The sequence below is a fragment of the Microbulbifer maximicatervae (SeqCode) genome (genome assembly GCF_052467385.1).
On the sequence record NZ_CP174311.1, the window covers coordinates 4497501 to 4555171 of the forward strand.

Here is a 57671-nt window from a genome sequence, read left to right on the forward strand (position 1 = left end):
CTATATGAAGGGAGTCTGCAGTGGGATCAAAACCGCAATACAGGGTTCGACTCTCCGACAAATGCTGCGTCAGTTCGCCGTCACCAGTCGCTTGATTAATTAATCCGCGACGGTCCAAGTCTTCAAGCAGTGTCATGTCGACCCCAGCCATGCTTTCCCCTCATATATAGGCTTGAAATTAGCGCCACCAAGCGGCGGCAAAATGCGCTGCAACATTACCGAAGTTTGCGGCAAATACAAGCGTGCAGCAGCCCAGCATCCGCACTAAAAACAAAATTCATGAGGAACCAAACCGTGCAAAGACGTGTCAATTATCTCGTGAACCAAGGCGGCTTTTTTGCTATAAAGCCCCTCCAATGCCTGTTTTTTAGACACTCAGTTTTTCAAGCGCAAATAACAACGACCGCCAGTACCATCCGCTAACGCCATGCAAAACCATCGTAAATCGAGTACAGGCCTCCGTATTGGCGGCTTACCCAAGCATTTTCCCCGCGTTCATGCGCTGACCGCTGGCATCGCAGCCTTTGTCCTTATGCTGGCCGTTCTGATTCCTTCACCGGAGATTTCCTCTAAGCGCACATCCCTACCCGTCAAACTTTCAGAGGTCACAAGCGGCGACAGCACTGAAGCCAAACCTGCTCTCACTTATACGCCGGCGGAAACGCCACTGCTTAACGTCAGTGTCGAGGCGGTCAAGTCGTTGAGCCTTGAAGTACGTAACGGGGATACCCTGTCAGACCTATTTCAACGTGCAAAAATCAGCGCCAAAGAGATGTACCAGCTTCTGGGTAGCGGCAAAGAGGCAAAACAGCTGGCACGTCTAACTCCGGGCGAAGAGCTGACCTTTCAAACAAATAATGATGGCCAGCTGCAGTCCCTGAAATTGCAGCGAGATCGACTCAATCAAATTGAGTTTACCCGCACAAATGCAGATAAGTTTGAACACGCACTGATAACTCGTGAGCCCGACAGCCATCCGGCTTACCGACAGGCCCAGATCGATAGTTCCCTATTCCTGGCCGGTAGCGATGCTGGGCTGAGTGACAGCCTGATAATGGAGATGGCGGATGTATTCAGCTCCGATATCGACTTTGCCCTCGATATTCGCAAGGGCGACAACTTTAGTGTGATGTTCGAAGAGTTGTTCCTGGATGGGGAGAAAATTGGCAACGGCCCTATCCTTGCGGTCAGTTTTACCAACCAAGGAAGAACTTTTAGCGCTGTACGCTATGTGGATAACAGTGGTGATGCCAATTACTACACGCCTGAAGGCAAAAGTATGCGCAAGGCATTTATCCGCACACCACTGGACATAGTCCGCATCAGCTCTCACTTCAACCCGAGCCGCCTGCACCCAGTATTCAAGTCACGCCGACCTCATAATGGCACCGACTATGCCGCTCCAAGAGGCACCCCCGTTTACTCTACTGGCGATGGTCGGGTTATCGCGTCCGGCTATAGCAAGCCCAATGGCAACTACGTATTTATCCAGCACGGCGAACGGTATGTAACCCGCTATCTCCACCTGACCAAGCGCAAAGTCAAAAAGGGCCAGCGCGTTAAGCAGCGCCAGGTTATTGGCACTGTGGGGTCTACCGGTTATGCCACCGGCCCGCACTTGCACTACGAATTCCTGGTGGATGGTAGACATCGCAACCCCGCCACCATTGTGCGCAAATTGCCCAAGGCAAAGTCGGTACCAACTTCTGAGATGATCCGTTTTAAAAACCAGACCCAGCCACTTCTGGCGAAACTAGAAAACTTCCAGGGGCCGGCTCTGGCTCAACTGGATGAAGAAAGCCCCTAACAAGCGCCAACGAATATGCCCGATCTGTTTATCGGCCTGATGTCCGGCACCAGCGTTGACTCCATTGACGCGGTGCTGGTCGATTTTGGCGATGAAGAAAAAATAAACACCCGTATCCTGGCTGCGCTAGCCCACCCGATTCACAGCGGCCTGCGCGAGGCTATCCTCAGCCTCTGTGCCCCCGGCCCTTCAGAGTTGGATCGCGCCGGACAGTTAGACCGGCAACTGGGACAGGTTTTTGCCGAAGCCACCAATACCCTGCTAGCCCGAGCCGGTGTTGAGGGTCAGTCTGTTACCGCCATTGGCAGTCACGGCCAAACCGTACGCCACCGCCCCCCAGGCACAGTGACTTCTCCCTTTACTTTGCAACTCGGTGACCCCAACACCATCTCAGCACTGACGGGCATCTGCACCGTTGCGGATTTCCGTCGCCGGGATATCGCTCTCGGTGGTCAAGGAGCGCCTTTAATGCCGGCGTTTCACCAGGCCGCTTTCAAAACTGATGGAAGCCGTGCTGTGGTCAATATTGGGGGGATGGCCAATATCACTGAGCTGACGGCAGATGGCCAGGTTTACGGCTATGACACAGGTCCAGGTAATGCATTGCTCGACTACTGGGTGAACCTACACAAAAACCAGCCCTACGATAGAAATGGAGACTGGGCCGCGAGCGGTCGCGCCAATGCTGAACTTCTCAACCGCCTGCTTTCAGATCCCTATTTCTCCGCCGAGCCACCCAAGAGTACTGGCCGTGAAACTTTTAACCCCAGCTGGCTCGAACAGGCCTGCGCCGGTTTGGAAGTGGCGCCGGTAGATGTGCAGGCGACCCTGTCTGAAGTGACCGCAGCCAGTATCGCCGACGCCGTGCATAATTTTGCCGAAGGCGGCGAGCTGCTCACTTGCGGGGGCGGGGCAAAAAACAAGGACTTGGTTACACGATTACAGCGCCGCTTGCCCACCTGGTCTATTACTGACACGGGCAGTTACGGTATTGACGCAGACTGGCTCGAAGCCGTTGGATTTGCTTGGTTGGCCCGCCAGACATTGAGAGGGCTGCCCGGTAATTGCCCGGGAGTGACTGGCGCGCAGAAAGAGGCGGTTCTAGGGGCTATTTACCCGCCCTGATCAATAGGACGGGTTAGGATTTCTCAAATAGAGAAAGAGGAGCCGCAGCCACAGGTAGCGGACGCATTGGGATTTTGTACTACGAAGCGCGACCCCGAAAGGCCTTCTTCGTAATCAACATTGGCGCCAACCAGGTAGGGGTAGCTCATCGCATCCACCAAGACCTGAATGCCATCCTTTTCTATGATGGCATCATCTTCGGCAACCAATTCATCAAAGGTAAAACCGTATTGGAAACCGGAACAGCCGCCTCCGGTCACGAACACCCTGAGTTTCAGCTCCGGGTTGCCCTCCTCTTCCAACAGGCTTTTTACCTTGGCCACAGCCTTGTCTGTGACCACGAGTGGCGCGGGAGAAAAGGATACAGCTTCTGACATAAGTCTCTCTCAACTCATCGGGACATTCACCGCTCGTATAAAAGTTATAACGAGTGCAGCCCCGGGGGCGTCATCTTGCTTAAACCCAGCAATTCAGTCAAGTATTAACCGGCAGGTGGGCCGGTACAACAAAGTACCAGCGCCAGCCAATACTACCCGGACTTAAGAGGCTTCAATGACAGTTTCATCTTCGGAATAGCCGAGCATATGGGGCTCACCCGCGCTACTCAAGTCGGCACTGGATACCAGGGCACCGTTTACCTGGGCACCTTTCAGCATCTCGATCAGCTTATAGTGTACATTGCCTTCTACCATTGCCTTGGAAGCGAGCTCCAGGTGGCGCGCAGCAAACACATCCCCTTTGACATTGCCATTGATCACTACCTGAGGCACACGAATTTCACCCTCAATGATGCCGCCATCCACAATTTGCAGGCGCGCATCACTATCACTGTGAGCGGTAACATTGCCACGCACCTTACCTTCGATGACCAGGTTGCCACGGAAGTGGATATCACCGCTGATCTCAGTCTGACGAGCGATCAAAGTCGTGTGGTTACTACCGGTATTGGCCATAGTTATCTGTTTCTCTTTTTTTCTTAACATAATCCCCAAAACCTCGTGCCTTTGGCACCTATGCTAACTTTCCTGTACTAACCAACCGTAGCGCTGCTCAATATTAAAGCCCTTGCGCCCAGAAGATTTAAGTGACAACTCCACACCTTCGGGCACAAATCCCTCTGGCAAGCGCAGCTCTCCCTCGATATTCTGAAAATATTTAAAACGCAGCTGAATCGACTCACTATCCACCTGCTCCGACAGTTCCTTCAGAGGGTAACTCTTCGGTTCCCCATCCTGACGGCCCACTACGGTAAATGTGGCCGTGCCTTTTACAACATCCCGACGCGCTGCGGACTGTTTGATCTGTAACTTGTACTGGTAACTTTTTGGATCGCCGGTCTGCGAGAGGATAAAGCGTCCAATGGACACCCCCTCACCCCCATCTTCAGGGGCCATGACGCCGCGATAGAAAGAAATTTCCTGCTTTAGCTCTGCGATCTGGCTCTCTTTCTGCACCAGTTCCGCACGCACCGACTCACTCGCCTGCTCACCGATAGTCAGCGACTGCTCTGCAGTGGCAACCCTCATTCGCAGGGATTCATTCTCACTCTGAAGCGCGGTAACACGATCGAGTACTTGAGTATGCTCCAGAGTCTTGCGATCGAGGCTCTGGCGCAGCTGATACTGCCCGGCGAAATAGGACCCGGCCGAGGTCACTAATACCAAAAAAACGACCCCCACTACGGCAATGACACCAGAGAAGGGTTTATGAGGCACCACTTTCATGCGGTACTGCTTGCTGCCTTTAACTTTGAGCACCATGAAATCTGCTAAGTCTTATCCGGGATTTATCGATTGTCGGGAAACACCCGATTCTAAGGCAGCAGTGCCGGGCTATCCAGGCCCAACGTCTCAGTTAAGCCAAACATAATATTCATATTCTGGATTGCCTGGGCGGACGCGCCTTTGGCCAAGTTATCAATGGCCGATAATACCAGTACCGTATCCCGCTCCTGAGGCTGCAATACCGAGATGCGGCACATATTGGTCCCTCTAACCGTACGAGTCTGAGGGTGGCTGCCCGCCGGCATCACATCTACAAAAGGCTCATTTTTATAGCGGTTTTCAAAGATCTGTTGAAGCTCATCGGCATCAACCTTCCCCACTGACCGGGCAAATAAAGTAGCGTGGATACCGCGAATCATGGGAAGTAAATGCGGTACAAAAGTCACCTGCGCGGGAGAGGATTCAGTGGCCTGCACTCGACGAAGCCCCTGTTCAATCTCGGGTAAATGACGGTGCCCGGCGGCAGAATATGCGCGGAAGTTGTCGCTATTCTCAGCCATAATCAAGTCGGTCTTACCCTGTCGCCCCGCACCACTGATACCACTGGCCGCACTGGCGATCAGCTCACCAGGTTCTACCAGGCCCTTTTCCAAAAGCGGTATCCATCCCAATTGAATCGCGGTGGGATAACAGCCCGGGCAGGCTATCAACTGCGCATTGGCAATCTGTTCCCGATTAACTTCTGGCAAACCATAAACAGCGCTTTGAGCTAATTCCGGAGCGGCGTGGGCCTGACCGTACCACTGCTCCCAGGTAGGTATATCTTTCAAACGGAAATCGGCGGACAAATCGATCACTCGAACTCCGCGTTCAATAAGTGCCGGTACCTGGGCCTGGGCAACGCCATGAGGTGTAGCGAAGAATACAACGTCACAATCCGCCAGCTGTTCGAGATCGGGGCTACAGAAAGACAGCTGCGAGTGCCCTCTCAGGCTAGGGAAAAGCTCGGCAACCGGGGTACCATTCAACGAACGGGAGGTGATTGCGGTAACTTCCGCTTGTGGATGTGTTGAGAGAAGCCGAAGTAATTCCACCCCTGTATAGCCGGTGCCCCCGACAATCGCTACTTTTATCACCTTGCTAAAATCTCCGGTATATCCGCCAACTGAGACGATAATCGTAAAACCAGACAGGCACTCTACCACAAGCCCCAGCATTTTAAGGATGTGCGGTGTCACAGCCCCCAAGGAACTCGCTAAAAAAGTCGTTTTCGCGTTATTTAGTTAGGCCGGGCAGCCTCGAAAATATACGCTTACAGCTTTCCTCCAAAGACGCGCTGGCGCCTTTACTGGGGATGGCCCTGATCACCGGCATCCTGGCCGGAGGGGTAACTGTACTTTTTCGGCTGGCAATGGAGTGGCCGACCACGCTGTTTTTATCAATCCCACAAAATTACGAATCCCTTCCCCCATTCTGGCGCTTCGCATTGCCTGTCATCGGCTCTCTGGTAGTGGGATGTATCTATTTATTTCTAAATCCCAGACGCCGCCAGGTGGGAGTGGTCCATGTCCTGGACCGGCTCTACAACCACCAGGGGCAAATGCCAATGCAAAATGCCCTGCTGCAGTTTTTTGCCGGCGCAATAATTTTAATTAGCGGCCACTCGGTGGGGCGGGAAGGCCCAGCTGTACACTTGGGAGCAGCCAGTGGCAGCTGGTTAGCTAGGGCGCTGAAGCTCCCCAATAATTCTGGTCGCAACCTACTGGGGTGTGGTGTAGCCGCAGCAATTGCGGCCTCCTTTAATACCCCGCTGGCGGGCGTGGTATTCGCGATGGAAGTCGTGATGCTCGAATATACTGTGGCAGGTTTTTTACCCATAATTCTCGCGGCTGTTGCCGGTAGCACCATCACCCAGCTGACTTTCGGTAGCCAGCCGGACTTTAATGTACCCGCGATTCAACTCAACTCCCTTGCCGAGCTGCCGCTACTTTTTGTGTGCGCACTGGTTATTGGGGTTCTCGCCGGATTATTTATCCGCTCCCAGCGTATTTTGATTCCCCAGCAGCGTTACTCCCCACTTCTTCGGTTTCTCTTGGTTGGCCTTGTTACTGGCACCTTGGGTATCTGGGTACCGGAAATCCTCGGCGGTGGGTATGACACTTTGCAGATGGCAATGCTGGGGGAGTTGGGGGTCGCGACACTCATTGCTATTGTCGCCGCGAAATTAGTCGCAACCGCTTTGGGGGCAGGGCTCGGAATTCCCGGTGGGGTAATAGGCCCCAGCCTGATTATCGGTGCCTGTATCGGTGGTATTGCCGGTGGCCTGGCTAACTTGTGGCTGGGTGAGCACACCGCGAGCCCAGGCTTTTATGCCATGGTGGGTATGGCGGCAATGATGGCTGCCATGCTCAATGCGCCTCTAGCTGCGCTACTCGCTATCTTGGAACTTACCTATAACCCACATATTTTATTCCCTGGAATGATGATGATCGTGGTGGCCACATTAGTGAGCCGCCAACTCTTTTCCACTATCGGTCTCTATCACGAAACGCTGCGCGCCCTGAATAAAGCGGGAATGCCAAGTTGGCGACAGCAAATGCTGAGCAGTGTCGGAGTTGCCAGCGAAATGAATCAGAGCTTTGTTGTGACTCCTAGGGAAATTACCCGCGCTGCGGCAACAGAATTAATTAATCAACACCCCGAGTGGATTCTTATCGATTTACCCAAGGAGCCGGCACCGCAACTACTGCGTGCAGCGGACTTGGCAACTTTTCTTCGCGGTGGTGCGAAAGAGGCGGCCGAGAGCGAAAAACAAGTTTCCTCCGCATCAGATAAATTACTAGACCCGGGAGAAATGATCGATTTATTGAGACTACCCGGCGAACGCAAACAGCTGGCGTCCCTAAGCTGGCGAGCGACAATGCTGGAGGCCTCGCAAAAGCTGGAGAGAAGTGGCGCGGATGGCCTATATGTCTGCCGTCATAAAAGCGGTTCGCTGGACAATCGCACGGCGGGCATTATTCTGCCGCTACAAATTAACAACTTTTACCGGAAGTAATTTTTCTTCCCGTTTCTTTTAAGGGGACTTTCAATGCTGTGGATCAAGGCTTTTCACATTATTGCGATGGTGTGCTGGTTTGCCGCACTTTTTTATCTGCCACGACTGTTTGTCTACCATGTCGATGCCACTGATGCCATTAGTCGCGACCGCTTCTGTATTATGGAACGCCGCCTTTATCGCGGTATTGCCATTCCTTCCATGCTGGCCACCGTTGCCTTGGGCATTTGGCTCTACAGTTTGAACCCGGCCTACTACACCTCCGCCGGCTGGATGCACGCAAAACTGACTTTTGTTGTTCTCCTCCTGGGCTATCACCATATCTGTGGCGCCTATGTTCGCAAGTTTGCCCGGGGAACCGTTACCCGCAGCCGCCGCTACTTCCTAATATTTAATGAGTTCCCAGCAGTTGCACTTGTCGCCATCGTCATTTTGGTTGTCGTAAAGCCATTTTAATTTGGCGCGTATTCATTCCTTGTCAAAGGCGCTCAGCAACTAGAATTAGGCGCACAGCTAATGGCCGTCATGTAGAGCACTTATGGATACACCTCAGCCCGTTATTCTGACCGTTACTCACCACGACCCCAGCGGCAGCGCCGGAATTGCCGCAGATACTGAGACAGCGGTCAGTCTCGGCTGCCATGCGGCCTCGGCAGTTACCGCCATCAGCGTGTGTAATACCGGTGAATTGCTGGGTGTCGCCCCTGTCGACGACAGCCTGCTAATTGAACAAACCCGAGCCGTTTTGGAAGACATGCCGATCGCCGCGATCAAGGTCGGCTACCTGGGCTCTGTGGAGAATGTGCGCGCGCTTCACAGCGTACTCCACGACTACCCGGATATTCCCGTCGTTATCGACCCCGATGCCACACTGGCTGACAAAGATAGCGTACTCGCCCCGCCTCTGTGGGAGGCTATGGTGTCGCTGTTGTTGCCCAAGGCAACCATGGTGTGCCCCAACCGCAGGGAAGCTCGCGCCATGGCTGTGGAGGCCGATGTCCTCGACGCCATGGCCCAGGAAATCCTCGAATCCGGCTGTCGCTACCTGTTGCTGACTGGCGTGCCCCACGAGCAACAATTACAGAACCGGCTCTACGATGAGCGCGGCCTCATGCGAGAGTTCAAGTGGGAGCGCTTGCAGCCAGCGGCCTATGGCGTCTGCGGCACCCTCGCTACTGCCATTGCCTGCCATATCGCCCACGGGCTGACCATTATCGAAGCGGTTACCCGCAGTCAGCAATACGCCTGGAGTGCGATCAAAGACAGCCGGCGCCTGGGCATGGGAAGGCCGATTCCCAACCGGCTGTTCTGGTGCGAACGCTAAACCTGGAGCTGCTGACACAAATTTCGCCCCTGCCCCGATCAGTCTCACCGTCCCCATGACGGTGAGATCTTCTGTCTACACAGTCTGTGACCGGTCGTCGCCAATCTACACATTGTCCTCAGGCGCCACCCCCGCGATAATGCTCCCCAGGCCCTTTATGCAGAACCTGAATATAAGTTTATGAGTAAATCCGAGCAGCTCTTCGCAGAAGCACAGCAGTACATTCCCGGCGGCGTTAACTCTCCGGTACGGGCTTTTCGCGCAGTCGGCGGTACCCCGGTGTTTATCCGCCGTGCCGAGGGCGCCTACCTCTACGATGCAGACGAGAAACGCTACATCGACTACGTACAGTCCTGGGGCCCCATGGTGCTGGGCCACGCACACCCGGAAGTTATTGAAGCCGTGGTGGAACAGGCCCAATCGGGACTGAGCTTCGGTGCGCCAACTGAATTGGAAACCGAACTGGCCGAAGAACTCTGCCGCCTGTGGCCGAATATGGACCTGGTGCGCTTCGTCAATTCCGGTACCGAAGCCACCATGAGCGCGATTCGCCTGGCCCGTGGATTTACCGGGCGCGACAAGATTGTGAAGTTCGAGGGCTGCTACCACGGCCACTCCGACTCCCTGCTGGTTAAGGCCGGCTCCGGGGCCCTGACCATGGGTGTACCCTCCTCTCCCGGCGTTCCCGCCGCCCTGGCAGATCACACCATCACCTTGAGCTACAACGATGCTGATAGTGTGCGCAGCTGCTTCGATGAGCTGGGCGATCAAATCGCCTGTATCATCGTCGAGCCTGTTGCCGGCAATATGAACTGCATTCCGCCGGTACCCGGCTTCCTGGAAACCCTGCGCGAAGTTTGCGACCAGCACGGTACCCTGTTGATTCTCGATGAGGTGATGACCGGCTTCCGGGTGAGCTTGACCGGGGCCCAGGGCTTCTACGGTATCGAAGCGGATATCACCACCCTCGGCAAAGTCATCGGCGGCGGTATGCCCGTTGGCGCCTTTGGCGGTAAACGCGAGATCATGGAACAAATTGCACCCCTGGGTCCCGTTTACCAGGCGGGCACCCTGTCCGGTAACCCTGTAGCTATGGTCGCGGGCTTGGAAACCCTGCGTTTGGTGGAAGAACCCGCCTTCTACGAGCCTTTAATTGCCAAAACTGACCGTTTGGTGGAGGGCATCCTGGCGGCTGGTAAAGCCGCAGGTATCCCAATCACCGCCAATAAGGCCGGCACCATGTTCGGATTCTTCTTCACCGAAGAACCTAAAGTAACTAACTATCAACAGGTAATGGCCTGCGATAACGAGCGCTTTAACCGTTTCTTCCACGGCATGCTGGAAGAAGGTGTCTACCTGGCACCGGCCTCCTATGAGGCAGGGTTTATGTCCGCAGCTCATACCGATGAGGATATTGAGGCCACAATCACTGCCGCTGAACGCGTCTTCGCCCGCCTCGGCTAATTGCCCGCCTCTCTCCAGCACCCGCAGCCTGCGGGTGCTGCTTCTATACACGTTTTACTTTACCCCCTCCAATAAAGCCCCAGTCGCTTCACCGCAAAGTTATTGCGCTGAAAAAAGCTAACAGCTAAAAATGTATACAAAATATAAAAGGTATACATTTTGAAAAGCTCAACGTTTTCAGATACCAGCTTGTCCGCCATCAGCGCAGGCTTTGTCGCCGTGCTGGTGGGAGTAGCCAGTTCCGCCGCCATAGTCTTTGAAGCCGCGCGTGCAGCTGGCGCAAGTGAAGCAATGATCACCTCCTGGATTGGCGCCCTGGGCCTGGGAATGGGCATTACCTGTATTGCCTTCTCTTGGTATTACCGCGCCCCGGTAATCACTGCCTGGTCGACTCCAGGTGCTGCACTTTTGGCCACCAGTTTAAGTGGCATCCCCATTGCAGAGGCGATTGGTGCTTTTGCGTTTAGCGCCCTGTTAACACTCCTCGTGGGCTTGTCCGGAGCCTTTGAGCGGGTAGCGCGAATGGTGCCGGCACCGATTGCCAGCGCTATGCTCGCAGGCATACTGCTGCAATTTGGTCTCTCAGTATTTACTTCTCTGCAGGCACAACCGCTATTGGTCGGCATCATGTTACTGACCTATCTAGTCGGGCGCCGTTGGGCGCCTCGCTATGCCATTATTTTGGTACTAGCGGCTGGAGTGGTGACTTGCTGGAAGTTGCAACTCATTGCATCGGCCCAGATCGGCTGGCAAGCGGCACACCCTGTTTGGGTAACGCCAGAATTCCGCCTCTCCACTTTAATTGGCATTGGCCTTCCTCTTTTTATCGTCACTATGACCTCTCAGAACCTGCCCGGAGCGGCAACCCTGGCCGCCAGTGGCTATAGTAGAGTGCCTATATCTCCTGTTATTAGTGGCACCGGCCTCACCTCTTTATTGCTGACACCGTTTGGTGGCTTTGCATTTAATCTGGCGGCTATTACCGCTGCTATTTGCACCGGCCCGGAAGCCCATCCCAACCCCGACAAACGCTATACCGCCGGCATTGCCGCCGGTATTTTTTATCTGCTGGTGGGCCTCTGCGGCGCTAGCGTTGTGGCATTATTCAGTGCCTTTCCCCAGGCACTGATTGCTGGCCTCGCCGGCTTGGCACTGATTGGCGTCATTGGTAGCAGCCTGGCTGGAGCAACAGCCGAGGCCGACAGTCGCGAAGCCGGAATTATCACTTTTCTGATCAGTGCTTCCGGTATCAGCCTCTTTGGCATTAGCTCTGCCTTTTGGGGGCTGCTGGGAGGGCTGGTGTGTTACTGGTTTTTCAAGCGCAGGAATTAATAAACATCGATGGGCCTCTACGAAAAAATTAAGTCGGACTTGCAGCATGGGCGCTTCGCCGCCGGCCAGGTGCTAAAGCAAGCCGAACTGGCAGAGCTTTACGCCGTGAGCCGTATTCCGGTTAGGGACGCTCTACAAAGATTGAAAAATGAGGGCTGGTTAACCGGACACGGAAAACGCGGCGTCGCAGTGCCGCAGTTTGACCCTATTGAAGTGGAAGACCTCTACCTGATGCGCATGCGCCTGGAACCGCTGCTGCAATCCCTGGCACTGGAAAACCTTAATGGAGAGATCCTGGGGCGGGCCAGAGATATTCTGGAATCCATGCAAGCCAAACCTGAACTCTCCGCCGAGCAGATCGGAAAAATGAATTGGGAGTTCCATGCCTGTATTTACCGGGCAGCTGCAAGACCCACGCTATTTAGTACCGTCGAGCAACTGCACCGGCAATGTGAGCGTTATATCGGTTACCAATCCCACGGTCTAAATTACCAGGACATCAGTCAGGACGAGCACTTTGCAATACTCAATGCACTCCAAGAGGGAAACGGGGACCAAGCCGCCGCACTGCTGGCAAAACATATAGAAGCCGCCGGCAAACTATTGGTAAGGCACTTACATCAGCCCCATTTTTAAACCGCTTTCCCTCAGCAATCGAAAATCACCCACTGCGGCAATTTGATATGATGGCTGCCAATTGCGGCTGCGGGGTTTCTGCGGCCCTATGGATAGCCGGAGTAATTTCCCGATGAGCCAAAGTTTCGGCCGTGGTGCCTACCCCAACACTCGCCTGCGTCGCCTGCGTGCAAAGGATTTTTCCCGTCGACTGGTGCGGGAAACCCAGTTGAGCAGTGACGACTTGATCCTGCCACTGTTTGTTATTGAGGGGCGTAACGAAACCCAAAAAGTAGCCTCAATGCCGGGTGTTGAACGCCTGAGCGTAGACCTGTTGGCCAAGAAAGCGAAGACAGTTCGAGAGTTGGGAATCCCCGCCATAGCCCTGTTTCCGGTAGTTGACCCGTCGGCAAAGTCCGACTGCGCCAGTGCCGCCCACGACGCCGATGGCTTGGCACAAAGGGCTGTTCGCGAGCTGAAAAATGCGGTACCGGAATTGGGAGTTATCACCGACGTAGCACTGGACCCCTTTACCAGCCACGGCCAGGACGGGCTGATGGACCACAGCGGTTATATCGTCAACGACGAAACCGTTGAGGTATTGGTACAGCAGGCCCTGTCACACGCTGCGGCCGGTGCCGATATGGTGGCACCCTCGGATATGATGGATGGCCGTATCGGAGCCATTCGCGATGCTCTCGAAGGCGCGGGCCACAGCAATACCCTGATTATGTCCTACGCCGCTAAATATGCCTCCGCTTACTACGGCCCCTTCCGCGATGCAGTGGGCTCTGCCGGGAACTTGAAAGGTGGCAATAAAGCGAGCTACCAAATGGACCCCGCCAATACCGATGAGGCATTGCACGAGTGCGCCCTGGATCTGCAAGAGGGCGCGGATATGGTGATGGTGAAACCCGGTATGCCCTACCTGGATATAGTGCGTCGGGTAAAAGAAGAATTGCGGGTTCCCACTTTCGCCTATCAGGTAAGTGGGGAGTATGCGATGCACTGCGCCGCCTTTGAAAATGGCTGGCTGAAGCGAGAGGCGGTTATTCTGGAGTCCTTGCTGGCCTTTAAGCGCGCCGGTGCCGACGGCATCCTCACCTATTTCGCCGAAGAAGCCGCACAGTTGCTGCAAGACTGATAGCCGGCGATAAAGCGCGCGATTCAATCGCGCGCTACCTTCCCTAGGGCCACTGATCTTCCAGGTCAGGCCCCACCGGCTGGGCTTCCTCTACCGGTACGCTGTGAGCCCTCCCGCCAAAAGTATTATCTCTTGGCAGCTCCAGGGGCTCCTCTTCATAACCGGAGCCATACTCGGGATCTACACCAAACTCTTCCGCATCGTCACCTCGAAGTTGCTCCTGCAATTGTTGGCGGCGCTGATCGCGCATCTGCTGCTCACTGGTATCCACCCCCCAACCGGGACTCATCTCCTCTCTGGGAGCCGCTTCGTCGCGACCATTGCCGAATAGATTGCGGAACCAGCGCCAGCGATTCTGCCCCCGACATTCCGGCGCCGGTTGCAGCTGACTTTCGTAGGAGAAAGGAATCTCATAACCACCGCGACAGTAATCCGGGTCCATAAACTGCCCCCGGGAGTTCACTGACTTAAGCTCCACTCCTCGGGGCATCTCTGCCGGTCCGTGTTGATGGGGCAGCTTGCGCATAATCTCTGTCCAGATCGGCAGTGCGCCGGTGGAGCCAGTTAGGCGCGTGCGCTCATTGTCGTCGCGCCCGAGCCAGACTACGGCCGTTACTTCCGGGGAGAAGCCCGCAAACCAACTATCGCGGTTATTGTTAGTGGTTCCGGTTTTCCCCGCAAAGGCGATGCTACTTGGCAAGCGCTTGGCGGAGCGGCGTCCGGTACCCTCACGCATAGCCTGCTCCAGCCCCCAGCGCAACAGGTAAGCTGGAACGGGGTCGACACCGCGATTAGCCTTGCGGCGGAAGTGCTGTACACGGCCGCCCTGGGCATCGGAAACCGCCAGCAGTGTGCTCGGCTGTACCGTCTCACCATTGTTCGCAATGGTCTGATACATACCGGCAACTTCGAACGGGGTCATCTCCACTGCACCAAGCAACATCGCCGGCACTCGGGGGAGCCTGGATTCAACACCCAGGCGGCGAATCGTCTGGCGCACATTCTGCAGGCCGAGATCCAGTCCCAAATGGGCCGTCGCCAGGTTATAGGACTTGGCCAGGGCGATATATAGCGGTATCTGTCCGTGAGCGCGCTTATCGAAGTTCTGCGGCATCCATACATCGCCATCCGCCTCTTCAATTCTCACCGGGGCGTCATCGATCAGGGTGGCCAGGTTGTACTCTTCCGGTCGCTCTAGAGCAGTGAGAAACACAGCCGGCTTAATCAGGGAGCCCACCTGGCGGCGGGCTTCCAGCGCCCGGTTGAAGCCAGGGTAGTCCGGGTTCCGATCTCCCACCATGGCCAGCACATTGCCGTTGCGATTATCCAACAATACTGTCGCGGCCTGGAGTGAATTGGCTTTGATCCCTCGGTCTTTCTCCAGCTGGCTAACGCCCTGACTGATGGACTCCTCCGCCAACTTCTGCACCGAAGGGGCCAAGGTGGTGTAAACCCGTAAACCCGAAGTGCGCAATTCCTCGTATGAGTAGTAGGGACGCAATTCAATCAACAGCCGCTCAGTAAAGGCCGGGTAAGGATTCTGCGCACCGACACCACCCTTGACCACCCCCAGAGGCTTGGCGGAATACTTCTGGAACTCCTCCTGAGTAATCAGCCCCTGCTCCAGCATCAATTCCAGCACGGTATTGCGCCTTTGCAGTGCTCTCTCGGGATTGCGCCAGGGGTTGTAGTAAGACGCACCTTTCGCCAGCCCCACCAACAGTGCTACCTGATGGGGTTCCAAGGTATCCAGGGGCTGCTGGAAATAGAATTCAGAGGCCAATCCAAAGCCATAAATACCTCTGGCACCCTGCTGACCCAACCACACTTCGTTGATGTATTCCTGCAGGATATAGCGCTTGTCGTAGTGCACCTCCATCAGGATGGCCATCAGGGCCTCGTTGAATTTACGTCTCAGGCTGGGCTTATGGTCAAAAAAGATATTTTTGACCAACTGCTGGGTAATTGTGGAGCCACCCTGTACCAATCGTCCGGCTTTTGCGTTGGCCACCATGGCCCGGGCAATACCGCGAGGGGAAACACCAAAGTGATTGAGGAAGTCCTGATCCTCAACAGCAATCAGGGTATTGGCTACCAAGGGAGGAATATCATCGAAACGCACTGGATTGCGGTCATCGCCTCCCCCTAGTAGAGAGCCGATATTAGCTGCGTCCAGGCGGAATTCTGCCAGGCTTCGGCCATTGTCATCACGCAGGCCGCTAATTTGATCATTGCGCAGACGGAAGGAGACCACTGCAGCAGGCTGGCGGCCATTGGCATGGATAAAGTCCCGGCGCCAGACCTTGTAATTCATTCCGTCCTGAACCCAGGAACCAGGCTCACTCAGAGTGCCCTGCTTGCGGTAATTCAAGGCAGCAAATTCGGACTCCAACTCATCCGGATGCATTGCCATACCCTCGCGCAGCACCAGCGGACGAGCGTAGACTCGGGCGGGGAGTTGGTATTGACGGCTATCCAGTCGCTCGCGCAGCTGCACATCCAGGTAAGCCATATACGCTGCCAGCGCCAGGGAGCCCACCAGGGCTAAAAGCACTAGCAGCTTGAGCCAGCGATATCGTCGTTTGGGCTTTGACGCTCTGACGCGCCGGCGTTTCGTTGATGCCATATGAGGATTCAGTCCCGCTGCCAACTCAGTACATCAAGCGACTCATGAGACCTAACCAGCCCCAATCGAAGAGTCGAAGGCAGGGTACCAGCAGGTGGCAGCTCCGCTGGTATCTTGCTGCCAGTGCCTTTCAGCACTGGCGGGCCCACTCAATTAGCGGGCTAAAATCCAGGCCTGGCAGTATCTATCACCTGGCTGTTTACGTGAAGGTGCTATTTACACCAGTGCGAGGATTGACCGCAGCAACCGCCTATAAGTTCACCAAGATGTAACAAGCGCCTATGTGAGGGTTTGCTGTCGCCAGCCCTCCCCAATGCCTTGCACTTGGCAAAATCACGTCCATAATGCGGCGGAAATGTAGACAATAAGCCCGAATAGGAATGATATGCAGCAATACGATCTCTACGGCATAGGTGCCGCCCTACTCGATACAGAAATCGAAGTGTCGGACCAGGATTTGAGCAGCCTTGGCGTGGAAAAGGGAATCATGACCCTGGTAGATGATGCCCGTCAGCAACAGCTGGTAGACGACCTTCAAAACCATATGGTCACTGCCAAATTGGCCTGCGGTGGCTCCGGTGCCAATACAGTCATTGCTGCCAGCTATTTCGGTCTCCGCACCTTCTATTCGTGCAAAGTTGCCGCTGACGAGAATGGTGATTTCTACAGAAACAACCTTAACAGCGCCGGGGTCGACTACCCCGAAACACTGAAGCAAGCTGATGAGGGCACTACCGGCAAATGCCTGGTGCTTATCACCCCGGATGCCGAACGCAGTATGAACACCTATCTGGGAATGAGTGAACAGCTCTCAGTCGCTGAGCTGGATAGCGATGCACTGTCCGCCTCCAAGTGGGCCTATATCGAAGGCTACCTGGTCTCCTCTGAAACGGGTCGTGCCGCAGCGATCAAGCTTCGCGAAGAAGCCGAAGCCCACGGAGTTAAAACCGCTCTCAGCCTGTCTGACCCGGCTATGGTTCAGTTCTTCGGCGAAGGGCTGCGGGAAATGATTGGCGGCGGTGTGGATATGCTGTTCTGCAACCGGGATGAGGCTCTGGGCTTTACCGGTACCGACTCTGTGGAGGGCGCCGTTGAAGCGCTGCGCGATTACTGCCGCAGTTTCGCGATTACCCTGGGCGCCGATGGCGCACTGCTATGGGACGGCAACGACGTTCACCGCATAGAGAGCCCCGAAGTCCGCGCCATCGATACCAACGGCGCAGGCGATATGTTTGCCGGTGCTTTCCTCTACGGTATCAACCGCGAAATGAGTTTTACCGAAGCCGGCGAACTCGCTTGCCGCGCTGCCGCCCAGGTAGTGAGCCAATACGGCCCGCGACTAGAAGCCGAACAGCACTCCGAATTACTCGCACCGGTTGTTTAATAGCAATTGCCTAATAGCAGCTATCTATAGACACATGATTTCCAGGGGCCCCTAAGGCTTGGGCCCTCTGGAATGGTGGAGCATCCCCGGGTAGCTATCCAGCTCCGGCAACCCCGTCGCTGCGGAAATACCGAACCCCTGGGCATAGTCCACCCCCATCTGGCTCAATTTTTCCATTAACTCCGGGCTCTCTACATACTCGGCGATAGTGCTGATACCCATTCTCTTCGCCAAGTGATCAATAGTGCTTACCATTGCGCTATCAATTTCATCTTCTAGCATATTCCGCACAAAGCTTCCGTCGATTTTAAGAAAATCTACCGGCAGCTGGCGCAGATAAGCCAGGGAGGAAACACCGCGACCAAAGTCATCCAGGGCAAAGCTGCAACCGGCGGCTCTCAGCTTGTGGATAAATATCAGGGCTCGCTCGAGATTATTGATGGCGCTGGTTTCTGTAATTTCAAATTGAACCCGCGAAGGCGTTACACCGGCATCGGACAAAGACTGCAGCACAAAATCAGCAAAGGTCTCATCCCCCAGGCTGATACCGGAAATATTGACCGCATAATTAATTCCGCCCATCCCCAGGCGCTGCTCCTGGGCCATATAGTCAAAGACCCGGCGAATTACCCAACGGTCCACTTCCTCGATCAAGCCGTAGCGCTCTGCGGCTGGCAAAAATAGCCCCGGTGAAATCACTCCACCATCACGGCCGCGCATCCGCACCAGGATTTCATAGTGGTGGACATTGCGGTCCCCCTTTAGTGAAACCACTGGCTGTCGGTACAACATCAGGCGATCTTCCCGCAAAGCCGCGTGAATTTCCGCAACCCAGGTAGTCTCGCGACGCTTCTCCAATACCTTGCGGGAGTCGCCAAACAGCTTAACGCGATTTCTGCCCTGCTCCCGGGCACTGCAACAGGCATCATTGGCCGACGCCAGTAACTGACTGGCACTGGGGGTAAAGTGATCGACACCAACAACACCAATCGACACCGCGACCCGGTTGTCATTCCCCTCCCAGAAAAAACTGAAGTTCTGCACAGAGTCACGCAGCCGAGCCACCACACGACCACCCTCTTCCAGGGTGCAGTCGCGCAGTAGTATCGCAAACTCATCACTGCCCACCCGGGCAAACAGATCGTCGCTGGAGAGACAGCGCTTGATTAACTCCACCAACTGAACCAACAACTGGTCCCCGGCAACAAAGCCCAGGGTGTCGTTAATAACTTTGAATTGATAAACATCCAGGTAGAGCAATACATGGTGCTGGCGTTTATCAACACAGAGGCTGAGTTGGCTTTGCAGCTCACTCTCAAAGAATTGTCGGTTGGGCAGTCGGGTTAAGGCGTCGTGGCTACTCTGCCACATAAGGCGGGTGGAAACCCTGCGTGCGGCAGAGGTATCCCGCAACACCAAAACATAATTTTTAAGCACCCCCATATCCCAAAGAGCCATTACCTGCACGGTCACTTCAAGTGGGACATGCTCTTCCCCTGAGCGCTCAATACAGGCATTAAACTCTCTGGTTCTGGGCACTTCACCCAGGTCACTGGATGCGGGTAGTATCGGCTCTATCGCATCGCCCCGGCTATTGCACAGGCGTAAACCTTCACTGAGTGGCTGGCCGGGCAGCAGTCCAACCAGGTCGCCGGTCATTTCGTTGACCAGGGGGTTGGTGTAAACCACCGTGCCCGCAGCATCGGTGACAATGACACCATCGGCAACTTCACCGAGAGCCGCCTCCGCCGCCTGTAAACTGATCTGCTCACAGGGACGCAGCCCCTCTTCCAACTGGGCGAGGGGGCCGAGATAACTTGCCGCCTCTGGATTAAACAGCGTCACGGGAAAACTCACTCAAAACACAACAGAGCAAAGCGCAAACCTTTCCCGGCAGCGGGGAGGTGCCTTGCGACAGGCCATAACCGAAAAAGGTTACCGACATCATCGCCCACGATCGCCGATTTTATTCAATTATCCAGCCTCCCAGCCGAGTTTTTTCTACAAATGTATAAATTGCACATTCACAGATTGCTGCGCAAGAAATTTTTTAATTTCTCGTCTTCAAATACTCGTTGTAGAGTTGTGCTGAGCAGTCCATTCACACGGCTTTGGACTTCTTCACGGCTGGGCTTAACCAGGTTCCGATCTTTGCCGGAAGCGCTGTAAGTGCCGAAATAAGTGCGAGGACCAATTTTCACTTCCAGGTGAATTTCAGCAGAGGTGTCAATCTCGGTGGTATAAACCGTATTTGGACTGTTGTAGGTGAGTTTTACCAATTTTGCGATCGCCTGAACTTCCGGCGCGCTATCGGTAATTCGGAATGACCAATTTGAAAAACCCTCACGCAATCCCGCCGCAATAGCCTCACCAGCGTCATTGCCAATACTTACCTGAGCAGTATCCGCATAAACACCACCCAATGATCCCAAGCCGCCAGAGGGCAGTTCATTAACTCCCATCACACTCATACTAAAGCCTTCGCCTATCGCTTCAGGAGCGACCTGAACCTGAGGCTGCAGCCAAATTTGCAGCGGGCTGTGAGCACAAGCGCTGAGTAGCAGTGCACCGGCAAAAACCAATAACTTCTTCATGTTTAATTCCCCCTCACTTCAAAAAAACTGCCAATTCAGCCATGGTGATGGTGGTGGTGCTCACCCTCATCACTCACCCGAACTATTGGCACAAGAATATCTACACTGCTGCCATCGGCAAAAAGCAGTCGCAACGGCAACTCTTCCCCCGCCTGCAAGCGCAGACCTTTAATCATTAAGTGAACTCCACCGGGAGCCATATCTACACTTGCCCCGGCGGCAATCGTCAGCTGATCCAGCGGGCGCATCCGGTTTATTCCGTTCTCCGATATTGTGGTATGTAGGTCTGCCGAAGCCTGTTCAACACCCGGCAACTCCACACCCGTGAGTACCTGACTCGAATCACCAGTGTTGTGCAGCGACACAAAGGCGGCGCTCATCGAGGGCCCCGGAGGAGTTTCCCGGGCATACCCCTCCGCCGTAATCCCTATGGAATAGGCGCCTTTAGACACAAGAAGTGCGGTGATTAAAAAGGCAAATGCCAATACTTTTTTCATGGTGCCCCTCCGCTGGGCTTAATCAGAATCAGTTTCGCCGGATTCCCGACTTTAATATCTCCACGCACCCGATACCCGGGTACAGCCTCGCGCAGTTGCTGATAAACCCAACGGCCCTCAGCATCACTGCGCGCTACGATAATGACGCGCAGCTGCTCACTGCGAATCCTGCCCGCTACTCGCTGTAACTGTTCCACCAGCCCGGCAGACCTTGCTGCAAGTTCACCGGCTGGCAGACCTATCACCTCCCCTTGCGGTAAATCGAGCTGCGCTCTCCCCCGCTCGCGGACCAACTGTGTACGCACTTCAGCCACCAGCGGATTGGCCGGGGCCAACATCTCGGCCCGTTTCAACAGGGTATTCACCTCCCCAAAATCCCTGCGACGCAGGGCGTCCCGCGCCCGCTCAACATAGGTGACCACAATGGTTTGAATACCGGTTTCTGCCTTGCTGTTATCCGGTTGCAGTTGCAATACACGCAGGTAATAGTCGTAGGCACTGGCGCCGGCAGGCTGGGTTAGATGCCCTTTGCGTAGCGCCTGTTCCGCACGACTCAAAAAAAAGGAAATATTGTTGCGCCGAACCTGGTCTTGGGATGGCGTCTTTTTAGGGGCGGGAGGAGGGACAACCGTTTTAGGTGCGGGCTTATTGGATGAGCAGGCCCCCAGGCAAAATGCCAGTAGCAGTAAAACCCCAAGGCTGTGAAGGCGTTCAAATGACGGCAAAACAATCCCCTATTGTTGTTTTTTTGTACCACTGGCGTCGCTATACTGCTGCGGCGACTGAACCCCCGTCTGGTGCAGCAGTCTGAACTATGCGCCCGACTATAATGAATTTTTTCATCTATGGCTGTGATGACCAAAAGTTTCCGAAAAAATTTCCTCGTTCTGCTGACAATCCTGCTGGCCATAACCAGCATTGGAGCTATAGCGCAGAATTCCGATAACCCTTTTGCCTCGCTGAGCAGTGCCCAGGAAAACACTTTCCTGCCGGTCGATGAAGCTTATCAGCAGGATCTGCTCTTTGATGCCAACGGCCTCAGTGCACTCTTCCAGATTGCCCCAGAGTACTACCTCTATCGCGAAAAACTGGCGCTGTACAGGGTCGATAATGGTGAAAAAACTCCCATCCCCCTGAACCTGCCAACCGGTGAAGTCATTTGGGACGACTATTTCGAGAAAGAGACTGAGGTCTACCGAGGCCAGCTCGAATTTGCCCTGGAAATCCCTGAAACCAGCGGTTCTACCCAACTGGAGCTCCACTATCAAGGCTGCGCAGATGCCGGCCTTTGCTATCCACCTCAGACCCGATACTACAGTGTGGATTTTGCCAGTCAGGATATAGAACCGCAGGACAGCGCCTTAATTACAGGCGCGCCCACTCCGCCAGCGAGTGCTGGCGGTGCCGCAGGCAGTAGCAATGTCACCTTATCACTGGCGCTGCTTCTCGCATTTGCCGGTGGCTTGATCCTGAACCTGATGCCCTGTGTCTTCCCAGTACTGTCGATTAAATTACTGGCAGTGAGCCAGGCGGCACAAAATGCAAGCCAAAGGCACCACCACGGCTGGGCTTATACACTGGGCGTAGTTTTGAGCTTTGTGGCTATCGCCGCTGTGATGCTCGCCCTTCGCGCCGGCGGAGAGGCTGTCGGCTGGGGCTTCCAGCTTCAATCCCCCTGGTTGGTGGCAGCACTCGCCTACCTGTTTTTTATCATGGGGTTAAGTCTGTCCGGAATGACCGAACTCGGCAGTAACCTGATGGGTATTGGCGGCAACCTGAATAAACGTCAGGGGTTGTCGGGCTCTGTGGCATCCGGCGCGCTGGCAACCTTGGTGGCCAGTCCCTGTACTGCGCCGCTGATGGGCTCCGCACTGGGGTTTGCTGTTACGCAGCCCGCGCTTATTGCGCTAAGTGTTTTTGCCGCCCTTGGCGCCGGTATGGCGGCCCCCTTCCTGTTGTTGACCTATATCCCCGCTCTGGCGGAAAAGCTGCCCAAACCCGGCCCCTGGATGGATCGCCTGAAGCAGTTGTTGGCATTCCCGATGTATCTCACTGCGGTATGGCTACTGTGGGTTCTGGGCCGACAAGCCGGGGGGGATGGAGTTGCCCTGGTACTGGCTGGTGCTGTAGCCATTGCATTTGCCCTGTGGCTTTGGCCGCGTCCGCAATGGCACTGGCTGCGCGGTTCCCTGGCCCTGGCCTCCCTGGCCTTGGCAGTTTTTCTCCTTCCGCAACTGAAAACCATCAATCAGTCTGAACAATTGTCCAGCAGCGATTACTGGGAGCCCTATTCGGCAGAGAGACTGGAGACTGCACGCAGTGAGGGGCGTGCAGTTCTGGCCAATATGACCGCGGCCTGGTGCATCACCTGCCTGATGAATGAGAAAGCTGTGCTGTCGAGCACCGAGGTCAGTGATGCTTTGGAGCGCCTCAACGTGGTCGCGCTGAAAGGCGATTGGACCAACCAGGATCCGCGAATCAGCGAATTATTGGCCAAATACGGGCGTACCAGTGTGCCGCTGTATCTCCTCTATCCCGCCGATGGGGACGACGCAAAAATACTGCCGCAAATACTTTCTCAAGATGATTTACTACAGGAATTGGAGAACGCTGTGGACTCCCCTTTGAGCACTGGGGTGACTCAGTAAAGTTTTTGACGCCTTTGTAGCCAATAACCCAAGGTAAACAGGCCACAGCCCGGATATTTTGAACTAATTTTTTGCCCAATATCGCCGAACTGCTGCTAACTTCGATAAACTCCGAGTCTGGCATGGACAGGGAGTCACTTTTGCGGCAGACTCGGTTAATGAGTTCGGGCAGCTAGGCCGAAATTTCGAGTTTGCCCGCAAGATAGCCAATTTTAACCCACTTTATATGGGTTTTCGGCAACTTTCTTCAGGGCGAATTATGGCTAAACTTCTTCTCCTTCACGGCCCCAACCTAAATCTTTTAGGCAGTCGCGAACCGCACATCTACGGGTCTACCACCCTGGCGGATATCAATGAAGCCGCCGAGCGCCAGTGCGACGCCGCCGGCCACGAACTGGAAGTCCTGCAGAGCAATAGTGAATCAGCCCTGCTCGAACGAATCCACTTGGCGGCGACCAGTGGGGTCGACTTTATCGTGATCAATCCCGCTGCGTTCACCCATACCAGTGTCGCCTTGCGCGATGCCCTGGCAGCCGTTGCCATCCCGTTTATTGAGCTTCACCTGTCCAATCCCCACGCCAGGGAAGCTTTCCGACACCATTCCTATCTTTCAGATCTGGCCTGCGGCGTAATCTGTGGCTTTGGCGCCAACAGCTACACCCTGGCTCTACAGGCAGCCATCCATCAACTGGATGCCACACCTGCACAACAATGAATCAAACTGCGAGTAAATAACTATGGATATCCGCAAAATTAAAAAATTGATTGAGCTGCTCGAAGAATCGGATATCGGCGAGCTGGAAATCAAAGAAGGCGAAGAGTCCGTGCGCATCAGTCGCGGCGTCAGCAGCGCAGCCCAACCCGTTGCACCGATTTACAGCGCGCCTCCCGCACCGGTTGCCGCCCCCGCTGCTCCGGCGCCCAGTGCTCCTGCTGCCCCAGCTGAAAAAGAGTCCAAGCCGGCTATCAGCGGACACGCGGTAAAATCCCCGATGGTAGGCACCTATTACGCTGCACCCAGCCCTGGCGCCGAGGCCTTCGTGAAAGTGGGTCAGCAGGTCAAAGTTGGCGATGTTGTATGCATCGTCGAAGCGATGAAAATGATGAACCAGATCGAAGCCGACAAGGCCGGTACTATTGAGTCGATCCTGCTGGAAGACGGCCAACCGGTTGAGTTTGACCAGCCCCTCGTGACCATCGTCTGAGTGGGGTAAGTCACAATGTTCGACAAAATCCTAATCGCCAACCGCGGCGAAATCGCATTGCGGATTTTGCGCGCCTGTAAAGAGATGGGCATCGCCACTGTGGCGGTGCACTCTTTGGTAGACCGCAATCTCAAGCATGTCCGCCTGGCCGACGAATCTGTATGTATCGGCCCCAACCCATCCCCGCAGAGCTACCTAAATGTGCCGGCCCTGATCTCCGCCATGGAAATCACCGACGCAGTAGCCGTGCACCCCGGCTATGGCTTTCTCGCAGAGAACGCCGACTTCGCCGAACAGGTGCAAAAGAGCGGCTTTACCTTTATCGGCCCTGATCCGGATGTGATCCGCCTGATGGGTGACAAGGTGTCTGCAATTGCCGCCATGAAAAAGGCTGGCGTTCCCACCGTTCCAGGCTCTGACGGCCCGCTGCCCGATAATAGCGAGCGCTGCATGGAGATCGGCCGCAGCATCGGTTATCCGGTCATCATTAAAGCTGCCGCCGGTGGCGGTGGTCGCGGCATGCGCGTGGTGGAAAAGGAAGAGGAGCTGGTGAACGCGATTGCCGTGACCAAGTCCGAAGCCCAAGCGGCCTTCGGTGACGGCACCGTCTACATGGAAAAATTCCTGCAGAATCCCCGCCATGTTGAGATCCAGGTAATGGCCGATGGCCAGGGCAACGCCGTTCATCTGGGCGATCGCGACTGCTCCCTGCAGCGCCGCCATCAAAAAGTTTTGGAAGAAGCCCCAGCTCCGGGTATTCCCGATGAGGTGCGCGAGCAGGTACATGAGTCCTGTGTACAAGCCTGTATCGATATCGGCTATCGCGGCGCGGGTACTTTTGAATTCCTGTATGAAAATGAGCGCTTCTACTTTATCGAAATGAACACCCGTATCCAGGTGGAGCACCCCGTTACCGAAATGGTAACCGGCGTCGACCTGATCAAGGAGCAGATTCGGGTTTGTGCCGGTGAGAAGCTATCCCTGAAGCAGGAAGATATCGTAATCAAAGGTCACGCCTTTGAGTGCCGTATCAATGCCGAAGACCCACAGACCTTCTTCCCCAGCCCCGGCAAGGTAAACAACTTCCATATGCCTGGCGGCTTGGGTGTGCGGGTCGACTCCCATCTCTACTCCGGATACTCCGTACCCCCCAACTACGATTCCATGATCGCCAAGCTGATCACCCATGCGGAAGATCGTGAAACCGCGTTGGCGCGTATGCGTGTGGCCCTGTCGGAACTGGTGGTGGACGGTATCAAAACCAACATTCCCCTACAGGAAGAGTTGGTACGAGATGAAAACTTTGCCAAGGGTGGGGTCAATATCCACTACCTGGAGAAGAAGTTAGGTCTTTAAGCGCTCGCCAGCCGGGGCAAAGTTAGCGAGAATTGCGGCAAACATAACGACACTGAACCTTGCCATGGATGGCGTGGCAACCGTCGTTATCTGAGTGCGGCCCAGCCGCAACAATGCCGTAAACACCGCTATAACAATTCCGGAATAATTATGCCCTGGCTACAACTCCGCGTGGACACCGACCGTGATCACGCGGAAAAAATTGAAGACGCACTGCTTTTTGCCGGTGCCGTATCTGTCACCCTGCAAGACAACGCTGACCAACCGATCCTTGAGCCCGGGCTCGGAGAGGTGCCCCTTTGGGAGCAAACACGGGTTACCGGATTGTTCGATGCGGAAGTGGACACCTCGGTTACCGAGGCAAAAGCAGCTTCCTTCCTATGCGAAATGTTGCCCAATGCCCGCTGGGAGCAACTTGAGGACAAGGATTGGGAGCGAGAGTGGATGACCCACTACAAACCCATCCAGTGCGGCCCCAATTTATGGATCTGCCCCAGCTGGTGTGAGCCTCCACAGCCGGACGCAGTGAACCTGCTGCTCGATCCGGGCCTTGCCTTCGGCACTGGCACGCACCCAACTACTTTCCTATGCCTGCAATGGTTGGCACAGCAGGAACTCGCAGGTAAGAGTGCCATCGACTTCGGTTGCGGCTCGGGCATTCTGGGGATTAGCGCACTACTACTGGGAGCAGAGCGAGTTCTCGGTACCGATATCGATCCCCAGGCATTGATCGCCAGTCGCGACAATGCCCAGCGCAACGGCATAGACCCCGAGCGTTTCCCGGTCTACCTGCCAGAGCAAATGCCGAGCGAAGCCGCCGATGTCATGTTGGCCAATATCCTCGCCGGTCCCCTGGTAGAACTCGCCCCTCAATTGATACAACTCACTCAATTGGGCGGAAAAATCTGCCTGTCCGGCATCCTCAGTTCCCAGGCAGAGCAGGTGAAAAATGCTTACAGCGAATGGATTGAGTTCGATCCTGACGGCGAACACGAGGGATGGGTCAGACTGACAGGCAAGCGGGTGCGCTAAATGCGCTCCCCAGCACTACGCGGGACCCCTTTGGGCTGATAAACTTGGCTGCTAAATAAACTGCGCTCTAGTCGAATGTCTCAACTGGTAACCCGCTGCCCTCATTGCAGCACATCATTTCATATTAATGACCAGCAACTGCGCGCTGCCCGTGGAGCCGTTCGCTGTGGGTCTTGCCTGCAGGTGTTTCGCGCAGATGAAAATATCGTTTTCTCAGAAAGTGATAGCGAGAGTCGCAATGATTTGGAGGCTTTGCTGGAAGACGATGACTTCCTGATCCACGACGATATCGAGCTCGACGAGGACGAACCCGCCACCCCGCCATCTCCACCAGCTGTAGATCAAACTACCAGTCAGGAGAGTGCAACCAATGAGGGTGCACCTGACAGCGCGCCCAAATCTGAACCAAAAGAATATAGTGCAGCAGCGCAGGAATTAATTGGTGACGCCTTTGGCGACCATGAGTGGCAGGAGCTGGAAGCATCTCACACCGAAGAGGAAGCGGAACCCGAAGAGGACCTGGATAAAATCCTCAAGCCGGACTGGGAAGAACTTCCTGATTTTGATTCTGACCCTTCGCCCGAGTACAACGGCCAACCTGAAGTACCGGAGTTTGAAACTTCTAGCTCCCTCGCTGAGGAATCGTCCTGGGACAACAATGAGCCTGCAGTATCAACCGAGTCTGTAGATCCCCCCACTGAGGAAAGCCGCCAGGAGCCTTACTTCGGTGGCGAATCTACCACTGCTGAAGAGCCCCAGCGGGAGCAATTAATCTCAGCTATCCAGCCCGCGCCTGTGGAGATGTCGTGGGGAGTTCCCAAAAAGAAACGCACAGCCTCTCCCTGGCTGTGGCGTGCATTGGTTCCCCTATCGATCCTCGGCATAGTGATTCAGGTTGCATACTTCCAGTTCGATAGCCTCAGCCGCAAACAGCCCTGGCGGGACTTCTATGCTGCCGCCTGCCCACTATTCGGCTGCACCTTACCCCAGCTAAAAGATACCCGGGCGATCCAGGCCACAAACTTAATGGTGCGCACCCACCCGCAGCTGCAGGGCGCCCTGGTAGTGGATGCAGTGCTGCTAAATACCGCCCCCTACGCGCAACCCTTCCCCAACCTGTTGCTGAACTTCAGCGACCTGAAGGACAAGGCTGTGGCCAGTCGCCGGTTTACCCCGGACGAGTACCTACAGGGGGAGTTGGCCGGACGCAAACTAATGCCCCAGGACAGCCCCATTCATATCGCAATTGAGGTGGTTGACCCCGGTGCAGAAGCGGTAAACTACGAGCTGAACATCACTCACTAAGCTCACACGAGCTCCCCGGCTAAGTTTTTAGCAAAGGGGATTTGGCGCCATAAACAACCAAACCTGCGCATTCAGCAGGCTAAATGAACAGTGTTCGATCAAATTGCCCGCTTTTTCGCTTTGCCATTAACGGGCCAGCCGCTATCATAGGCGGCTGTTTTGCCGGGGCACAGATTGCCCTTCCTACAGCCCAAATGGAGCTACCGTGTCTACTGCCATTGGCCCCTATATTATCGACAACCCGGTAATTCTGGCGCCCATGGCCGGTGTCACCGACCGCCCCTTCCGCCAGTTGTGCCGAGAACTCGGCGCCGGATTGGTGGTTTCGGAGATGGTGACCTCGGACACTCGCCTGTGGAACAGCCGCAAGTCCCGCTTGCGCCTGGATCACGGTGGCGAAGCGGCGCCCATATCGGTGCAGATCGCCGGCGGTGATCCTGAGATGATGGCGGAAGCCGCTCGGGAGAATGCTCGTCGCGGCGCACAAATCATCGATATTAATATGGGTTGCCCGGCAAAAAAGGTGTGTAAGAAAGCAGCGGGCTCCGCCCTGCTGCGGGATGAAAAGCTGGTAGCGGATATTCTTCAAGCCGTGGTCCAGTCTGTTTCCGTCCCGGTGACGCTAAAAATCCGCACCGGCTGGTGCCCGGATTCCCGCAATGGCGTCACTGTAGCCAAAATGGCCGAGGATTCCGGGATCGCTGCACTGGCGGTTCACGGTCGCACTCGCGCCTGTGGCTACCACGGACAGGCTGAATTCGATACCATTGCCGAAATTGTATCCAGGGTAAAAATCCCGGTTTTTGCCAATGGCGACATCTGCAGTGCTGAGAGAGCCCGAGAGGTGCTCGATTACACTGGCGCATCGGCGGTCATGATTGGCCGTGCAGCACAGGGACGACCATGGATTTTTCGGGAAATAGCCCACTATCTCGCCACTGGCGAGCGGCTACCCGAACCGACATTGGATGAAGTCAGGAATATTTTGCTCGCCCATTTGGGCGAACTACACCGATTCTACGGTGAGGTGATGGGGGTCCGTATCGCTCGCAAACATGTGGGCTGGTACTTGAAGACGCTCGCGGATAGCGAGTCCTTCCGCAAGACCTTTTTCCAAATAGAGAGTGCAGAAGTACAACATGCCAGCGTTCACGAGTGGTTTGAACGCCGAATAACGAGAGGGGCACAAGCGGCATGAACAACGAAGTATTAATTCCGGATACTGGCAATGAAGAAGTATCCTCCAGGGGACAGACTCAACTGGCACAGCCACAGCAGCAGTCCCTGCGCGATGCCGTCGAACACGCAATGGAGAACTACTTCCGCCACCTGGATGGCCAGATGGTAACCGATGTCTACGACATGGTGCTGTCGGAGATCGAAGCGCCCATGCTCGAAGTGGTGATGAAATACACCCGCCACAACCAGACCCGCGCCGCGCAATTACTGGGTCTCAACCGTGGCACCTTGCGCAAGAAGCTGAAGCGCTACGGCCTGCTGTAAGCTTCCCACCGAGCGAAATTTTGAAGGGGGATGAGGTAACTCATCCCCCTTCGCTATTTTCCCGGCAGCATTTTTGTTGCCACAGTGGACAACCGCTAAAACCTTTTAAACATCCTTTTCGAAAACCAGTTGGATCAAGTGCAATGACAGACAAGGTTTCCATCCGCCGCGCTCTAATTAGTGTCTCTGACAAGAGTGGCATTGTAGAGTTCGCTCAACAGCTCTCCGCAATGGGGGTTGAGATTCTTTCCACCGGCGGAACCCACCGCCAGCTCAAGGAAGCGGGTATTCCCGTGGTAGAAGTTTCCGACTACACCGGCTTCCCCGAAATGATGGACGGCCGTGTCAAAACTCTGCACCCGAAAGTACACGGTGGCATTCTGGGGCGCCGCGGTACCGATGATGCCATCATGGGCGAGCACGGTATCACCCCGATCGATATGGTGGTGGTTAACCTCTACCCCTTCGCTCAAACCGTTGCCAAGCCCGACTGTTCCCTCGAAGACGCTATCGAGAACATCGATATCGGCGGCCCTACCATGGTTCGCGCTGCCGCCAAGAACCACAAAGATGTCACTATCGTGGTCAATGCCAGCGATTACGGCAATATCATCGAGGAGATGAAAGCTAACGATAGTGCCCTGAGCCACGCCAGCCGCTTTGACCTTGCGGTAAAAGCCTTTGAGCACACGGCGGGCTATGACGGCGCTATTGCCAATTACCTGGGCGCCATTAAAGGCGAAGAAAAGCAGCTGTTCCCGCGCACCTACAACAGCCAATTCATCAAGAAACTGGATCTGCGCTACGGTGAGAACCCGCACCAGAAGTCCGCTTTCTATACCGAAGCCAACCCAGCTGAGGCCAGCATTTCCACTGCTACCCAGTTGCAGGGTAAAGAGCTGTCCTACAACAATATCGCCGATACCGATGCCGCGCTGGAGTGCGTCAAGTCCTTCGAGCAACCCGCTTGCGTTATCGTTAAACACGCCAATCCCTGTGGTGTGGCAATTGCTGAAGATATTCATAAGGCCTACGACCTGGCTTTCGCTACCGACAGCGAATCTGCCTTTGGCGGTATCATCGCCTTCAACCGAGAGCTGGATGGCGCCACTGCCCGCGCTATCGTCGAGCGACAGTTTGTTGAAGTCATCATCGCACCGTCAGTCTCCGAAGAGGCCAAACAGGCCGTTGCCGAGAAGAAGAACCTGCGCCTGCTGGTATGCGGCCAGTGGAGCAGCGAGCGCACCCCGGCGCTGGACTACAAGCGCGTTAATGGCGGCCTGCTGGTTCAGGACCGCGACGACGGCCTGATCACCGCTGCCGACCTGAAAGTGGTCTCCAAGCGCCAGCCCACTGAAGAGGAAATCCGCGATCTGCTGTTTACCTGGAAAGTGGCCAAGTTCGTAAAATCCAATGCCATCGTATACGGCAAAGACGGTCGCACTGTGGGCGTAGGCGCAGGCCAGATGAGCCGCGTAAACTCCGCGCGTATCGCCGCGATCAAGGCCGAGCACGCCGGCCTCGCCGTTGCAGGATCCGTTATGGCTTCCGATGCCTTCTTCCCCTTCCGCGACGGCATCGATAATGCTGCCGCTGTAGGAATCCAGGCGGTCATCCAGCCCGGCGGCTCCATGCGCGATGAAGAAGTGATCGCCGCAGCGGACGAGCACAATATGGCCATGGTATTTACCGGTATGCGCCACTTCCGCCACTAAGATCGTGCGCCCGCACAGACTTAACATTGCGGGCTATGATCAGCGGGCTGGAAGGTATCTACCCTCTCCAGCCCGCACAAATCATTTGAATCCAGGGGCGAGACTCAGGCCTCAGAATCAATTCCACGTTAAACTAGCACACCTATAACCTGTGCAATGGACCGGATCGGTCGACTTAGGGGGATTTAAGAATGAACGTATTGGTTATCGGATCAGGTGGCCGCGAGCACGCTCTGGCGTGGAAAGCAGCGCAAAACCCAAATGTCGGCACCGTCTATGTTGCCCCGGGCAACGCCGGCACTGCCCGCGAACCCAAGCTGGAAAATATCGCGATCGGTGTGGATAACTTCGCCGCCCTGGCAGATTTCGCCGAAGAAAACGGCGTAGAACTAACTATTGTCGGCCCGGAAGCGCCGCTGGTAGACGGCGTTGTCGATTTCTTTAATGCCCGTGGCCTCGCCATTTTTGGCCCCAGCAAAGGCGCCTCGCAACTGGAGGGCTCCAAAGCCTTTACCAAGGACTTTCTCGAGCGCCACACAATCCCCACCGCTGCCTACCGCAATTTCACCGAAGTGGAGCCGGCGGTTGCCTACATTCGCGAGCGCGGCGCGCCCATCGTGGTTAAAGCCGACGGCTTGGCTGCGGGCAAGGGTGTAATCGTTGCCGAAACCGAAGAGCAGGCTGAGCTCGCTGTACGCGATATGCTGTCTGGAAACGCCTTTGGTGAAGCCGGCTGCCGCGTGGTTATCGAGGAGTTCCTCCAGGGTGAGGAAGCGAGCTTTATCGTGATGGTGGATGGTGAAAATATCTTGCCGATGGCCACCAGCCAGGATCACAAGCGCGTTGGCGATGGCGATACCGGCCCTAATACGGGCGGTATGGGTGCCTACTCCCCTGCACCGGTGGTGACTGACACCATTTACCAGCGCATTATGCAAGAGGTAATCGAACCCACCGTTAAAGGCCTGGCCTCTGAGGGTACGCCCTACACCGGTTTCCTCTACGCCGGCCTGATGATCGACAGCGACGGTACTCCGAAGGTTATCGAGTACAACTGCCGCTTTGGCGATCCGGAAACCCAGCCAATTATGATTCGCCTGAAATCAGACCTGGTCGACCTGTGCATGGCTGCTCTGGACAAGAAGCTGGACACTGTCACTGCTGAGTGGGACTCCCGCCCAGCCCTGGGTGTGGTACTTGCCGCTCACGGCTATCCCGGCAGCTACCGCAAAGGCGACGCCATCAGCGGCCTAGACAAAGCAGACGGTGACAACGCCAAGGTCTTCCACGCCGGTACCGCACTGGATGGTGAGCGTGTAGTCACCAATGGTGGCCGGGTGTTGTGCGCCACAGCAATGGGAGATACCGTCGCTGAAGCTCAGGAAAATGCCTATGAATCAGCTCGGGCTATCTACTGGGACGGCGTGTTCTTCCGGAAAGATATCGGCTACCGCGCTGTCGAAAGAGAAAAGGTTTCTGCAGAGCAGCAGGACTAACAGCTGGCATCGGCGGCCGCTCATCAGCGGTCGCCTTCCACAGGGAGCAGAAGACTATGAGTAAACGCAGCCTCAGCGGACTCGACCGCCTGTTAATTCAAGCGGATCGGGCTCTGCGCACCCTGAGTCCCGGCGAACCCTGCCACGGCCGGGCATCCCCGGCCAAGGGTGAAGCCGAGACAGACCTCACCGACAGCGAACGCAAACACGCCGCTGGCCTTATGCGGGTCAACCATAGCGGTGAAGTCTGCGCCCAGGCGCTCTACCAGGGCCAGGCCCTGACCGCCAAGCTGCCCGAGGTGCGGGGGGAAATGGAGCGCGCTGCCGATGAGGAGATCGACCATCTGGCCTGGTGTGAACAGCGCTTGAAGGAATTGGACAGCCGCCCCAGCCTACTCAACCCACTGTGGTACGGCATGTCCTTTGGGCTCGGCGCCGCCGCCGGGAAAATCAGCGACCGAATCAGCCTCGGTTTTGTGGCCGCTACGGAAGACCAGGTGTGTAAACATCTTGAGAGCCACCTCGAAAAGCTTCCCGCCGACGACAAGAGAAGCCGTGCGGTAGTGGAACAGATGTTAATTGACGAAGACGAGCACGCCCACGCTGCACTGGCCGCCGGTGGTGCCCGCTTCCCCGCTCCGGTAAAAGGAGTGATGTCTCTGGTATCCAAAGTGATGACCTCGGCCAGTTATAAAATCTGACCGTTACTCTTCACTCACTAAAACGACTTGGATTTTAGGGAGGTTACGCCCAGTATCCTCCCTTTCCTCCCAGCTAATTTTCCTTCAAGCTTCTTCAACGCTGTAGCTGTGCACAATCTCGACACCCGCATTGCGCAACATGATGGAGCCTGAGCAGTATTTCTCTGCGGAGAGTTCCACTGCACGGGCAACATGGGATTCCTTCAATCCGCGACCGCGCACTACAAACTTCATTTCAATTCGCTCAAACGGCGATGGGGTTGTATCCGGGCGCACACCTTCCAGCTCACAATGACAGGAAATAATGTCTTGTCTCGCCTTCTGTAAAATACTCACCACATCGTAAGCCGCGCAGCCACCGACGCCCAGCAAAATCATTTCCATCGGGCGCACACCATTATTTGTGCGGCCGCCTTCCATCACTACCGAATTACCGCTGCCGGCTTCACCGACGAAGGTTAAATCATTTACCCAGGTTACTTTCCCCTGCATCACTCCACTCCCGTTAAAACTTCAGCGGCGAAGCTTAGCATATTGGCGAAGTCTATCCCGGCACCTGTATGTTTCCGGTATAGTGTCTGGTACGCCTCCGCGCGAAAGCCGAATGATGCATGATCAAATGCTTTTTCTATGAACGCATCGTGGTTTATGAAGTCCAAGCGACCCAGTGCCATAGTGTCACAGGTCACACTGCGGAACTTTGCCGCGGTCAGCCCCTGTTGGGGATTTTGTTTTCGCGCGATAATTCAATAGTGCTCAGCTGCTAAAGCCGGGATAGGGCACAAGACAAAAAATGAGGAATAAATCCGTGACGGTTGCTATCGAAGACCCCATGACTATCGGCAATATTGAAGACTTTCTGGCCCACTGCCACCGGCGTCGCTACCCGGCCAAGAGCACGATTATTTATGCTGGCGACCGCTGTGAATCCCTTTATTTCATTATGCGCGGTTCCGTTACTGTTCTGATTGAGGACGATGAAGGCCGCGAAATGATCGTTGCCTACCTCAACGACGGGGACTTTTTCGGTGAGATGGGCCTGTTCGATCAGGACACCCGCAGTGCCTGGGTCCGCACCAAAACCGAGTGTGAGGTGGCAGAAATCTCCTACACCAAGTTCCAGGAACTCACTCGCCAGCACCCAGAGTTTCTTTTTGCCCTGGCCACCCAAATGGCCGGCCGCCTGCGCAATACCACGCGCAAAGTTGGCGACCTCGCCTTCCTGGATGTGACCGGACGTGTCGCTCGCACCCTGCTCGATCTTTGCAATGAGCCGGATGCCATGACTCACCCCGAGGGCATGCAAATAAAAATCACTCGCCAGGAAATTGGCCGTATCGTCGGCTGCTCCCGAGAAATGGTGGGCCGCGTATTAAAAACCCTGGAAGAACAGGGCCTGGTTTCCGTTAAAGGTAAAACCATGGTGGTGTACGGTACCCGCTAGTAACCGAATAAATATACCGCATAAAAAAAGGGCGATTTTTACATCGCCCTTTTTTATTTTTACTACTGGAGTAAGCGGTCAGTTAAACATCTCCATTAGTTTTCTGCCCGGCTCCTCTTCCCGCATAAAGGCCTCTCCCACCAAGAATGCATTGACGTTATGACCACGCATCGCCGCTACATCATCTGTGGTATGGATACCGCTTTCGGTAACCACAAGGCGGTCTTCAGGGATCAAATCCAGTAACTTAAAGGTATTTTCCAGCTGCACATCGAAAGTGTGCAGATTGCGATTATTGATGCCGATTAAGCGGTTAGGTAATGCCAGGGCCCTCTCCAACTCCTTGTGGTTATGCACTTCCACCAAGACATCCAAACCCAACTCCAAAGCGAGCCCGTTGAGATCCGCCATCTGTGGATCTTCCAGGCAGGCTGCAATCAGCAAAATACAGTCGGCCCCAATCGCGCGAGCTTCATAGATTTGGTAGGGATCAACGGTAAAGTCCTTGCGCAGCACCGGTAGGCGTACGGCATCTCGGGCCTGCTGCAAGTAATTATCTGCGCCCTGAAAAAAGTCGACATCGGTTAGTACTGACAGACAAGCCGCGCCACCTTTTTCATAGCTAGTAGCAATTTCTGCAGGAAGGAAATCCTCGCGAATCACGCCTTTACTGGGAGAGGCTTTTTTAATTTCGGCAATTACTGCAGCCTCACCAGTGGAAATCTTGCGATCCACTGCATCGACAAAGCCTCTCGCCGGTTCCTGATCCCTGGCGCGACGGCGAACTTCGTCGGTGGAGCACTCAGCCTTGCGCTCAGCAACCTCTTGCCACTTGCGCTCGACAATTGTTTTTAAAATGGTCGGTGTACTCACGATTGAATTTCCTCTGGGCGAAACGCACTGGTAAACGCGGCAAGATCGTTAATTTTCTCTCCGGCGAGACCGCTGTCGATAGCATCTTGTGCCATAGCGACACCTTGCTCTGCAGAGTGCGCAACGCCGCTGACATAAATTGCCAGGCCTGCGTTAAACGCAATAATATCCGCAGCTTTTTGCCCCGCCTCAGTATTGCGCTTACCCAGCGCATCGCGAATCAGGGCCAGGGAGTCCTCGGAACCAGAAACACTAAGATCAGAGAGGTCACGGCGCAGCAAACCAAAGTCTTCAGGCTTGAGGGTATATTCCTGCAAAGCACCATCCTTTAATTCCACCGCAAAGGTATCCGCAGCAATACTGGCTTCATCGAGCCCATCATCACTATGTAAAACCAACACATGCTCTGAACCGAGCTTTTGCAAAACCTCAGCCAACAGGCGGCAGTAGCGCTTGTCATACACACCGATTACTTTTCGCTTTACCCCCGCCGGATTTGTCATCGGCCCGAGTAAATTGAAGATGGTACGCAGTCCCAGCGCCTTGCGCGATGGGCCAACGTGGCGCATCGCATTGTGAAAGCTGGGCGCAAACATAAAGCCAATACCGATAGTCTCTACGCATCGCGCCATCTGCGAGGGACTCAATTCCAAAAATACGCCGGCGTGCTCAAGCAGGTCCGCAGAACCACTGCTGGACGACACCGAGCGATTGCCATGCTTGGCTACCTTAGCTCCGGCGGCAGCTGCCACAAAGCTGCTCGCACTGGACACGTTAAACAGATTGGCGCCATCACCGCCGGTGCCGACAATATCAACCGTGTTTTCCAGATCGAGCTCAACCTTTACCGCCAGCTCACGCATGGTTTCCACAGCGCCGACAATTTCATCGACTGTTTCCCCGCGAATGCGCAATGCGATAAGGAGTGCGCCTATCTGAGACTCCAGTGCTTCGCCACACATAATCTGGCCCACGGTTTCGCGCATTTCTTCACGAGTAAGGTGTTCGCCATCCACCAGTTTGGCAATGGCCTGTTGAATATTCATTTTTCCCCCTTTGCCCCGCTCTGGTTATTGATTCTGGCGGGGCCTGCCCGCCGCGCACTTGTTCTTCCGGCCCTCAAGACTCGATAAAGTTTCTCAACATATCGTGACCGTGCATGGTGAGAATCGACTCAGGATGAAATTGCACCCCTTCTACCGCTAATTCCCTGTGCTTCACGCCCATGATCTCGTCAATTTCACCATCCTCTGTCTCAGTCCAGGCAGTGACCTCCAGGCATTCCGGTAAACTGCTTTTCTCCACTACCAATGAGTGATAGCGAGTCGCCTCAAATGGGTTGGACAAACCGTGAAACACTCCCAAATTATTGTGCACTATAGGAGATGTTTTGCCGTGCATAACCTGCCGGGCACGAACCACCCTGCCACCGAAGACCTGTCCAATACTCTGGTGCCCCAGACAAATACCCAAAATAGGGATACTGCCGGCAAAACGGCGAATGGTATCGAGCGAAATACCCGCCTCATTGGGGGTACAGGGACCCGGCGAAATCACAATTTTCTCTGGCGCCATTGCCTCAATTTCATCCAGGGTAATTTCGTCGTTGCGTTTTACCACCACTTTTGCACCCAGCTCTTCCAGGTACTGCACTACATTCCAGGTAAAGGAGTCGTAGTTATCGATCATTAAAATCATTGTGCGGCCCCCTTAGCCTCTGGTTGATAAGTGGATTCTTCCATTCTTTTTTGCAGGCGTGCGAGAGAGGCCTGGGTTGCGCGGAGTTCGCGCAGGATTTCGGTCTGGCTTGGAGGCAGACACATTTCATCCATTCGTCGCAATTTGGCCTCTTCCAGGTTATTCAAGACTACACCGATAAAGAGGTTAATCATTACGAACGCCCCCATGACCACAAAGCTGACGAAGTAAAGCCAGGCCCAAGGCATCGAATCCATCGCTGTATACATAATATCCGTCCAGTCCTCAAAGGTGACTATGCGGAATAAACTCAAAAATGCGATGGGTAAAGTGCGCCAGTGAGTTGGATCAATATCGTGAAATAGGAAATAACCCGCTACACCATAGATATAGAAAATGATGCTCATCAGCAAAGCAATGTGCATCATGCTTGGCAAGCTTCGCAACAATGTATCTACCAGTGTGCGGAGTTCCGGGAATGCAGAAACCAACCGCAAAACCCTTAATACCCGAACCAAACGCGCCAGGGTAGCTAGCGGCCCTGTAGCAGGAATCAAACTCAGTGCAATAATAGTAAAATCAAAGCAATTCCAACCACTGGCAAAGTAACGCCAGGGACGGGCCCCATGGGCAAAAATCTTAACCAGCGCCTCAATAACAAATGAGGCGAGAATCAGTTGATTAATAGCGCCCAGCAGCGTACCAAAGCGCTCCGTCACCCAAGTGGAAGTCTCCAACCCAACAGCGACGGCATTGAGCAGAATCATTCCGATAATGATTTGGTTAAATAACGGCGCTGCGACGACTCGCTCGCAGCGTTCAGCCAGGGTCAACTTTTGAGAAATACTAACTTCGCTCATCTTGCTCGATCTTTACAGGGTCACTACTCTTGGCCAGCGCCATACCGGCAGCGCGGAAAAGCGCTCGGGCCTTATTCATTGTTTCATTCCACTCTGACTGTGGATCTGAGTCGGCCACCAGGCCGGCCCCCGCCTGCACATATAGTCGGCCACCCTTGATAACTGCAGTACGAATGGCGATAGCGGTATCCATATTGCCATTCCAAGCCAGGTAGCCGACCGCCCCACCGTAAATGCCACGCTTTTCTGGCTCCAGCTCATCGATAATTTCCATAGCGCGAATCTTGGGGGCCCCCGACAGGGTACCGGCCGGCAGTGCCGCGCGCAGAGCATCCATGGCGGTGAGGCCCGGCTTTAACTGGCCGACAACATTGGAGGTGATATGCATCACGTGGGAATAGCGCTCGACAAACATTTGGTCGGTGACTTTAACACTGCCAGTATCAGCCACCCTGCCGATATCATTGCGCCCCAGGTCAATCAGCATCAGATGTTCGGCGAGTTCTTTGGGATCTGCCAACAGCTCTTCCTCCAGGGCAAGATCCTCCTCCTCAGTGGCTCCCCGATGGCGGGTTCCCGCCAGAGGTCGCACAGTCATCTCCCCCTCTTCTAAATGCACCAAAATTTCTGGGCTGGAACCCACCACATGGTGGTCACCCAGATCGAGGAAATACATATACGGCGAAGGGTTCAAACTGCGTAAAGCACGGTAAAAATTGAGTGGCGGCGCATCGAAAGGCGCAGACAGGCGCTGGGAGGGCACCACCTGCATCACATCACCGGCAAGCACGTACTCTTTAACCCGGTCTACTGCGCGCTTAAAGTTGTCCTCGCCAAAGTGGGATTGGAATTCGCTCTCATCAATGCCGCGCCCATGCAAATCGAGGGGCACAGTATCCGGCAGCGGTTGCGCTAACTGGCCAACCAATTGGTCCAGGCGCTGCTGGGCTTTTTCATAGGCTGCTTCTTCAGCGGTATTTGCGTGGACAATCAGAATTACCGCACCGGCAAGATTGTCAAAAACCACCAATTCATCGCTGACCATCAACAGGATATCCGGATTACCCAGGGTATCCGGCGGAGTACTGGCGGCCAGACGCGGTTCGATATAGCGCACGCAGTCATAGCCAAAATAGCCCACCAACCCGCCGTTAAAACGGGGCAGATCCGCTAATTCAGGCACCTGATAGCGCTGCTGAAACTGTTCAACAAACTCCAGAGGGTCAGCGGCGCTGTGGCTCTCTACAACCTCTCCATCAGTTTCCACGGTGATGTCAGTGCCCTTAACCCTGAGCAGAGTCCGCGCAGGTAAACCAATAATGGAATAGCGTCCCCATTTCTCCCCACCCTGAACCGATTCCAGCAAATAGCTGTAACGGCCTCCGGCCAGTTTCAAATAGGTGGACAGTGGCGTTTCAATATCCGCCAGTACGCGTCTTACCAGGGGGATACGGTTATAACCCTCAGACGCAAGTTGAGCGTATTCGGTAGGGGTCATGGAGACTCCGATCAATTTTTCATTCTTTATGATTGGCGCCAGAGTATAAGCAGCGCCCACGGGAAAGGTGCCTCAATCGCCAAACTCGATTGGGCCTCAGCAGGTCAGTGGCGCCATCGCCAACTGTTTGTCAGGGAGAAAGAGTGGTTCACGGAAATTCCCTCAGTGCAGGCGCACAAGTTAACAAATCCCGTCTATGGCGGGCAAGAGATTGCCCGCCAGTTTTGTAAATTAAGCCAAACTCTTACGCATGGCTGCAATCACTTCAGCGTAGTCCGGGGTATTGAATATGGCAGACCCAGCGACAAAGGTATCTGCTCCAGCTGCAGCAATTTCGGCAATATTGTCACGATTCACACCGCCGTCGATCTCAAGGCGAATATCAAACCCAGACTCATCAATCAACTTGCGGGCTTCTTTTAACTTGGTCAGGGTATTGGGGATAAACTTCTGCCCACCAAAGCCCGGGTTCACCGACATCAGCAGGATCATATCCAGCTTATCCATTACATACTTGGCCGCATCGAGGCCACTGGCTGGATTGAACACCAGCCCGGCTTTACAGCCGAGACTGCGGATCAATTGTAGGGAGCGGTCCGGGTGACGAGAGGCTTCTGGGTGGAACGTAATATAGGTAGCTCCGGCATCGGCGAACATGCGAATCATTTCATCCACCGGCTCCACCATCAGGTGCACATCAATCGGAGCCTCAACACCGTGTTTGCGCAGGGCCTGGCATACCATAGGGCCAATCGTGAGATTTGGCACATAGTGATTGTCCATCACATCAAAATGCACCCAGTCCGCTCCGGCTGCCAACACATTGTCCACTTCCTCACCCAAACGTGCGAAATCTGCGGAGAGAATAGAGGGGGCGATCTTGTAATCTGACATCAAAATATCCTTTGGTAACTCAACTTTCGCCAGTCAGTCGGCGATCTAAATTTTCCAGGCGCTCGGGGGTTCCCACATCGCACCAGTCCCCCTCATAGAGTTCAGCTTGTAGCTTATCCTCATTAAAGGTGAACACTTCCCCAAGCCCAAAGCATTCGCGACGCTTAGGGTATTCAGTGAGGGTTTCAGCTCGCAGCCAGCTAATACCCGCAAAGGTATAGCGGGGCTTGGCTGTACCCGACAGCAAGCCACCTTCTATGCCAAAATCTCCATCGGGGTTATGGGGAGGATTAGGGACCATCAAAAGGCGTCCAGGGCAAGACTCCGGCAGCGGCCTCTCGATCCATTGCGACAGGTCATAGTCACACCAGACATCACCATTAACCACTAGAAATGATGAGTCGCCGATCAGTGGCAGCGCCTTGAGAATCCCACCGGCAGTTTCCAGTGGCTCCTCCTCATGCTCAATGGAGTAGTGAATATCCAACCCCCAGCGGGAACCAGAACCGAGCTGTTGACGAATTTTGGGTCCCAAGTAGCCCAGGTTAATCACGACCTTTTGCACACCAATAGCTGCCAAGCGCTCAATTGCATATTCAATCAGAGGCTTACCGGCAATCGGCAACAGAGGCTTTGGAGTTTGGTCCGTCAGTGGGCGCATACGGCGCCCAAAACCTGCTGCCAATACCATGGCAGTCAAAGGGGAATTCTCTTTGGGTTTGCTCATTAAATTAATCTGTACAGTTTTCGTACGGCCTACTGCGGCTGGTCACCGGCACAGCGGTAATCGGTGTACCAGGGCAAAGGCTCTATCTGCGGCAGCAGGGTGCCACTGAACCAATCGGTAAACGGCTTCAGCTCTGGGTAGCGCTCAGCGGTTTCCAAAACATAGCGAATCACCAACGGCAGGTGCTGTAAGTATCCCTGTTTCCCATCACGCAGACTGAGGCGTGGGAACAGACCCAGCACTTTAATATGACGCTGTAACCCCATCCAGTCGAACCAACGAAGATAAAGTTGTGGGTCCACAGGCTGCATAACACCCGCCGCTTCAGCGGTCGCGACGTAAGCCAGCACCCAGCGCTCTACCCGCTCGCGGGGCCAACGGATATAGCAATCTTTGAGCAGAGACACCAGATCGTAGGTGGCGGGCCCCCACACTGCGTCTTGAAAATCGACAATCCCCGGCCTTTCCCCGTCGCGGATCATCAGGTTGCGACTGTGGTAATCCCGGTGAACAATAGTGTGAGGCTGTTCCTCTGCACTATTGAGCAACAATTCAAAGGTTTGCTCCAGCAGCTTTTCTTCCCGCTGTGAAAGCTGGTAGCCAAGTAACTCTCGCGCCAGCCACTCAGGCATAACCTGCATTTCCTTAAGAAGTAGTTCCCGACTATAAGCTGGGAATAATTGTTCCTCAAAAGGGATTTGCTGCAGGCATAAAAGTTCACTCATTACCTCTGCGTAGAGTCCCTCAACACTGTCGCTGTTGAGCACGCTATATAACTGGGTATCCCCCAAATCTTCCAGCAGCAGGTACCCCTCCGCGGTGTCTGCAGCAATCACCATCGGAGTATGGATACCGTTGCGGCGCAAGTAATCAGCCAGAGCCACAAAGCGGGCGGGGTTAGTCAATTGGGGAGGAGTATCTACCGCTATCAGTGACGGCTCGGTTAGAGTGCGAAAATAACGGCGAAATCCAGCATCCCCCGCCAGGCTCGATAAATCAGCCGGAGCCTCCATACCCAGGGCCACGCCAACCCACTCACTCAAGGCATTGCGTCTGGGATCGGAGTCGATCTCGCACCCTTGCTCAACTTCACTGCTCGATCTTAGGCTCATCTTATATTCCAACTGTTTCTAGCTGCATTTTAACCCCGAGCCTCTCTGCGTCCAGAGACGCCATCACTATATTTATTGGAGCCCCTACTTTGCCTCAGGTAAAAACAGAACACGAGTTCCAGGTAATTTGAGTTTCGAAGCTGAGCCTCTAGCTGTAACATTACGGCTTCAGTACGGCTATTAACCACATCTACATTCAAGTAGAATCGGACGATGATTTTGCGCGCCCCGGCTCGAAAGCTGTCGCACGTATCTATCGATAAAGAAACACTAAAAGATAGCTGGAACATATCGTTTGATGCTTGAAGTCTCCCGGTGGCGTCGCCTCGCTCTGGCGATTGCTAAAAACTCCCAAGCCCGCTCCATCGCTCTCGGCCTGATCGCTGCTCAGCCTCTGTGGGCGCAAGCCAATCAGGGCGAACCGTATCCTGATCCCGACTACAACCCCTATTTGTACTTGGACTGGTTGCCCCGCTCTGAGCTAACCCCAGAGGAGCTAGCCAATCTACCGGCGGTGTGCTCTGGCGCCTTTGTGGCGCCTCCGCGCAACTATCCCGGTTCTGACCTGCCCCCAGGGGAGGCCCCACTGAGAGCCACTGCTGAAAAATCCCAGTGGCTGGAAGATGGTTCAGCCGAGCTGAGCGGGAATGTGCATATTACCCAGGGTTACCGGCAACTCTTCGCCGACCAGGTCAAACTGAATCGCCCGGAAAATATCGCCACTTTAGATGGCGCCATTGAGCTTCGGGAGCCCGGTTTGCTGATCCGTGGTTCTTCCGCCGAAGTTCACACCGAAAGCGAAGCGGCTTCTGTTGAGGATGCCACCTATGTGGTGCACGATGCTTTTATCCATGGCGGAGCGGAACTGGTGGCGCGTCAAACCAGTGGTGAGTTAACCCTGACCGAAGGGACATATACCCGCTGTGAGCCCGGTCGTGAGTTCTGGCAACTCACGGGCCGCGAGATCAATATCGATGAAGTAGAAAGCCAGGGTACTGCACGGGATGTGCGCCTGAAGATTCTAGACGTACCTGTCTTATACTTGCCGTATTTCCGCTTTCCTGTGGGCGATGCGCGCATGTCCGGCTTCCTGTTTCCCACACTTAGCAACAGCGATAAGAATGGCTGGGACCTCGCCATTCCCTACTACTGGAATATTGCCCCGCAGATGGACGCCACCATTTCCCCGCGTTACATCCAATATCGCGGAACCGGGTTAGAGGTTGAGTTCAGGCATCTGGCAGAAATGTTTAGTACTGAAATCCGTCTTGCCGATCTCCCCGACGACGATGGCGGCAATAATGACCTTGCCCAGGACCTGATTGATGAGGGCTTTCCAGAAGACCTAGTTTTACCCAACAAAGGGGAAGACCGTTGGTTGATCAGTTTGGAGCAGCAAGGGGGCTACAGCGGCAGTGTCTGGCGTACCGATATCGACTACACCAAGGTCAGCGATCCGGATTATTTCCGCGATTTGAGCACGGCCAACCTCGATATCAATGCGGAAACCCGAGTTAGCCAGAAAGTTCAGGGGCTACTGCGCAGCGAGCATTGGCAAGCAACACTGCGCACCCAGGACTATCAAGTACTGGAAAATGACGCCTTCGATCCATTTGCCCAATACCCCCGTTTGGATATAGACGGCGATTACCGCTGGGATGACTGGCTATTAACCATGCAGAACGAAGTCACCAGCTGGGAGCACAGTGACACACAAACCATAAGGTTTATCAAAGACACCGATGACCCCGACAGTGTCACTACACAAACACGGGACTTTATTACCGCAGATCGGTTGCGCCTCGACTATGAATTCTACTGGGATAAAGAGTGGCTCTGGGGGTATTTTAAACCGGGAATAGCTGGCCGCTATCTCGCTTACAGTGTGAGTGACCTGTATCTACCCGAAGATGCCGACGACACCCCCGATGCTGCTGCCGCCCAGTTCATTTTGGATACAGGGCTCTACTTTGAACGAGATAGCCACCTATTTAACCGCGACTTTATCCAGACACTGGAACCACGGCTGTTTGCCCTGATTAGCAGCAATGCTGATCAGAGTGATTTCTTTGATATCAGTGATGATGCCGATGATATCGACCCAAATAGTAACAACCTGCTATACGACACGTCACTTTACACTTTCAGCTACGACCAGCTATTCCGCGATAGCCGGTTTACTGGTAATGACCGAATCGACGATGCGGACAGAATTGCCCTTGGCCTGACAACCCGCTATATCGATCCCGTTAGTGGTCGGGACCTCTTCTCAGCCAGTGTTGGGCAAGTCTATTACTCCAGTGACCGACAAATTGGCCGTGACTCTTACATTGAGGATACCCAACGGTCAGAGCTGGCTGCACGAATCGAAAGTCGCCCTTTCGAATCCCTCCGTTTGGGGACTGAGCTGGTCTATGAAGATAGTGAGCACAATATTAATCGCGGTAATTTCAGCCTGCGCTATCTTGACGACGATTACCGCATCTTTAACTTAAGCTATTACTACGAGCGCCCGGACGCAACGGATGACGATGATGAGGACGAAGATGAAGATGAAACCGTGAGCCAACTAAACGCCTCAACTGTCCTCCCACTTGGTACTCATACCTCACTCATGGCTGGTGCCAGCTATGATCTTACTTTGAATCGGGAACTGGAATACCTGGCAGGAATCGAATATGACGACTGCTGCTACCGTACCCGACTGGTGTGGCGACGCACACTGGACAATGATCTCGCAGGGGTTGTATCTGCTGAAGACCTTGAGTACGACGAAGGTATCTATCTTGAAATCGAACTCAAAGGATTAGCAGGCTTTGGTTCAACCGTAACAGAAATGCTGACCCAGGGGATTGCCAACTTTGATCAGAGAGAAGAGCTGAAACAGTGATGAGAATAATTAAGAAGTTCGTACCAAAACTGGGCCTGGCACCCGTACTGGCTGCTGGCGCTCTGATCGCCGCTACTGCCACCGCACAAGTCAGAAATCTTGACCGAGTAGTCGCAGTTGTTGACGACGATGTTGTAATGGCCAGTGAATTGACCCAGCGCATGAACACTATCGCCAGCCAAATCCAAGCACAACAGGTACAGGCTCCTCCAGCGGATGTTTTGCGCCGTCAGGTTCTCGAACAACTCATTATCGAGCGTTTGCAACTGCAAATGGCCTCTCGCGCAGGTGTCACCGTCTCTGAATCGGAACTGGACCAAGCTATCGCCCGTGTCCAACAAAATGCCGGAGTCAGCCCCGAAGAGTTCCGCCAACGCCTGCTCGCTGACGGTATGAGCATGAAGAGCTTTCGTCAGCAAATTCGCCAAGAGCTGATGATTCGCCGGGTCGAGCAAGGCAGCGTTAACCGCCGGATCCAGATTACTGACCAGGATATCGATAACTTCCTGCGCTCCAAGGAGGGCGAGTTTTGGAAGTCCCCTCAATTTGAACTGGGCCATATCCTGATCCCCGTAAGTTCCAGCGCTCCCAGCAGCGAAGTTACCCAGGCACGGGAGAAGGCTGAAGACCTAGCTCAACAGGCCAAAGACGGCGCTGACTTCCGCCGCCTGGCAATCGCAAACTCTGCCGGCCAGAATGCCCTCTCCGGTGGTGACCTGGGATGGCGCAAGACCGTCGAGCTTCCAACTCTTTTTGCTGATGCCCTCACCGACTTAAAAGCCGGCGATGTTACCGAGCCTTTCCGCAGTGATGCAGGCTTTCACCTGTTAAAGATTCATGCACAGAAAGGTGCTAGTGAGCAGTTGGTAGAACAGACAAAAGTTCGCCATATCCTGCTTAAGCCATCCGCTATTCTTACCGATGACCAAGCTTACAATAAGCTGATTGAGCTGCGTGAAGAAGCCATGGCCAGCGATAACTTTAGCGAGCTCGCGCGCGAAAACTCAGAGGATATAGGTTCTATGCTATCCGGTGGCGACCTTGGCTGGTCTATGCCCGGGCAGTTTGTGCCAGAGTTTACCCAGGCTATGGATGCAACTGAGATTGGCAGCATTAGCCTGCCTTTCCGCAGCCAGTTCGGCTGGCATATCCTGCAGGTTGAAGATCGGCGCAAACAGGATATGACCGACAAATATATCCGCAATCAGGCAGCCAATTTGCTGCGCAACCGCCGCTATGAAGAAGAACTGCAAAACTGGCGCCGTGAGATTCGCGACCAGGCATACGTTGAGATCAAATTGCCGGACTCTGAGACCACCGAGGACTCAGGAAACCAATAGTAAGCCGCTTTTTCAGCGGGAAAGACCGGGCCCTGTGCCCGGTTTTTTTTTGTAGCTACAGGAAAGTTATATAGCAATGGCTCCTAAAATTGCCTTCACCCCCGGAGAACCTGCAGGTATTGGCCCTGAGCTGGCTGTGAAGATTGCACAAGAGAGTTCTCCAGCACAGATTGTCGCAATTGCTGATCCCCTACTACTGACAGAGACCGCTGCGGCATTGGGGTTGCCTCTTCAGCTCCTTCCTCTGTCCACAGCAGGCACAGAGGGGACACCTGCCGGTGCTCTCTACATACTACCGGTCTCCATAGCCGAGCCTGCTAAACCCGGCTTACTGAATGCAGTCAATGCACCCTATGTATTGGAAACTCTTACAGTTGCGGCAGAGGGGTGCCTGGCCGGCCAGTTTGATGCCGTGGTTACAGGGCCCGTACACAAAGGCATTATCAATGATGCCGGTACTCCATTTAGCGGCCATACAGAGTTCTTTGCTGAAAAAGCCGGTGTTGAGCGTGTCGTTATGATGCTAGCAGCAGAGGACCTTCGAGTTGCTCTAGTGACAACTCACTTGCCCCTCAAAGATGTGAGCGCTGCTATCACCCCCCCGCTTCTAGAGCAGATTATTACCATCCTCGACGCCAGTTTGCGGGAACATTTCTGCATCTCCAATCCTCGTATTAGCGTTTGCGGCCTCAACCCCCATGCTGGAGAGGGGGGACACTTAGGCCATGAGGAAATAGAAATAATTGAACCCACACTCGAACACTTGCGCCACCAAGGTATATCACTGAAAGGTCCACTTCCCGCAGACACTCTTTTTACCCCGCCGCATTTGTCGGAATGTGACGCCGTTTTAGCTATGTATCACGATCAGGGGCTTCCAGTGTTAAAATTCAAGGGTTTTGGCCACGCCGTCAATATCACTTTGGGGCTACCCTTTATCCGCACTTCAGTAGACCACGGCACAGCTCTCAATATCGCGGGCACAGGCATTGCAGACTGCGGCAGCCTCAAAGCCGCACTGTCTCAGGCTGTGGCGATAGCTAAATTGCGCAGCTCCTAACCAGTGCCTAAAACTTGCTTGGAGAAAGTGTAAACCATGCCCTCACCACGTGAGCGCGGTGAAAGGCCCTAAAGGGTATCCAACTGAAATGCTCATCAGCACCCCAAGGCTTAACCGCAAAATTAATCATCCAGGTTACAGATATATCAATGGATAACTTCTTTCAACACAAAGCCCGCAAACGCTTTGGACAAAACTTTCTCGTCGATGAAAATATTATCGAGCGCATTGTTCGTGCGGTAGGCCCTAAAGAATCAGATACGCTAGTGGAAATTGGCCCGGGCCAAGGGGCAATTACAGAATTACTACTAAAACGGTGCCCATCTCTAACCGCTGTCGAACTGGATCGCGACCTGATTCCAATGCTGGAATTTAAATTCAGGGAATACCCGGAATTTAGCATCATTGAAAAGGACGCATTAAAATTTGACTTTGGCACCTTTGCTGGAGATAAGCAGCTACGCATTGTCGGTAACCTTCCATATAACATATCCACACCGTTACTGTTCCATCTGCTCAGTTTTCGCGGGCAAGTCCAGGATATGCATTTTATGCTGCAGAAAGAGGTGGTAGATCGGCTCAGCGCAACGCCTTCGACTAAATCTTATGGGCGACTTAGCGTGATGGTTCAATATTACTGTCGCGTACAGGGCCTATTCCCTGTACCCCCGCAGTCTTTCCGGCCCGCCCCTAAGGTGGATTCTGCCATCGTGAGATTGGTTCCCTACAGCACTCTGCCATTTACCGCAAGAGATGAAGGATTATTGGAAAGAATCGTCAATATAGCCTTCCAGCAGCGCCGTAAGACCCTGCGCAATGCTTTAAAACCCCTATTCCCGGATCTCGACCCCGAGCTGCTACCCATTGATGCCGGCCGCCGACCAGAAACCTTAAGCGTCGAGGACTTTGTTAAGCTAGCCGACTACTGTACAAACTTGCAACAACAATAATTATTTTTCATATTTTTGGGGGAAATCTTGGCAACTTACGCCATCGGAGATATTCAAGGATGCTTTGCAGCTTTTCAAAGCCTTCTCAAGAAAATCAATTTTAGTGCTGACCGTGACAAACTCTGGCTTGCCGGAGACTTGGTTCACCGGGGTGAGGATAGCCTGAACACCCTTCGCTATCTCTATGAGCACCGCCAGCAGGTTACAGCAGTGTTGGGCAACCATGATCTCCATTTACTGGCGATCGCCCATGGCGCTAAATCTCTGTCTGAAAAAGAGCACGACCTTGCCAAGGTTTTAAAAGCAAAAGATTCTGATAAGTTACTGGAGTGGCTACAAAGCCTACCCCTTCTAGTACATAAGAAGGGGTACACCATGGTGCATGCGGGTATCCCTCCCATTTGGAGCGTTACTAAAGCGCAAAAGCTCGCCACTGAAGTGCATAAGGCCCTCGCCGACGAAGCTATGGCAAAGGCATTTTTTTATGGCATGTACGGTAATGAGCCACACTGTTGGGATGATCATTTGATCGGCATCGAACGCCTGCGGTCCATTACCAATTACTTCACAAGAATGCGATTTTGTAAGGCTGATGGCACTCTGGATCTAATCAATAAAAAGGGGGTCCAGGCCTCTCACGGTGAATACCAGCCATGGTTTAGCTTTCCCAATCGAAAAACCAGAAATGACAAGGTTATTTTTGGGCATTGGGCTGCCCTGGAAGGCCGCGCAGATACTGAGAATATCTATGCCCTAGACACAGGTTGCGTTTGGGGAGGGTACCTGACTGCAATGCGATTAAGTGATGAAGAATTTTTTTGTACAGACTGCAGCTTATAAAAATCACTTCGCCCTGAAGCCTAAAAGAAGAATTTAAACCGACCGAATCTAAAAAAATAAACTGACAGTTATCACCTGGGAGTGTAACTGTCAGTTTACCTAGCTTGAATAACCTTATAAGCCATAAGTTAATTGATCCAAAGCAACTCCTACACTCGACGGTTTCCCATCAAGTAAAAGCTCAATAGAGTTAACAAGTTCCGCTGCTCCTTCCCTCTGGCTGAGAAGCACCAAGAAAGTATCAGCGCCTTTTTCTCCGCCGCCCTCGACCTCTTGACGAAAACTGCTCCACATTGAAAAAATATTTGACGGATCAGTATTTTCACTTTGCAGAAACAGGTCAATTGCTCGATGTATGAGCAGACCACAACTATAATACAGATCAAACCTGCCCCTGTTAGCAGCCTCAACCAAAGGAATCTCTTTTACACCTTTTGTGCAACTTTCCTTAAAAGCCTTAATTTTATTAGAGACATATTTTGATGACTCGGGATACAAATCTAATAAAGCCAGCGCTGCTAACCAATCCGCATTCCCTTCATGTAACCACGATTCATTTGCATCACCATACAATCCTATTTCACTACCCTGCTGGTATAAATGTGCGACCTCATGAGCAAAAAACCAAATGGTTTCATTAATAAAGTTAGGGTCGGAAAATTTCCCATCAAGTTCATTCATATTCCAATGCATAAAAACCTGATGTGGCAAGGTCCCCCCCTGCCAAGAGTTATCATCGACATTCGCATATGATGCATACAAAGCAGGCTTTGTTCCACTTAGTGCCCCAAGCTTTTGCTCAAAATAACTCATTAACCTGGGAATATCTGACTCTAAAGACAATCTCAATTTTTCCGGCAAACCGCTATCAATTACTGCTAAAACACTAGCTGTATTTATGGGTTCTTGAGTTCCAACATAGACATTCATTCCATTATCACGATCAATCCAGCTGGCTATCCGATCATTTATCTTCCCGTTAATGATCATATGCTCACCTGGAGGAACCTCCATAGTTACTCGCCAGGCTTTTGCTTTATCATCACAGTTATCAATACAAGCAAAAAAGCGGCCTGTGTATATCAGACTTCCACCATCTGAATAGGGGGAGAAAGGTGCATAGTCTTTAGGAAGAGATATATAGCTAGGCGTCAAAAAAATTTCAATGTGTTCGAATGAACTTCTATCTTTTCTAACCAGAAACTCTTCACCTTCCATAGAAACTATTTCAAATTCTGGTGACACAGGCTTCCAGCGTTTTATACGAGAGACATCCGGGTTACGTACAAAGCTAATCCGGCTTGCAGGCCTATCCATTTGATAGGTAAGCTTCCAGAGCTTATCGCCCTGCTTCTCAATCGCGATATCCACCCCAGTTATATCTTCAGCTAAAGCTGAAAAACCAGTTAAAACTAACAGTAAAAACTGAATATATTTCAATCTTAACTCCTTTTAGATTGAGAAAAATAAACAAAATTGAAGTACTAAATGCTTCCATATATTGATAACTATCAATAGAGAGTTATACATACAACCAGACAGATAAATAATTCTTATTCTTCGCTAATCAGAAACGTTCAAGTCAATCAACAGGATTGTATCTATCGGTAGCTTAATGGCCCCTTAACGCAGGTACTGTTGATATAATTTTATTTAGAACATGAAAGAAACTCATTGCCTGCAATATCCGCATGGAGCAGCGCAAGCAATAAGCATTATCAGGTTGATAGAAAAACCCAATCCTCTGTGAGGCAAAAAATAGGTTCAAATTTCCTTAACTTAATTTTGCCTAATCTACACTGTACCCTTTAGGATTTTTATACTGCCAACGCCAGGTATCTTTCACCATACGTACTAAATCATACTCAGCTTTCCACCCCAGCTCTGTTTCAGCCAGCTCTGGATCTGCGTAACACTCTGCAATATCTCCGGGTCTCCGCGGAGCAATGTTGTAGGGAATTTCCTTCCCGCTGACACTCTCGAAAGCACGAACGACTTGTAAAACAGAACTGCCCTGTCCCGTCCCCAGATTATGGGTATAACAACCCTCAGAAATTTCTTCTTTACAAATTAAGTTTAGCGCCGCCAAGTGTCCGCGAGCCAGATCAACTACATGTATATAATCTCGAACTCCAGTACCATCGACGGTATCATAATCACCACCAAAAACCTGTAGCTGCCCCAATCTACCTACTGCCACTTGGGAAACATAAGGTAGTAAGTTATTGGGGATACCACTGGGATCTTCACCAATAGTCCCACTTTCATGGGCTCCAATCGGGTTGAAGTAACGCAACAAGCTCACTTTCCACTGGCTGTTCGGCGCAGCACAAAGATCTCGCAACATGTTTTCCACAATCAACTTACTTGAGCCGTAGGGGTTGGTTGCGCCAGTAGGGAAATTTTCTTTAATTGGTACTGTTTCAGGATCACCATAGACCGTTGCCGACGAACTGAAGATCAGGCGATGAACCCCAAACTCCTCCATCACCTCACATAAAGTTAAGGTCCCAGCTACATTATTCTGGTAATAGCGCAGAGGCTGCGCAACAGATTCACCAACTGCTTTTAACCCCGCGAAGTGAATTACGGCGTCAATCTTATGATCAGAGAATACTTTGCGTAAACCTTCCTTATCACTAATATCCAGATGGTGAAAAGGGATATCTTTGCCAGCAATTAACTCGACCCTCCGTAGGGCTTCCTCACTGCTATTTGATAGGTTATCCACAACTACAGGCTCAAAGCCGGCAGCAAGCAACTCGATACAGGTATGACTGCCAATATATCCGGCACCTCCAGTCACCAAAATCGCCATTTATGTTCCTCAATATTTCTCTAATACCCAATATGGGCAGTAGTAAAGCGTAAAACAGCCGCCCAATTCAACCTATATAAGTGACATTCCACTGTCTCATTCAAAGGGAAAGCTATGCTGGAAAAGCTGGAGAGCATTCAACACTTACTCCAGCAAAGAACAAGGTTCACAACGGCAATAACGATAGTGCTTCACGCCAAGCGTATCCCAAACACGATCTGGACTTTACAGCTCATGCATCGCTCGTCCCATTTGGGCAAGAGAAGCCAAGGGCGTACGACATCCTAACCAAAGCAGGAAACTGAGCTAATTCCAGTAGGCTACAGGGAGGTAGACACCATGACAATTTTCAATCACTACTTGGAAAGATACGAATCTATCCAGGACGAGGAACTCAGTATTCAGGAATACCTGGAGCTGTGTAAGACAGACCGCAGTGCCTATGCGTCACCAGCTGAGAGGATGCTGATGGCCATTGGCGAGGCCGAACTGGTAGACACCTCACGGGACCCGCGCCTGTCACGTATTTTCTGTAATAAGGTTATTAAGCGATACAAGGCCTTCAGTGAATTCTATGGTATGGAGGAAGCCATAGAGCAAATTGTCTCTTTCTTCCGACATGCCGCACAGGGTCTGGAAGAGAAGAAGCAAATCCTGTACTTGCTAGGTCCTGTTGGTGGCGGAAAGTCATCCCTTGCAGAGCGGTTAAAAGCCTTGATGGAGCAGGTGCCCATCTATGCAATTAAGGGATCGCCAGTATTTGAATCTCCCTTGAGCCTTTTCTCTCCTACTGAGGATGGCCGCATCCTTGAAGAGGACTACGGAATTGCACGTCGATACGTAAACACTATTATGTCTCCCTGGTCTGTTAAGCGATTGCATGAATTTAAAGGGGACATCAGTAAATTCCGTGTCGTAAAAATTCGTCCATCTATTCTCGATCAAGTTGCCATCTCAAAAACAGAGCCCGGTGATGAAAATAACCAGGATATTTCATCACTGGTTGGCAAGATCGACATTCGTAAGCTTGAGGATTTCCCCCAGAATGACCCTGATGCCTATAGTTTTTCTGGTAGTTTATGTAGGGCCAACCAGGGACTGATGGAGTTTGTCGAGATGTTCAAAGCGCCTATCAAGGTGCTTCACCCCCTACTAACTGCAACACAAGAAGGAAATTACAACAGTACAGAGGGATTGGGGTCAATTCCGTTCAACGGTACAATCCTCGCTCATTCCAATGAATCAGAATGGCAATCCTTCCGCAATAATCGCAACAATGAGGCTTTCCTGGATCGTATTTATATCGTCAAGGTACCCTACTGTGTAAGAGTGCAGGAAGAAATACGAATCTATCAGAAACTGCTAGAAAATAGCTCCTTGTCAAAAGCGCCCTGTGCACCAGACACCCTGCGGATGTTGGCGCAATTCTCTGTATTGTCGAGAGTTAAAAACCCTGAGAACTCCAGCCTTTATTCAAAGATGCGTATCTATGACGGTGAAAACCTAAAGGATACCGACCCCAAAGCAAAAACCATTCAGGAATACAGAGATAATGCAGGGGTAGATGAAGGCATGAACGGACTATCCACCCGTTTCTCCTTTAAGATCCTCTCAAAAGTTTTCAATTTCGATGCTACTGAGGTGGCGGCAAATCCAGTCCACCTACTCTATGTTCTGGAACAGCAAATAGAGCAGGAGCAATTTCCACCAGAAGTGCAAGAGACTTACCTCGGGTTTATCAAGGAATATTTAGCTCCAAGATACGTAGAATTTATCGGTAAGGAAATCCAAACAGCTTACCTGGAATCCTACGCTGAATACGGCCAAAACTTGTTTGATCGCTATGTCACTTACGCTGATTTTTGGATACAGGACCAGGAGTATCGCGACCCAGAAACCGGTGAAATACTGGATCGCGGCGCCCTTAATGAAGAGCTTGAAAAAACAGAAAAACCTGCAGGAATTTCCAATCCGAAAGATTTCCGCAATGAAATAGTCAATTTTGTACTCCGCGCCAGGGCTAACAATCAGGGAAAAAATCCCGACTGGAGATCTTACGAAAAATTACGTGCCGTTATCGAGAAAAAAATGTTCTCCAATACGGAAGATCTTCTGCCAGTTATATCCTTTAATACCAAGGCGTCAGCAGATGATAAACGCAAGCATGCAGACTTCGTTGCGCGTATGGTTGAACGCGGCTATACCGAGAAGCAGGTTAGATTGTTATCCGAATGGTATCTACGCGTGAGAAAATCTCAATAGTAAGGTTTTCCTTCATTAAGGTCACTGGAAAAACACGAGGAAGCCAAACCCGGATACTGATTAGATCATTAACTTTTAGTGAGCACTTGAACGATTTCACAGCATCTCATCGGAACTCTCAATGGCTCGCTATAGTGAAGATACCAATAATTGTGTTTGGTGGATTCAGCAGGAAATATTCTGAATAGATTTATGGCGATGGATGCCTGTGAGCTTTATTCAGAACAAAGGCAGAAATATGAGCTATATCATCGACCGCCGCTTGAATGGAAAGAAAAAGAGTACCGTTAATCGGCAGCGATTCTTAAGGCGCTATAAGGCTCACATTAAGAAAGCTGTCGGCGACGCCATGAATAGCCGCTCTATTATGGACATGGATAAGGGAGAGCAAATCAGTATCCCTACTCGGGATATCAGCGAACCCTTATTTTCTCACGGTAGCGGTGGGCACGTAGAGCGAGTTTTACCCGGAAACAAGCAATTTACTGCTGGTGATCGTATCCCTCGTCAAGGTCAGCGAGGCGGTGATGGAAATGGTGGTGGTGCCAGTGATAGTGGGGAAGGGGTTGATGAATTTGTCTTCCAGATATCACAGGAAGAGTTTCTGGACTTTATGTTTGAGGGGCTCCAGCTGCCCAATATGATCAAGCAACGCCTGGCCGGCAATGAGTCTTTTCAAATAGTACGTGCCGGAATTAGTAATGAAGGAACTCCAGGTCGTCTCAATGTGATCCGCTCACTCAGGGCTGCCCATGCAAGACGCATCGCCTTGACCAGTAATAAGCGAAGAAACCTGCGCAATTTAGAGGAAGACCTATCCCAGGAAGAAAACAAAGATACTGCTCTGCGAGATCAGCGCAAAATTGAGGCTCTTAAAAACCAAATCGCCGAACTTCGCAGCCGTATCAATCGAGTCCCTTTTCTCGATGATTTCGACCTGAAATATAACCTGCTGATTCGACAACCAAAACCTCGATCTAGGGCGGTGATGTTTTGCCTGATGGATGTATCCGGCTCGATGAACCAAGCCACAAAGGATATGGCCAAACGCTTCTTCTTACTTTTATATTTGTTCCTACAGCGCAGTTATGAATATACAGAAGTCGTATTTATTCGACACCACACTAGCGCTAAAGAAGTTGATGAAGAGGAGTTTTTCTATTCACGGGAAACTGGCGGCACCATTGTCTCAAGCGCGCTCAAATTAATGCGACGTATTATAAGAGATCGCTACCCCGCCAGCGAATGGAATATCTATGGAGCCCAGGCCTCAGATGGTGATAACTGGAACGACGACTCCAGTACCTGCCACCGAATCCTTATCGACGATATTATGCCCCATGTGCAGTATTACTCTTATGTGGAAATTACTCCCAGAGATCACCAGGCCCTGTGGGAAGAGTATGAAAGTGTCCGCACTTTATTCCCCGATCACTTTGCTATGGAGCAGATTGTCGATGTACAGGATATTTATCCGGTGTTCCGACAACTGTTCCGCCAAAAGGTGACTGCCTGATGCTCGACAAATTTGCCAGTGGCGCTGAAGCATCTGAATCTGAGTCGCGTCAGCCCATATCAACAAGCTCAGAATGGACTTTTGAATTAATTCAGGAATATGATCGCGCCATCGGCGCACTGGCAGAAGAGTTTGGGTTAGATACCTACCCAAATCAGATTGAAGTTATCTGCTCAGAGCAGATGATGGATGCCTACTCCTCGGTAGGAATGCCAGTGGGTTATCACCACTGGTCTTTTGGCAAGCAATTTATCAGCGTGGAAAATAATTACCAGCGCGGATTGATGGGGCTGGCTTATGAAATAGTCATTAATTCTAATCCCTGCATCGCTTACCTCATGGAAGAAAATACCATGACAATGCAGGCTTTGGTGATTGCTCACGCCTCCTATGGGCACAATTCTTTCTTTAAAGGGAATTACCTGTTTCGCTCCTGGACAGATGCCAGCAGTATTATTGACTATCTGATCTTTGCCAAAAATTATATTTCCCGCTGTGAAGAGCGCTACGGGCTTGATGAAGTCGAGGCCATTCTCGACTCCTGTCATGCCCTAATGAACTACGGTGTAGATCGCTATAAACGCCCTTACCCAATCTCGGCTATTGAAGAAGAACGCCAACAGCAAGAGCGAGAAGAATACCGCCAGAGGCAGCTCAATGATTTATGGAGGACCATCCCAAAACTCGGTGACGGTATAGAGGAGGCAAAGGAGAAACGTTTCCCCGAAGAGCCTCAGGAGAATATCCTGTACTTTGTTGAGAAAAATGCCCCTCTCCTGGAAAACTGGCAACGGGAGCTAGTGCGTATTGTACGTAAGCTGGCCCAATATTTTTATCCACAGCGGCAAACCCAAGTAATGAATGAGGGCTGGGCTACCTTCTGGCATTACACTCTCTTAACCGAGCTGTACAAGCGCGGGCGGGTGACTGAAGGCTTTATGATGGAGTTTCTTCAAAGCCACACCAATGTTATCTACCAACCCTCTTTTGACAGCCCTCACTACAGCGGTATCAATCCCTATACCCTAGGCTTCAGTATTTTTACTGACTTACGGCGTATCTGTGAAAGCCCCACTGAAGAGGATCGCCGCTGGTTCCCAGACATTGCTGGAAGTAATTGGCGTGAAACCCTTCAATTCGCCATGCGCGACTTCAAAGATGAAAGTTTTATTTTACAATTCCTGTCTCCCAAGGTTATGCGAGACATGAAACTATTTTGTATCAGCGACAACGA

Annotated in this window: 51 protein-coding genes (2 of these 51 cut by a window edge); 30 read left to right on the top strand and 21 right to left on the bottom strand. The window is 53.0% G+C overall.

The features are described from left to right. A protein-coding gene (gene tyrS / locus ACJJIR_RS19280; protein ID WP_444906492.1) for a tyrosine--tRNA ligase crosses the window boundary here: on the bottom strand, positions 1-151 show its beginning. It extends 1154 nt beyond the left edge of the window; the window shows 151 of its 1305 coding nt (coding positions 1-151); the start codon lies at positions 149-151; the stop codon falls past the left edge of the window. 276 nt (positions 152-427) lie between these two features. On the opposite strand from tyrS, the gene ACJJIR_RS19285 reads away from it, so the two are divergent. Together ACJJIR_RS19285 and ACJJIR_RS19290 are read left to right on the top strand one after the other, a co-directional pair. Further along, positions 428-1807 (top strand): OapA family protein, encoded by a 1380-nt coding sequence (locus tag ACJJIR_RS19285; protein WP_444892708.1) that lies wholly within the window; start codon positions 428-430, stop codon positions 1805-1807. A 15-nt stretch (positions 1808-1822) separates the two neighbouring features. After that, complete coding sequence (locus ACJJIR_RS19290; protein ID WP_444892707.1) at positions 1823-2932, top strand: anhydro-N-acetylmuramic acid kinase; 1110 nt, start codon at positions 1823-1825, stop codon at positions 2930-2932. Positions 2933-2955: 23 nt separating this feature from the next. Here the strand turns inward: ACJJIR_RS19290 and erpA are convergent, their stop codons facing one another. The 4 genes from erpA to argC all read right to left on the bottom strand — a co-directional run bounded on the left by erpA (position 2956) and on the right by argC (position 5792). Next, a complete protein-coding gene (erpA, locus tag ACJJIR_RS19295) occupies positions 2956-3309 on the bottom strand; it encodes an iron-sulfur cluster insertion protein ErpA (RefSeq protein ID WP_108731633.1) in 354 nt (117 codons plus the stop codon). A gap of 162 nt (positions 3310-3471) precedes the next feature. Then, complete coding sequence (locus ACJJIR_RS19300) at positions 3472-3915, bottom strand: bactofilin family protein (protein WP_282934417.1); 444 nt, start codon at positions 3913-3915, stop codon at positions 3472-3474. A gap of 33 nt (positions 3916-3948) precedes the next feature. Further along, entirely contained in the window at positions 3949-4692 is a 744-nt protein-coding gene (locus tag ACJJIR_RS19305; RefSeq protein ID WP_413664271.1) for a DUF6776 family protein, read from the bottom strand. A 53-nt stretch (positions 4693-4745) separates the two neighbouring features. After that, positions 4746-5792 (bottom strand): N-acetyl-gamma-glutamyl-phosphate reductase, encoded by a 1047-nt coding sequence (argC, locus tag ACJJIR_RS19310; protein WP_282934591.1) that lies wholly within the window; start codon positions 5790-5792, stop codon positions 4746-4748. A gap of 95 nt (positions 5793-5887) precedes the next feature. Between argC and ACJJIR_RS19315 the strand changes: the two genes are divergently transcribed. From ACJJIR_RS19315 to hemB, 7 genes are all read left to right on the top strand, one after another. Further along, the gene (locus ACJJIR_RS19315; protein WP_444906493.1) at positions 5888-7714 is read left to right on the top strand and encodes a chloride channel protein; all 1827 of its coding nucleotides are present in this window, start codon (positions 5888-5890) and stop codon (positions 7712-7714) included. Between the two features lie 33 nt (positions 7715-7747). Next, a complete protein-coding gene (gene hemJ / locus ACJJIR_RS19320; protein ID WP_444906494.1) occupies positions 7748-8170 on the top strand; it encodes a protoporphyrinogen oxidase HemJ in 423 nt (140 codons plus the stop codon). 82 nt (positions 8171-8252) lie between these two features. After that, positions 8253-9038: a bifunctional hydroxymethylpyrimidine kinase/phosphomethylpyrimidine kinase gene (thiD, locus tag ACJJIR_RS19325; RefSeq protein ID WP_413664269.1), complete on the top strand. Its 786-nt coding sequence runs from the start codon at positions 8253-8255 to the stop codon at positions 9036-9038. A 180-nt stretch (positions 9039-9218) separates the two neighbouring features. Beyond that, positions 9219-10502 carry a glutamate-1-semialdehyde 2,1-aminomutase gene (gene hemL, locus ACJJIR_RS19330; RefSeq protein WP_444906495.1) on the top strand — a complete coding sequence of 428 codons (1284 nt, stop codon included), beginning with the start codon at positions 9219-9221 and terminating at the stop codon, positions 10500-10502. A gap of 159 nt (positions 10503-10661) precedes the next feature. After that, entirely contained in the window at positions 10662-11834 is a 1173-nt protein-coding gene (locus ACJJIR_RS19335; protein WP_444906496.1) for a benzoate/H(+) symporter BenE family transporter, read from the top strand. 9 nt (positions 11835-11843) lie between these two features. Next, positions 11844-12470 (top strand): GntR family transcriptional regulator, encoded by a 627-nt coding sequence (locus tag ACJJIR_RS19340; RefSeq protein ID WP_444906497.1) that lies wholly within the window; start codon positions 11844-11846, stop codon positions 12468-12470. A 112-nt stretch (positions 12471-12582) separates the two neighbouring features. Continuing rightward, positions 12583-13593, top strand: coding sequence for a porphobilinogen synthase (gene hemB, locus ACJJIR_RS19345; RefSeq protein ID WP_444892703.1), 1011 nt, complete (start codon positions 12583-12585; stop codon positions 13591-13593). Between the two features lie 43 nt (positions 13594-13636). Here hemB and mrcB read toward each other — a convergent pair whose 3' ends face one another. Further along, positions 13637-16219, bottom strand: coding sequence for a penicillin-binding protein 1B (gene mrcB / locus ACJJIR_RS19350; RefSeq protein WP_444906498.1), 2583 nt, complete (start codon positions 16217-16219; stop codon positions 13637-13639). 385 nt (positions 16220-16604) lie between these two features. Here mrcB and ACJJIR_RS19355 point away from each other — a divergent pair, with 385 nt between their 5' ends. After that, positions 16605-17603 (top strand): adenosine kinase, encoded by a 999-nt coding sequence (locus ACJJIR_RS19355; protein ID WP_413664263.1) that lies wholly within the window; start codon positions 16605-16607, stop codon positions 17601-17603. Between the two features lie 51 nt (positions 17604-17654). Here the strand turns inward: ACJJIR_RS19355 and ACJJIR_RS19360 are convergent, their stop codons facing one another. The 4 genes from ACJJIR_RS19360 to ACJJIR_RS19375 all read right to left on the bottom strand — a co-directional run bounded on the left by ACJJIR_RS19360 (position 17655) and on the right by ACJJIR_RS19375 (position 21419). Then, positions 17655-19448 (bottom strand): EAL domain-containing protein, encoded by a 1794-nt coding sequence (locus ACJJIR_RS19360; protein WP_444895301.1) that lies wholly within the window; start codon positions 19446-19448, stop codon positions 17655-17657. A gap of 179 nt (positions 19449-19627) precedes the next feature. Then, the gene (locus ACJJIR_RS19365; RefSeq protein ID WP_444906499.1) at positions 19628-20197 is read right to left on the bottom strand and encodes a YajG family lipoprotein; all 570 of its coding nucleotides are present in this window, start codon (positions 20195-20197) and stop codon (positions 19628-19630) included. Between the two features lie 35 nt (positions 20198-20232). Then, complete coding sequence (locus ACJJIR_RS19370; protein ID WP_444906500.1) at positions 20233-20694, bottom strand: copper chaperone PCu(A)C; 462 nt, start codon at positions 20692-20694, stop codon at positions 20233-20235. Beyond that, positions 20691-21419, bottom strand: a complete 729-nt coding sequence (locus tag ACJJIR_RS19375; protein ID WP_413664260.1) for an N-acetylglucosaminyltransferase — start codon at positions 21417-21419, stop codon at positions 20691-20693. Before ACJJIR_RS19375 ends, ACJJIR_RS19370 begins: the two co-directional genes overlap by 4 nt. A 129-nt stretch (positions 21420-21548) precedes the next feature. Here ACJJIR_RS19375 and ACJJIR_RS19380 point away from each other — a divergent pair, with 129 nt between their 5' ends. The 11 genes from ACJJIR_RS19380 to coq7 all read left to right on the top strand — a co-directional run bounded on the left by ACJJIR_RS19380 (position 21549) and on the right by coq7 (position 33655). Then, complete coding sequence (locus ACJJIR_RS19380; RefSeq protein WP_444906501.1) at positions 21549-23342, top strand: protein-disulfide reductase DsbD family protein; 1794 nt, start codon at positions 21549-21551, stop codon at positions 23340-23342. 259 nt (positions 23343-23601) lie between these two features. Further along, entirely contained in the window at positions 23602-24057 is a 456-nt protein-coding gene (gene aroQ / locus ACJJIR_RS19385) for a type II 3-dehydroquinate dehydratase (RefSeq protein ID WP_282934435.1), read from the top strand. A 22-nt stretch (positions 24058-24079) separates the two neighbouring features. Next, positions 24080-24547 carry an acetyl-CoA carboxylase biotin carboxyl carrier protein gene (accB, locus tag ACJJIR_RS19390; protein WP_282934436.1) on the top strand — a complete coding sequence of 156 codons (468 nt, stop codon included), beginning with the start codon at positions 24080-24082 and terminating at the stop codon, positions 24545-24547. Positions 24548-24562: 15 nt separating this feature from the next. Further along, positions 24563-25903: an acetyl-CoA carboxylase biotin carboxylase subunit gene (accC, locus tag ACJJIR_RS19395; protein ID WP_444906502.1), complete on the top strand. Its 1341-nt coding sequence runs from the start codon at positions 24563-24565 to the stop codon at positions 25901-25903. A gap of 150 nt (positions 25904-26053) precedes the next feature. Beyond that, positions 26054-26935 (top strand): 50S ribosomal protein L11 methyltransferase, encoded by an 882-nt coding sequence (prmA, locus tag ACJJIR_RS19400; protein ID WP_444906503.1) that lies wholly within the window; start codon positions 26054-26056, stop codon positions 26933-26935. A 75-nt stretch (positions 26936-27010) separates the two neighbouring features. After that, complete coding sequence (locus tag ACJJIR_RS19405) at positions 27011-28240, top strand: DUF3426 domain-containing protein (protein ID WP_444906504.1); 1230 nt, start codon at positions 27011-27013, stop codon at positions 28238-28240. 259 nt (positions 28241-28499) lie between these two features. After that, entirely contained in the window at positions 28500-29438 is a 939-nt protein-coding gene (gene dusB / locus ACJJIR_RS19410) for a tRNA dihydrouridine synthase DusB (RefSeq protein WP_413665838.1), read from the top strand. Beyond that, the gene (fis, locus tag ACJJIR_RS19415) at positions 29435-29743 is read left to right on the top strand and encodes a DNA-binding transcriptional regulator Fis (protein WP_020411495.1); all 309 of its coding nucleotides are present in this window, start codon (positions 29435-29437) and stop codon (positions 29741-29743) included. The genes dusB and fis overlap by 4 nt, the downstream gene beginning before the upstream one ends. Before the next feature lie 143 nt (positions 29744-29886). Then, a complete protein-coding gene (gene purH / locus ACJJIR_RS19420; protein WP_444906505.1) occupies positions 29887-31458 on the top strand; it encodes a bifunctional phosphoribosylaminoimidazolecarboxamide formyltransferase/IMP cyclohydrolase in 1572 nt (523 codons plus the stop codon). A gap of 191 nt (positions 31459-31649) precedes the next feature. Continuing rightward, on the top strand, positions 31650-32954 hold the full coding sequence (purD, locus tag ACJJIR_RS19425; protein ID WP_444906506.1) for a phosphoribosylamine--glycine ligase: 1305 nt from the start codon (positions 31650-31652) through the stop codon (positions 32952-32954). 56 nt (positions 32955-33010) lie between these two features. Beyond that, positions 33011-33655 carry a 2-polyprenyl-3-methyl-6-methoxy-1,4-benzoquinone monooxygenase gene (gene coq7 / locus ACJJIR_RS19430; protein WP_108731610.1) on the top strand — a complete coding sequence of 215 codons (645 nt, stop codon included), beginning with the start codon at positions 33011-33013 and terminating at the stop codon, positions 33653-33655. Between the two features lie 84 nt (positions 33656-33739). Here the strand turns inward: coq7 and ACJJIR_RS19435 are convergent, their stop codons facing one another. After that, positions 33740-34147, bottom strand: a complete 408-nt coding sequence (locus tag ACJJIR_RS19435; RefSeq protein WP_282934442.1) for an OsmC family protein — start codon at positions 34145-34147, stop codon at positions 33740-33742. 301 nt (positions 34148-34448) lie between these two features. Here ACJJIR_RS19435 and crp point away from each other — a divergent pair, with 301 nt between their 5' ends. Continuing rightward, a complete protein-coding gene (gene crp, locus ACJJIR_RS19440; RefSeq protein WP_051089460.1) occupies positions 34449-35099 on the top strand; it encodes a cAMP-activated global transcriptional regulator CRP in 651 nt (216 codons plus the stop codon). Positions 35100-35177: 78 nt separating this feature from the next. On the opposite strand, the gene trpC is transcribed toward crp, so the two are convergent. The 8 genes from trpC to ACJJIR_RS19480 all read right to left on the bottom strand — a co-directional run bounded on the left by trpC (position 35178) and on the right by ACJJIR_RS19480 (position 42761). Then, the gene (trpC, locus tag ACJJIR_RS19445; protein WP_444908435.1) at positions 35178-35975 is read right to left on the bottom strand and encodes an indole-3-glycerol phosphate synthase TrpC; all 798 of its coding nucleotides are present in this window, start codon (positions 35973-35975) and stop codon (positions 35178-35180) included. Beyond that, positions 35969-37018 carry an anthranilate phosphoribosyltransferase gene (gene trpD / locus ACJJIR_RS19450; protein ID WP_444906507.1) on the bottom strand — a complete coding sequence of 350 codons (1050 nt, stop codon included), beginning with the start codon at positions 37016-37018 and terminating at the stop codon, positions 35969-35971. The genes trpC and trpD overlap by 7 nt, the downstream gene beginning before the upstream one ends. Before the next feature lie 73 nt (positions 37019-37091). Further along, a complete protein-coding gene (locus tag ACJJIR_RS19455) occupies positions 37092-37670 on the bottom strand; it encodes an anthranilate synthase component II (RefSeq protein WP_444906508.1) in 579 nt (192 codons plus the stop codon). Beyond that, positions 37667-38530: an ion transporter gene (locus ACJJIR_RS19460; RefSeq protein WP_444895314.1), complete on the bottom strand. Its 864-nt coding sequence runs from the start codon at positions 38528-38530 to the stop codon at positions 37667-37669. Before ACJJIR_RS19460 ends, ACJJIR_RS19455 begins: the two co-directional genes overlap by 4 nt. Beyond that, positions 38517-40028: an anthranilate synthase component I gene (gene trpE / locus ACJJIR_RS19465; RefSeq protein ID WP_444906509.1), complete on the bottom strand. Its 1512-nt coding sequence runs from the start codon at positions 40026-40028 to the stop codon at positions 38517-38519. The genes ACJJIR_RS19460 and trpE overlap by 14 nt, the downstream gene beginning before the upstream one ends. 231 nt (positions 40029-40259) lie before the next feature. Beyond that, the gene (rpe, locus tag ACJJIR_RS19470) at positions 40260-40922 is read right to left on the bottom strand and encodes a ribulose-phosphate 3-epimerase (protein WP_444892691.1); all 663 of its coding nucleotides are present in this window, start codon (positions 40920-40922) and stop codon (positions 40260-40262) included. Positions 40923-40941: 19 nt separating this feature from the next. After that, on the bottom strand, positions 40942-41649 hold the full coding sequence (locus ACJJIR_RS19475) for a nucleotidyltransferase family protein (RefSeq protein WP_444906510.1): 708 nt from the start codon (positions 41647-41649) through the stop codon (positions 40942-40944). Between the two features lie 29 nt (positions 41650-41678). Continuing rightward, complete coding sequence (locus tag ACJJIR_RS19480; protein ID WP_444906511.1) at positions 41679-42761, bottom strand: aminoglycoside phosphotransferase family protein; 1083 nt, start codon at positions 42759-42761, stop codon at positions 41679-41681. 298 nt (positions 42762-43059) lie between these two features. On the opposite strand from ACJJIR_RS19480, the gene ACJJIR_RS19485 reads away from it, so the two are divergent. The 5 genes from ACJJIR_RS19485 to ACJJIR_RS19505 all read left to right on the top strand — a co-directional run bounded on the left by ACJJIR_RS19485 (position 43060) and on the right by ACJJIR_RS19505 (position 49841). Continuing rightward, the gene (locus ACJJIR_RS19485) at positions 43060-45651 is read left to right on the top strand and encodes an LPS-assembly protein LptD (protein ID WP_444906512.1); all 2592 of its coding nucleotides are present in this window, start codon (positions 43060-43062) and stop codon (positions 45649-45651) included. Then, positions 45651-46991, top strand: coding sequence for a peptidylprolyl isomerase (locus ACJJIR_RS19490; RefSeq protein WP_444908436.1), 1341 nt, complete (start codon positions 45651-45653; stop codon positions 46989-46991). Before ACJJIR_RS19485 ends, ACJJIR_RS19490 begins: the two co-directional genes overlap by 1 nt. 76 nt (positions 46992-47067) lie before the next feature. Further along, positions 47068-48051 carry a 4-hydroxythreonine-4-phosphate dehydrogenase PdxA gene (gene pdxA / locus ACJJIR_RS19495; RefSeq protein WP_444906513.1) on the top strand — a complete coding sequence of 328 codons (984 nt, stop codon included), beginning with the start codon at positions 47068-47070 and terminating at the stop codon, positions 48049-48051. 149 nt (positions 48052-48200) lie between these two features. Continuing rightward, positions 48201-49001 carry a 16S rRNA (adenine(1518)-N(6)/adenine(1519)-N(6))-dimethyltransferase RsmA gene (gene rsmA, locus ACJJIR_RS19500; RefSeq protein ID WP_444906514.1) on the top strand — a complete coding sequence of 267 codons (801 nt, stop codon included), beginning with the start codon at positions 48201-48203 and terminating at the stop codon, positions 48999-49001. 27 nt (positions 49002-49028) lie between these two features. Further along, entirely contained in the window at positions 49029-49841 is an 813-nt protein-coding gene (locus ACJJIR_RS19505) for a symmetrical bis(5'-nucleosyl)-tetraphosphatase (protein WP_444906515.1), read from the top strand. A 114-nt stretch (positions 49842-49955) separates the two neighbouring features. On the opposite strand, the gene ACJJIR_RS19510 is transcribed toward ACJJIR_RS19505, so the two are convergent. Together ACJJIR_RS19510 and galE are read right to left on the bottom strand one after the other, a co-directional pair. After that, the gene (locus ACJJIR_RS19510; protein ID WP_444906516.1) at positions 49956-51281 is read right to left on the bottom strand and encodes a gluzincin family metallopeptidase; all 1326 of its coding nucleotides are present in this window, start codon (positions 51279-51281) and stop codon (positions 49956-49958) included. Positions 51282-51630: 349 nt separating this feature from the next. Next, a complete protein-coding gene (gene galE / locus ACJJIR_RS19515) occupies positions 51631-52659 on the bottom strand; it encodes a UDP-glucose 4-epimerase GalE (protein ID WP_444906517.1) in 1029 nt (342 codons plus the stop codon). A 339-nt stretch (positions 52660-52998) separates the two neighbouring features. Here galE and ACJJIR_RS19520 point away from each other — a divergent pair, with 339 nt between their 5' ends. The 3 genes from ACJJIR_RS19520 to ACJJIR_RS19530 all read left to right on the top strand — a co-directional run. After that, positions 52999-54921: a PrkA family serine protein kinase gene (locus ACJJIR_RS19520; RefSeq protein WP_413664238.1), complete on the top strand. Its 1923-nt coding sequence runs from the start codon at positions 52999-53001 to the stop codon at positions 54919-54921. A gap of 238 nt (positions 54922-55159) precedes the next feature. After that, positions 55160-56437: a YeaH/YhbH family protein gene (locus tag ACJJIR_RS19525; protein ID WP_413664237.1), complete on the top strand. Its 1278-nt coding sequence runs from the start codon at positions 55160-55162 to the stop codon at positions 56435-56437. Continuing rightward, positions 56437-57671, top strand: partial view of a SpoVR family protein gene (locus ACJJIR_RS19530; RefSeq protein WP_444906518.1) — the 5' portion only. 355 nt of this gene lie beyond the right edge of the window; the window shows 1235 of its 1590 coding nt (coding positions 1-1235); the start codon lies at positions 56437-56439; its stop codon lies beyond the right edge, outside the window. Before ACJJIR_RS19525 ends, ACJJIR_RS19530 begins: the two co-directional genes overlap by 1 nt.

What these genes read in the sequence shown, in the direction of transcription:
- erpA (WP_108731633.1), bottom strand. Translation starts at nt 3,309, where the DNA reads ATGTCAGAAGCTGTATCCTTTTCTCCCGCGCCACTCGTGGTCACAGAC.
- purD (WP_444906506.1), top strand. Translation starts at nt 31,650, where the DNA reads ATGAACGTATTGGTTATCGGATCAGGTGGCCGCGAGCACGCTCTGGCG.
- ACJJIR_RS19455 (WP_444906508.1), bottom strand. Translation starts at nt 37,670, where the DNA reads ATGATTTTAATGATCGATAACTACGACTCCTTTACCTGGAATGTAGTG.
- ACJJIR_RS19480 (WP_444906511.1), bottom strand. Translation starts at nt 42,761, where the DNA reads ATGAGCCTAAGATCGAGCAGTGAAGTTGAGCAAGGGTGCGAGATCGAC.
- rsmA (WP_444906514.1), top strand. Translation starts at nt 48,201, where the DNA reads ATGGATAACTTCTTTCAACACAAAGCCCGCAAACGCTTTGGACAAAAC.
- ACJJIR_RS19370 (WP_444906500.1), bottom strand. Translation starts at nt 20,694, where the DNA reads ATGAAAAAAGTATTGGCATTTGCCTTTTTAATCACCGCACTTCTTGTG.
- ACJJIR_RS19485 (WP_444906512.1), top strand. Translation starts at nt 43,060, where the DNA reads ATGCTTGAAGTCTCCCGGTGGCGTCGCCTCGCTCTGGCGATTGCTAAA.
- ACJJIR_RS19525 (WP_413664237.1), top strand. Translation starts at nt 55,160, where the DNA reads ATGAGCTATATCATCGACCGCCGCTTGAATGGAAAGAAAAAGAGTACC.
- ACJJIR_RS19290 (WP_444892707.1), top strand. Translation starts at nt 1,823, where the DNA reads ATGCCCGATCTGTTTATCGGCCTGATGTCCGGCACCAGCGTTGACTCC.
- ACJJIR_RS19355 (WP_413664263.1), top strand. Translation starts at nt 16,605, where the DNA reads ATGCAGCAATACGATCTCTACGGCATAGGTGCCGCCCTACTCGATACA.
- fis (WP_020411495.1), top strand. Translation starts at nt 29,435, where the DNA reads ATGAACAACGAAGTATTAATTCCGGATACTGGCAATGAAGAAGTATCC.
- trpE (WP_444906509.1), bottom strand. Translation starts at nt 40,028, where the DNA reads ATGACCCCTACCGAATACGCTCAACTTGCGTCTGAGGGTTATAACCGT.
- crp (WP_051089460.1), top strand. Translation starts at nt 34,449, where the DNA reads ATGAGGAATAAATCCGTGACGGTTGCTATCGAAGACCCCATGACTATC.
- ACJJIR_RS19520 (WP_413664238.1), top strand. Translation starts at nt 52,999, where the DNA reads ATGACAATTTTCAATCACTACTTGGAAAGATACGAATCTATCCAGGAC.
- ACJJIR_RS19380 (WP_444906501.1), top strand. Translation starts at nt 21,549, where the DNA reads ATGACCAAAAGTTTCCGAAAAAATTTCCTCGTTCTGCTGACAATCCTG.
- trpD (WP_444906507.1), bottom strand. Translation starts at nt 37,018, where the DNA reads ATGAATATTCAACAGGCCATTGCCAAACTGGTGGATGGCGAACACCTT.
- ACJJIR_RS19435 (WP_282934442.1), bottom strand. Translation starts at nt 34,147, where the DNA reads ATGCAGGGGAAAGTAACCTGGGTAAATGATTTAACCTTCGTCGGTGAA.
- ACJJIR_RS19365 (WP_444906499.1), bottom strand. Translation starts at nt 20,197, where the DNA reads ATGAAGAAGTTATTGGTTTTTGCCGGTGCACTGCTACTCAGCGCTTGT.
- purH (WP_444906505.1), top strand. Translation starts at nt 29,887, where the DNA reads ATGACAGACAAGGTTTCCATCCGCCGCGCTCTAATTAGTGTCTCTGAC.
- ACJJIR_RS19490 (WP_444908436.1), top strand. Translation starts at nt 45,651, where the DNA reads ATGAGAATAATTAAGAAGTTCGTACCAAAACTGGGCCTGGCACCCGTA.
- pdxA (WP_444906513.1), top strand. Translation starts at nt 47,068, where the DNA reads ATGGCTCCTAAAATTGCCTTCACCCCCGGAGAACCTGCAGGTATTGGC.
- hemB (WP_444892703.1), top strand. Translation starts at nt 12,583, where the DNA reads ATGAGCCAAAGTTTCGGCCGTGGTGCCTACCCCAACACTCGCCTGCGT.
- coq7 (WP_108731610.1), top strand. Translation starts at nt 33,011, where the DNA reads ATGAGTAAACGCAGCCTCAGCGGACTCGACCGCCTGTTAATTCAAGCG.
- ACJJIR_RS19300 (WP_282934417.1), bottom strand. Translation starts at nt 3,915, where the DNA reads ATGTTAAGAAAAAAAGAGAAACAGATAACTATGGCCAATACCGGTAGT.
- aroQ (WP_282934435.1), top strand. Translation starts at nt 23,602, where the DNA reads ATGGCTAAACTTCTTCTCCTTCACGGCCCCAACCTAAATCTTTTAGGC.
- ACJJIR_RS19305 (WP_413664271.1), bottom strand. Translation starts at nt 4,692, where the DNA reads ATGGTGCTCAAAGTTAAAGGCAGCAAGCAGTACCGCATGAAAGTGGTG.
- ACJJIR_RS19460 (WP_444895314.1), bottom strand. Translation starts at nt 38,530, where the DNA reads ATGAGCGAAGTTAGTATTTCTCAAAAGTTGACCCTGGCTGAACGCTGC.
- hemL (WP_444906495.1), top strand. Translation starts at nt 9,219, where the DNA reads ATGAGTAAATCCGAGCAGCTCTTCGCAGAAGCACAGCAGTACATTCCC.
- mrcB (WP_444906498.1), bottom strand. Translation starts at nt 16,219, where the DNA reads ATGGCATCAACGAAACGCCGGCGCGTCAGAGCGTCAAAGCCCAAACGA.
- galE (WP_444906517.1), bottom strand. Translation starts at nt 52,659, where the DNA reads ATGGCGATTTTGGTGACTGGAGGTGCCGGATATATTGGCAGTCATACC.
- ACJJIR_RS19475 (WP_444906510.1), bottom strand. Translation starts at nt 41,649, where the DNA reads ATGAGCAAACCCAAAGAGAATTCCCCTTTGACTGCCATGGTATTGGCA.
- accC (WP_444906502.1), top strand. Translation starts at nt 24,563, where the DNA reads ATGTTCGACAAAATCCTAATCGCCAACCGCGGCGAAATCGCATTGCGG.
- ACJJIR_RS19285 (WP_444892708.1), top strand. Translation starts at nt 428, where the DNA reads ATGCAAAACCATCGTAAATCGAGTACAGGCCTCCGTATTGGCGGCTTA.
- rpe (WP_444892691.1), bottom strand. Translation starts at nt 40,922, where the DNA reads ATGTCAGATTACAAGATCGCCCCCTCTATTCTCTCCGCAGATTTCGCA.
- ACJJIR_RS19405 (WP_444906504.1), top strand. Translation starts at nt 27,011, where the DNA reads ATGTCTCAACTGGTAACCCGCTGCCCTCATTGCAGCACATCATTTCAT.
- hemJ (WP_444906494.1), top strand. Translation starts at nt 7,748, where the DNA reads ATGCTGTGGATCAAGGCTTTTCACATTATTGCGATGGTGTGCTGGTTT.
- thiD (WP_413664269.1), top strand. Translation starts at nt 8,253, where the DNA reads ATGGATACACCTCAGCCCGTTATTCTGACCGTTACTCACCACGACCCC.
- dusB (WP_413665838.1), top strand. Translation starts at nt 28,500, where the DNA reads ATGGCCGGTGTCACCGACCGCCCCTTCCGCCAGTTGTGCCGAGAACTC.
- accB (WP_282934436.1), top strand. Translation starts at nt 24,080, where the DNA reads ATGGATATCCGCAAAATTAAAAAATTGATTGAGCTGCTCGAAGAATCG.
- prmA (WP_444906503.1), top strand. Translation starts at nt 26,054, where the DNA reads ATGCCCTGGCTACAACTCCGCGTGGACACCGACCGTGATCACGCGGAA.
- ACJJIR_RS19340 (WP_444906497.1), top strand. Translation starts at nt 11,844, where the DNA reads ATGGGCCTCTACGAAAAAATTAAGTCGGACTTGCAGCATGGGCGCTTC.